The sequence below is a fragment of the Paraburkholderia gardini genome, from assembly GCF_907164575.1.
In the GTDB taxonomy this organism is placed as follows: domain Bacteria; phylum Pseudomonadota; class Gammaproteobacteria; order Burkholderiales; family Burkholderiaceae; genus Paraburkholderia; species Paraburkholderia gardini.
The window spans coordinates 1-57,671 of sequence record NZ_CAJQYY010000016.1; the positions used below are offsets into that span (position 1 = coordinate 1).

The following is a 57,671-nucleotide window of genomic DNA, read 5'->3' on the forward strand; positions in this document are numbered from 1 at the left end:
CGGCCCGGGGGCGGCTCCCGCCGCCGGGCGGGGGCCGTTCCGGGACGCTTGGCCATCGCCAATGATGAGATAACTCTACTCCCCGTAACCCCCGGTCGAGCAGCCATAGTTTCAATGGCAAAAATCGTACTGTCCCGGTCATGCATGCTGACTCCATCCAACAGCAGATAGGGTCATGAAATACCGACGTGTGAGCATCCCGTTCTGATTATGTCGTTTCACTTCCCGGAATAACCCAGACGGTCCACAGCACATCTTTGATGTAATGACCCCGTAAAATCATGCTTACGTCATAATTAATAAGTTAATGGTGGGAAACAGATGCACCGTCTCTCGGCAGCGACGATGCAAAGGGGAATTAGATGTCGGTCGACCTCGACGAGTTTATCCAGCTTCACCGCACATTTCACGATCTCGCGCTTAGCGATGAGGAAGGCAAGGAGTCGGATCTATTCCGGCTGATGCGCCGCGACAAACCTACGCAATGGTCCGATCTACTTGAGGAGCCGCGTGTTGTCCTCCTCTCCGAGGCAGGGTCCGGAAAAACAGAAGAGCTCCGGCACGTCTGCCGCAACTTGCGGCAGAGCGCGAAGCGAGCCTTCTTCCTGCGCATTGAGCACCTCGCCCAAGACTTCGACGCCGCGTTCGAGGAGGGAACGCCCGAGGAGTTTGAGGAGTGGAGGACCTCTAGCGAGCGCGGTTGGCTTCTGTTGGACTCCGTCGATGAAGCACGGCTGAAAGACCCGAAAGATTTCGAGCGCGCTATACGGAAGGTCGGGCGCAAGCTCGGCCGCGTCCTTCAACGTACCCATGTCGTCATCACCGGACGGACCGACGCTTGGCGGCCAAGGACTGATCTCCTGATCTGTGAGGCGGCGCTACCGTGGACGCCGCCGGCGACCGCGCCCGACCAGGACCAGGAGTCCGATGAAGCCGTGACCACTAGCGACGTCCCTGTACCGAAGGGTCGGAAGTCGCCATTTCGCATCGTCGCGCTCGACGAGATCGCTGGCGAGCAGGTCGACCGCTTTGCCAGCGCGAAGGGCGTCACCGATATCGAAGGCTTCAAAAAGGCGGTAGAACGCGCTGACGCATGGTCGTTCACGGGCCGCCCACTGGACCTCGCCGAGACAGTCGAGTTCTGGATCGCCAACAAGAAGATTGGCTCGCGTCTCGAGCTGATACGGGCGAGCATCGACAAACGCTTGGAGGAGCGCGACCAAGACCGCGCCGACGCTAACCCGATCTCCAAGGACCGTATCCGAGCGGGCGCGCGCTTTGTCGCGGCGGCAGCGACGCTCGCGAAGGAGTCGGCTATCCGGGTGCCCGACGGTCAGCAGAACGACCGCGGGCTCTCGATCAAGGAAGTGCTGACCGACTGGAACGATACCGACTGTCGGACACTCCTGACCAGGCCGATATTCGACGAGGGCATCTACGGGACGGTACGCTTCCACCACCGTTCCGTCCGGGAATTTCTCACAGCGGAATGGCTCAACGCCATGCTTGTCGACGAAGGATCGCGGGCGAAGATCGAGAACCTCTTTTTCCGTCGCCAATACGGCATCGAGGTTGTGGTGCCGACGATGCGCCCGCTTCTTCCCTGGTTAGCCCTACTTGACCGGCGGATCCTTGAGCGCGTAATGCGTCTCGCGCCCGAGGTCTTGTTTGAGGGTGGAGATCCTGCACAACTGCCAGTGGATACACGCGCCCAAATTTTGCGCGAAACCTGTGAGCAACTCACCCAGCCAGCGCATGGCCGAAGCGCCACCGAGTATTCGGCCGTGCAGCGTTTCGCGAATCCGGACCTCGCGGAGTGCATCCGGGAACTTCTTGACAAGCACAGCAGCGACGACGACATCGTCTGGTTCCTTCTCCGCATGGTCGCACAAGGAGGGATCGCTACCCTCGCGGACAAGGCCAAGCACTTCGCACTCACCTCGCGCGCGGAGTACGCGCGGATCGCAGCCATCCGGGCAATGATCGAAGTCGGGTCGCGACACGACTGCTCCGAGGTCCGCGAGGCATTCATCAAGGAAACGCCGCCGCTCTCGCGCAGATGGCTCGGTGAGCTTGTCGTCGGCCTCGGCCAGACGCAGGCCGACGTGGACTGGCTGCTCGCCGCCCTTGCGCTCACGGCACCCAAGAAGCGCTACGAGACCGATCCGCTCTTGGATTCGCTCGCCAGCTACGTGGCCGCACTTCCGCCGACGCTCCTCCCCACGCTTCTCGATGGACTCGCCAAACTTCTGAGCCGCAGGCCAGTCGTCGAGCAGCGTCACTGCGAGATTTCCCAGCGATATAGCTGGCTCGGCCAGATCGCGGGCCAAGGCTTGGTGCGGCTGATAAAAGGCCGCGATCCTGCCACGCTGAAGAAAACTGCGCTTTTGATCCTGCGAAAGCTGCCCATAGCCGAGACCTACCAGCGCGGCGCATTCGAGGGTGGGCTCAACGAACTGCCACAACTGGTCCGCGGATGGCCAGCGCTCAACCGTGCACTTTTCTGGCATAGCGTCGCCGAGGAGCGCGCGCGACGGAAGCGCAAGAACGGTGAGCGGCTGACTGACTACTGGCACGTCTCGATCTTCGGCACCTATTGGGCCTTCGACGGTTCAGATTTCGATTATATGTGCGACGAGATCGCCACTCGGCGACTCCAAGACGACAAACTCGTCGCGCTGACGCTCGCCTTTACTCTCTACCAGCAAAATGCTCGGCTTCGGGCGTGGCGAGAGGCGCTCCAGAAGGTGTCGTCGGTCTATCCTGACGTGGATGCTGAGCTAGGCAAGTTGCTCAAACCGCCCAAGGGTGCCAATACCAAGTTCAAGCGCCAGGAAGCAGCCTGGAAGCGCAGGTCCGAGAAGGAGGCGAAGAGGGAAGCGGCGTCCAAGGAGAAGGCAAAGCAGATCCTCGCGGGCCGAGTGGACAAGATCCGCGACTTCGGAAAGCCCGGCATGATCTCCGGCGACCAGCACTACCTGCACGAGCAAATGCGTGGCGCCGAAAGTCAGCATAATTGGTGGACAGAGGGCAATTGGCAATCGCTCATCGAAGAGTTCGGCCAGGACGTCGCACTCGCTTTCCGGGATGGCGCCGCAGGATACTGGCGACAGAACGGGCCTGTGCTCCGCTCCGAGGGTGCCGCCGCGAACACCACGCCGTTCTCGACGATTTTCGGTCTTACCGGACTGTCGATCGAAGCGCGGGAAACCATCGATTGGCCGTCTTCTTTCTTTCCGGCTGACGCGGAGATCGCGACACGATACGCCCTACAGGAGCTCAATGGATTTCCAGTTTGGCTTCCCCGGCTGTATGCGTCGTTCCCATCACAAGTCTTCGACGTGCTGCTGAAGGAGATCAAATACGAGCTCTCTACCGAAACGGAGGAGGGAGAGAGCCACTACGCGCTCTGTGACGTCAGTTGGCATGGCGACTGGATCTGGGATCAGATTGCTCCGGCGCTCTTGCCCGAGTTGCGCGCGAAGCGGGTCAATACACGAAACCTCGGCCACCTTCTCGCGATCGTCAACCGATCATCGGTCGACGACAAGACGATCGCTGCAATTGCTTCGCGGAACGCGGACGCCACTCGCAACCTCACTTTTTCTCCGATCTGGTTCGCCGCCTGGGTCGGAACCGATCCTGCCGCCGCGATCCCAGCCCTTGCCGCCCGGTTTGCCGGTATGGATGACCCGGTCCAGCAGACTAAGCTGGCCCTTGCGTTCGTCGTCGCCCTCGTCGGTGGCAGGTCGCAGGAAGGACGAGCTCGGCAGGCGTATCGCACGGTCGAGCACATGAAGTCGCTCTATCTGCTCATGGCGCGCTACATCCGGCAGCACGACGACATCGACCGCGCAGGGCAAGGCGTATACTCGCCAGGTTTGCGAGACGATGCGCAGGATGCGCGAAATGCGCTCATCGCATTTATCCGAGAGACGCCTGGGAAGGAGGCGTTCCTCGCGCTGCTCGAAATGGGACGCGCGCACCCTGACGAGCGCTCCCGGCCGTGGATGAGCTACGACGCGAAGACCAAGGCCGCCGCAGACGCGGACGTCGATGCGTGGACGCCGTCGCAGGTCCAGGAGTTCGGGAAATCGCTAGTAGCGACGCCGGCGAATCACCGCGAACTCTGGTATCACGCCGTCGACAAGCTGGAAGCGTTGAAGCACGACCTCGAGAACGGCGATTCCAGCATCGCCTCGATCCTCCAGGCGGTCGATCAGGAGACGGAGTTCAGGAAGTTCTTGGGTGGATGGTGTCGCGATCGCGCAGCCGGCCGATACGTCATCCCGCAAGAAGAGGAGCTCGCCGATGCGAAGCGTCCCGATCTGCGGTTCTTTGGCGTCGGCTTTGACGCCCCAGTGCCGGCCGAACTCAAGCTTGCTGACAAGTGGACTGGCCCTCACCTTTTTGAGCGCCTCGAAACCCAGCTGTGTGGTGACTATCTGCGCGATCTCCGCTCAAGCCGCGGCATCTTCGTCATAGTCTATCTCGGGACAAAAACCTACTGGGATCTGCCGAATGGGCGCCGAGTTGACGCTTTCGAGATGCTCGTGGACGAGTTGCAGCGACACTGGGTGCTTATATCGAACGACTACCCCGGTGTTGAGGACATTCGTGTGATCGGCATCGACCTCACGCGGCGCGGCATCGACACCAAGGCGGCCAAGAAGGTCAAGAAAATCGCTGAGTCGGTGGCAAAGCAGCCGAAGCTGGGATCGGGAAAGCGCAAAACTGCTGCTTTGCGGCCTTCTTTCGGCGATGCGCCGTCACCCCTTTCTACCAAAGACGGCGAGAAGGGCGTGAAGAAACCCCAGAGACGCGAAAAAACATCTAAATGGCCGCCGTTGGAGTGGTCGACTCGGACGGCGCGTCAGAATTTGGGCTTGGAGCTGTTCGCCGGGTGGCGCTCAGATGATTGGCCGCTTCTGGCCGACAAGCGTGCTAAGCAATGGGCAGATTTCGGAGCGGACCGGCCGTTCGAGTGACTGCTGCGTGGGTCAGACGAACGGCCGAAAGTGGCCGCGTGCAGCCTCACGCGGCCGGCACAGGACGGGGCGATCGTTGCCGTAGCAGCCAGGGATTGAATCCTGGTCTGACGGATTCGCGACAAAAATCCGCGCAGTCCAACTAATTCGGTTCGGGTAGACCGGAACTGACGACAGAGTTCGTTAGCAAGTGATTGATTTTCGACGGGACGCAGCCTGGCGAATTCCGTTTGCCTGCATGTCCGGGTCGCGGACACGAAAAGTGCGGCTTCACTACCACGCCGGAACACTCTTGCCGACGCGGCGCACATCGTCCGACACGACAACTCGACGACGACGCTATCCGCTACTACCTCGATGGCTACAACGCCAATCCGCGATCGGTCGCGATCTTTACCGAAGAAGGATTACGTGAGTCCAGGCGGCTCTTCAAGCCGCATTTCGTCATCGCTGACTGTACCGGACATTAATACAACGAACGTCTAACTCACGACACCAGGACCCTGGCATATCTCGTTCACGGAACACGAGGTTGTGCGTGGTCCTTTGGATTGGGCGCGACGTAGACCTTGACCTTGCGCTTGAGTACGCCGGGCGGTGCGAGCCTGCTCAGATCGAATAGACCTCGCTGCCGTCCAGCTTGTTTGCGGCCTCGGAGATGGTGACGCCAGATAGATGCCAAAGAAGGCCTGGGCGAAATCGACACGCTGGCCTCGCCCCGCCCGACAGCGCATACTCGACAGACGCGTTAGCCGCATCGATCGCTCTGCCGGCGCCGGTGTTCCGGCCGCGCCGGCCCAATGCCACCGGGCACGCGGATTGCTAAAATTCGTTCCCTGTCGCTGAAGCCGCCTTCTCGCGGCGAGGCGCCCTTTCACCCGGAACCCTGACTCATGAACCTCCCGTCGCCGCCGAACGGAAGACCCAATCGCGTGTATCCGCCGCACACGCCGACGCTGCATGGACTCGCGTCGGTGGTGACCGGGGTCGTGGTGGTCTGCGGGCTGTACTTCGGGCGCGCCGTTCTCATCCCGATCATCCTGTCGGTGCTGCTCAGCTTTCTGCTCGCCCCGCTCGTCACCACGCTGCGCCGCCTGCACATGGGCCAGCTACCGTCGATCTTCATCGCGGTGTTCTTCGCACTGGCCGTGCTGCTCGGCGCGGGCGCGCTGATCGGCGCACAGATCGTCCAGCTCGCCGCCGACCTGCCGCAGTATCAGGCGGCCATCGAACGCAAGATCGAAACCGTGCAGGAGAAAACGGTCGGTCGCGCCGACGTACTGCTCAGCCGCGCCGCCAGCGCGCTGCAGCGGGTCGCGCCTTCGCGGCCCGCGCCGCGTGTCACCGGTCGCCCCGCCCGCGGGACCCCCGCCGCGCCGATGACGGTCGAGGTCCACGAACCTGCGCCGACGCCGCTCGAACTTGCGCAACGCGCGTTTTCTCCCGCCATCGCGCCGATCGAGACGACGTTCATCGTGCTGGTCGTCACGATCTTCATCCTGCTGCAGCGCGAGGACCTGCGCGACCGCCTGATCAGCCTGTTCGGGTCGAGCGACCTGCATCGCACCACCACGGCCATCGACGACGCCGCCGTGCGCCTCTCCCGCTATTTCGTCGCGCAACTCGGGCTGAATCTCGGCGTGGGCGCGATCATCGCGCTCGGGCTCGCGCTGCTCGGCGTGCCGGGCGCGCTGCTCTTCGGCGTGATTTCGGCGCTGCTGCGTTTCGTGCCGTATATCGGCATCTGGATCGCGGCCGTGCTCGCCGTGTGTCTGGCCGCCGCCATTCAGCCGCAATGGACGATGGCCGTATGGACGCTGGTGCTCTTTATCGTCATCGATCTGGTGGCCGGGCAGGTTCTCGAGCCGCTTCTGTATGGACATCGATCGGGGTTGTCGCCGCTCGCGGTGATCGTCGCGGCGATTTTCTGGAGCTGGCTATGGGGGCCCGTCGGTCTCGTGCTGTCGACGCCGCTCACGCTGTGCATCGTCACGCTCGGCCGCTACGCCGACCGCCTCAACTTCCTTACCGTGCTGCTGGGCGACCAGCCGGCGCTGACGCCTGCCCAGAACTTCTACCAGCGGCTGCTCGCGAACGATCTGCATGAAGCGATCGTCCAGGCGGAACGATTGCTCGGCGAGATGTCGATCGTCGATTACTACGATCAGGTCGTGCTCGAAGGATTGCGCCTCGCACGCAACGATGCGTTGCGCGGTGTGCTGCATACGGAACAGCTTGCGCGGATCAACGAGGCGCTCGTCGATATCGTCGAGAACCTCGAAGCAGTGGAAGGCGCTCCGGACATACTCGCGCCTGACGAACCGAACCCGGCGACATCCGCGGACGCCACCCGCGTCGCCACGATGACAGGCGAACCGGTGCTATGCGTCGCCGGACGCGGCGCGTTCGACGAAGTTGCCACGGCGATTGCCGTGCAGTTGCTGACGCGTTACCGGACCGCCTGCGTCGCCACGACCTATGAGCACTTTCGTCGCGGCGATGTGGCTTCGGTGGATGTGAATCGCGTATCGGTGATGTGTGTGATATCTCTGGATGCCGCCGCGTCGCCGCCTTATCTGCGCAACCTCGTGCGACGCGTGCGCGCGCAGGAAACGTCCGCCGCGCTCATTATCGGTTTCGGCGCGCCGCCCGGGGACAAACCCGATGCGCCCGCCGCCGCACCTGACGGCACGCTCAGCACCACGACGTTCCGCGGTTTGATCGAGGAATCCCGCATGGCCGTGAGCGCGATGGAAGAAGAAGTAGAGGTGACGGACCGACCAGGTGAGGAACCCGGTTTCGCCCCAGCCGGGAGCTAGATCCGTCAAGACCCGGATTATGCGGGCTGCCACGGATGGCGTCATCACGCGTTCACGCAAGACACCGTTGCGAAATCCGCGAGTGCGAGGCGCGCTGGTCCGGGGGTAGCGCGGCCCCGCGCGGCCCCGTGAACCGGCGATCCGTTACCATGACGCCTGCGCCGTCTCGTGCGACGCGTTCCTTTTCTTCGCAGAACCTCGCCTTGCCGACTTACACACTGCCCGTCGCCCTCACCGCCGAACTCGAAATCCGCAAGAGCCGCTTTATCGCGCACGCGATTCCCGTCGCGGATCGCGATGCGGCCATGGCCGCGCTGCGCAGTCTGCGCGACGAACATCCGGGCGCGACGCACGTATGCTGGGCGTTGCTCGCAGGCGGTCAGTCCGGCATGTCGGACGATGGCGAACCCTCGGGCACCGCCGGCCGGCCGATCCTGGAAGTGTTGCGGCATCACGATCTCGACGGCGTGCTGGCCGCCGTGGTCCGCTATTACGGTGGCGTCAAGCTCGGCGCGGGCTGTCTCGTGCGCGCCTACACCGACGCGATCGCGACCGCGCTCCAGGATGCACCGCGCGTCGAGCGCATCGCCCAGGTGACGCTGGCCGTCGAGATCGGGTACCCGGACGAGGCGCGCGTGCGCCGCTGGATCGAGCAGGAACATCACGCGCTCGCGGAAAGCGCCTACGGCATGGCGGTGATCCTGACCATCCGGATGCCCGCTACCGTCGTCGACGCAGCACGCGAAGCGCTGCGCGACATGACGCAAGGCCGCGCGATTTTTCCCGAAGCGGCCGCTTGAGGCATGCTTTAAGGGGCATAACCGACACGGTTTCGTCATCAGCCTGACACGCCCGCCCTGCAGGATCGAAGGTCCCGCTAACCGATCCTTTCAGGGCAAGGCCATGCCAGATCTCTCCTATCCGCAACCGGACGTAGCAGCTGGACGAGGCCGGAATGCGAGCCTCATCGTCTTCGTGCTCGTCATCGCCGCCGGCGCCTTTTACGTCGCCACCCATCTGATCGACGATCTGCAGCCGCTTCGCCCCAACGCGTTCCTGCCGTATTTCCTGCTCGGCATCGCGTTGCTGATCGCACTCGGCTTCGAATTCGTCAACGGCTTTCACGACACGGCCAATGCCGTCGCGACCGTCATCTATACCCATTCGCTGACACCGAACCTCGCTGTCGTCTGGTCGGGCACCTGGAATTTTCTGGGCGTGCTCACGTCGAGCGGCGCGGTCGCGTTCGGCATCCTGCAGTTGCTACCCGTCGAACTGATCCTGCAGGTCGGCAACAGCGCCGGTTTCGCGATGGTGTTCGCGTTGCTGATTGCCGCGATCATCTGGAATCTGGGCACGTGGTATTTCGGGCTGCCGTCGTCGAGCTCGCATACGCTGATCGGCTCGATCATCGGCGTCGGTCTGATGAACCAGCTGATCCACGGCTCGTCAGGCACAAGCGGCGTGGACTGGAACCAGGCGCTCGGCGTCGGCAAGTCGCTGCTGTTTTCGCCGCTGGTCGGATTTCTGGCAGCCGCCCTGCTGTTGCGCGTGCTGAAGGCGGTCGTGCGGGTTCCCGCGCTTTACGCTGAACCGAAGAGCAAGAACCCGCCGCCATTCTGGATCCGCAGCCTGCTGATCCTCACATGCACGGGCGTGTCGTTCGCGCACGGCTCCAACGACGGCCAGAAAGGCATGGGCCTCATCATGCTGATCCTGATCGGCACGGTGCCCGCTTCCTTCGCGCTGAACAAGGCCGTCACACCGGCCGAAACGCAGACGTTCCTCGCGGTCTCGCAACAGGCTGCGGCGACGTTCGCGAAATACACGAACGGCGCGCCGCCTTCGGCGAACCCGCGTACCGACGTGGAAACCTTCGTGCAGACGCGCCAGCTCACCCCCGCGACGATCCCCGCGCTGCAACAGCTGACGGAGCAGATCGGCCAGCAGGTCGGCTCGTCGGGCTCGATGGCGAACGTGCCGAAAGACCTGGTCGATAACGTGCGTAACAACATGTACGTCGCGTCCGAAGCGATCCGCCTGATGGAGAAGGCGAAGCAGCCCGCGTTCGCGGCGGACGACCTCAGGGCCATCGACAACTTCAGGAAGCAGACCGATCACGCCACCCGGTTCATTCCAACATGGGTGAAGGTTGCGGTCGCGATCGCGCTGGGACTCGGCACAATGGTCGGCTGGAAGCGGATCGTCGTGACCGTCGGCGAGAAGATCGGCAAGCAGCATCTGACCTACGGGCAAGGCGCTTCGGCGGAACTGGTCGCGATGCTGACGATCGGCGCGGCCGACATGTACGGCCTGCCGGTTTCGACGACGCACGTGCTGTCGTCGGGTGTGGCCGGCACGATGGCGGCAAACGGTTCGGGCCTGCAATGGAACACCGTGCGCAGCCTCGTGCTCGCATGGGTGCTGACGCTGCCGGTTTCGATCGTGCTCGCGGGGGGGTTGTACTGGGCGTTTCGCTTCGTGTTCTGAAGCAGCTTCGACGGCGCAGCGGATGCGGAAACGGCGTGCAGTTCATTGAACTGCACGCCGTTTTTCATGACCTGCGCCCGGACTGGATCAGTAGATTTCCGGCACGATCATCGAAGCCGGCACCGGCTGGCGAATGTACTCCGTGTTGTACACGCGGTCAGGCAGCGCGACCGGCGGATGGTCGACCTCGTGGTACGGCACCTGGCTCAGCAAATGGTGAATGCAGTTCAGACGCGCGCGCTTCTTGTCGACCGCCTGCACGACCCACCACGGCGCTTCGGGAATGTGCGAGCGATGCAGCATCACTTCTTTCGCCTGCGTATAAGCTTCCCAGCGACGGCGGCTTTCCAGATCCATCGGGCTTAGTTTCCACTGCTTGAGCGGATCGAGAATGCGGTTCTGGAAGCGGATTTCCTGCTCTTCGTCGGTGATCGAAAACCAGTATTTGACGATCTGGATGCCGCTTCTCACCAGCATTTTTTCGAATTCCGGCACTGAGCGGAAGAACTCTTCGTACTCTTCGTCGGAGCAGAAATTCATCACGCGCTCGACGCCTGCGCGGTTGTACCAGCTGCGGTCGAACAGCACCATTTCGCCGCCCGCCGGCAGATGTTGCGTGTAACGCTGGAAATACCACTGCGTCCGTTCGCGGTTGTTCGGCGCCGGCAGCGCCGCCACGCGGCACACGCGCGGATTCAGGCGCTGCGTGATGCGCTTGATCGCACCGCCCTTGCCCGCCGCATCGCGGCCTTCGAAGATCACGACGAGCCGGTGCCCCGTGTGCATGATCCAGTCCTGCAGCTTGACGAGTTCGCCCTGCAGACGGAACAGCTCGCGAAAATAGTGTTTGCGCGCCTCGCGGGCTTCGGCAGTGAGGCCGTCCGCACCGTCGACGATGCGGTCGTCCACTTCCATTTCGAGTTCCTCGTCGTATGCATCGATGAGGTCTTCTTCGAAACGGCGCTGCCGTTCGGCAAACGCCGCGGCGTCGAGGGCCATGTCATTTTCTTTCATCGTCATTCTCCTGTGCGACGGAAACGGACTGCCCGCACGATGCGTGCGGTACCGACGATCCGATTATCGAAGCGCGAAGTGTCAACCGTGTTACTCCGGTGTGGCTGTCACGGCGCACTGACGGCTTCAGGTGTGGGCCAGGGGTCGCGCAAAGCTCAGCTCGTGCCCGTCCGGATCGACGATATGAAAATAGCGCTCGCCCCACGGCGCATCCGCTGGCGCGAATTCCGGCGTCAACCCGGCGGCCTGCGCCTTGCGGTACATGCCGTCGACATCGGACACGTAAATGATCACACGCCCCCACCAGCTGATCGGGCCGCGCGTGTCGGCGATCACGTTGAGGAACGACGATCCCAGCGCGAATGATGTAAACGCCTCGTCGGGACCGCCGAAGCGGCGTGGGAAACCCAGCGCTTCGTAGAATGCTACCGCACGGGCCATGTCATGCGTCGCAAGCGTGATCGCACTGAGCGATTCGACTTCGGGCTCGTTCATGCTGTCGTGCTCCTTTCGCGCGAATTGTTCTGCAGGGTTGCCGCTCCAACCGTGGACTGCGGTGATGGAGGCGAAAGCAGCGCAAGGCCAATGTCAGGGAAGTGTCTCACAGCACGTTGGCATCGCGCGTCCCTGCGTCGACGCCGCGACACTTGAAAAACAGCGGCGCGACCCCGCATCTGCAGGTCCAATTATCTGGAGCTTCATCATGGGAAGCCGTCCCCGTTTCATCGATGATCTGTCGCCTGGCGTGCCATCCGACGCGGCCGCGCCTCACCCGCTCGCCACCGACGACGCGCTGCTCGACGCCTACTCCCGCACCGTCATCGGCGCGCTCGGGCGCGTGCAGCAGGCCGTCGCGTTTATTTCCGTCGAACGGCGCCTGCCGGGCGACCCCAGCGGGCCGGGCGGCCGTGGCGTGCGCGGCGGCACGGGCTCGGGCTTTCTCTTCACGCCCGACGGCTATCTGCTGACCAACAGCCACGTCGTGCATGGCGCGACGCATATCCGCGTGACGCTGGCCGACGGCGCCCGGTTCGACGCCGATCTCGTCGGCGACGATCCGGACAGCGATCTCGCCGTGCTGCGGATCGGCTCGCCCGAACCGTTGCCGCACGTCGAACTGGGCGAATCGGGCAAGCTGCGCGTCGGGCAGATCGCGATCGCGGTCGGCAATCCGCTCGGGCTCGCGCAAACGGTCACGACCGGCGTGGTGTCCGCGCTCGGCCGCTCGTTGCGCGCGAATTCGGGACGCATGATCTACGACGTGATCCAGACCGACGCCGCGCTGAATCCGGGCAATTCGGGCGGCCCGCTGATCAACGCGTCGGGACAGGTGATCGGCGTAAACACGGCGATCATCCCCGGCGCGCAGGCCATCTGCTTCGCGACGGCCATCGATACGGCGAAGTGGGTGATCATGCAGCTCTTCGCCTACGGGCGCGTGCGACGCGCCTATATCGGCGTGGCCGGCACGACGACGCCCCTCTCGCGACGCGTGCAGCGGTATTTCGGGCTGCCGGCGGCGAGCGGTGTGCGCGTCATGGAAGTGGTCAGGGGCAGCCCGGCCGCGACGGCCGGCGTGCGGACCGACGACACGATCGTGGGTATCGACGGCGTCGAGGTGGAGAGTGTCGACGGATTGCAGCGGGTGCTCGACGCTTCGCGGATCGATCGTGTGGTTTCGGTGGTTGTCCTGCGCGGCACGCGCAAGCTCGAACTGGCCTTGACGCCGGTTGAGCAGGCCAGTTAGCCGTTTTGTTGCCGATTCGTTGCCTATACTGGGGAGATCGATCAGCTGCTGAGGAGAGCGACTTGGCCAGTGACTACCAGGTGAAAGTTGCGCGTGACATCGCTGGATATGACGATTTCGGTGTGCCCAGGGTCAGGCGCGGACCCGCGCGGGTTGTGGTTGTTGCAGCGCAGCGGGAAATGGTGTTCGGCGATCGTGAAGCGCTGGAACGGTTTGTTTTTGCCTGCCGGCAGGCTGGGGATGAGGCTTTTTCTTCTTTTCCTTCTTTTTCTTCTTCCTCTGGTTCTTCTTCCTCTGGTTCTTCTTCCTTGTCCTCTCAGGATGCCGCTCATGCCGATGCGTGGTGTCGGTTTTTTGAGCGGATTTTGAAGCTTTAGGGTTTTTTGGCCTTTCCTTGTGATCATGTCGGTCTATTAGCGTCGCCCCTGTGCGGGGCGGCACCTACTTTTCTTTGTCCCCCAAGGGGACTTCCTTCGGGGCGCCTTGCCAAAGAAAAGCAGGCAAAGAAAGGCGCTTCGATAACTCATCTTTTCCTGGTGTGTCATTTCCGGGGAATGGCAACCCATGAAGTGTCGCCCTCACATTCTAAGCCGCGCTGGTCCGCGCACGATCTGATCTCTCGCGCAGCGCCGCCTGTGGCACAGCATTCATTCGACCTGCTTCGCACTTCGTGCGGCGCCGCGAAGGTCTCTCTTCGTTTGCGTCGTTGCAACAGGTTTCGCACCTCAATCTTGCCAAATTTTGCCAAATTGTCTAGTATGCGGATATGACGACCATGAACATATCCCTACCCGACGCTCTCAAGACCTATGTCGACGAGCAAGTCATCCAGCGCGGATACGGTACGAGCAGCGAGTATGTGCGTGAGCTGATCCGAAACGATCAGGACCGCTCGCGCCTTCGGGAAATGCTGCTCGTCGGCGGCGCTTCTGAGCCCGCCGGAGTAGCAGACCCAGCATATTTTGACGGTCTGCGCGCCAAGGTTCGAAAGCCGGGTAAGACCGGTACTCGCGGTTGATACGCGCGAAAATAGTTGCCCAGCGAAAGCAGGCCGCGCAGGACGTACAGGATGCCATCGCTTGCTACCTGGGCAAAGGCTCGCAACACGCTGCACTCGGCCTTATTGACGCACTGGAAGCGGCATACAGCCATATAGAGCGGCGTCCTCAAACCGGTTCAACCCGATATGCCTACGAACTGGATCTTCCCGGATTGAGGAGCTGGTCGCTGTCACGTTATCCCTACTTGGTTTTTTATTTTGAGCGCGACGACCATATCGACGTGTGGCGCATCCTCCATGTGCAGCGCGATATCCCGTCGTGGCTGCTTGAGAACTGAAACAAGCCAGATATCCAGCATTCCTCTCGGGGCAGTACGCCTTGATTCGCCACAGTGAATTGACGTAACCCACCCGCCACGATAAAAAACGGGCACCGACTCTCGATGCCCGCCTTTCCTTCCTCTTCCGCCCTTCCGGCTACTGGATCACTCTCGATATCCCGCGTCCCCGTGGGTCGGATACCGGCTCCGGTGTATCTCCATTGATCTTGATCGCCTGGATGTCGCCGCTGAAATCCTGTCCCTTCAGCACGTATCCCTTCGCCTCGATCTCCTTCGCCAGTTCACCATCGATCGGCTTGTACGGCTCCCAGAAAATCGTGTTCGGCGGCAACAATTGATGGTGGAAGCGCATCGCGGCCACCGCCTCCGGCAACGGCATGTTGAAGTCATACACGTTGTTGATCACCTGGAATATCGACGTGAAGATCCGCGAGCCGCCCGGCGTTCCAATCACCAGCGATACCTTGCCGTCCTTCGTCAGGATCGTCGGCGACATCGACGACAACGGACGCTTCTTCGGTTCGATCGAGTTCGCGTCGCTGCCCACCACGCCAAACATGTTCGGCACGCCCGGTTTCGCGGCGAAATCGTCCATCTCGTCGTTCAGCACGATCCCCGTGCCCTCGGCCACCACGCCCGATCCAAAGTAACCGTTGATCGTGTACGTGTTCGATACCGCATTGCCCCACTTGTCGACCACCGAGAAGTGCGTCGTCTCCGCCTTCTCCGGCATCGATGTGCCAAGCCCCGGCTGCACGCTCTTCGTGTCCGAAGGCGTCGTCGGGTTCACTTCGGCGGCGCGCTTTGCGATGTACGGGTCGTCGATCAGCTGCTCGACCGGTACCTTGTAGAAGTCAGTGTCGCCCAGGTATTGCGCACGGTCAGCAAACACGCGCTTCTCGATCTCGGCGATCAGATGCACGTATTGCGCGGAATTCAACGGCACGCCCTTGAAGTCCGACGCGAGATCCGCCTTCATCTTCAGCAGTTGCACGAGACCGATACCGCCTGAACTCGGCGGCGGCGCGGTGATCACGTGGTAACCGTTCCAGTCGGCTTCGATTGGCTTCCTCCATACGGCGCGATAATCCTGCAGGTCGCGTTTCGTGATCAGACCGTGGCCGCGCATCGAAGCCGCGATCAGGTCCGCTGTCTTGCCGTTGTAGAACTCCTTCGCGCCGTTGTTCGCGATGCGCGTCAGCACGGCGGCCAGATCGGGCTGCTTGAAGTTGACGCCCTGCTTCAGGTTGCCAAAGTACGTGTCGAAGTTCGTCTTGCCAGCGAATTCCTTCGAAGCGGTCTCGCGGCGCTTGTCGAGCTGCTCGTCGACTTCGAAACCGTCGGTGGCGTATTTGATCGCGGGCGCAAGAACCTGCTTCCACTTGAGCCGCCCAAAGCGGTGCTGCGCTTCCCACATGCCCGCCACCGTGCCCGGCACGCCGACCGCGTAGTAGCCGTACAGGCTCTTGCCCTTGATGACGTTGCCCTGGTCGTCGAGGTACATGTTGCGGGTCGCCGCAAGCGGCGCGCGCTCGCGGTAGTCGATGAAATACGGCTTGCCGTTCACGTAGAGCGTCATGAAACCGCCGCCGCCGATGTTGCCCGCTTCCGGATACGTCACGGCAAGCGTGAAGGCAATCGCAACGGCCGCATCGACGGCGTTACCGCCTTCCTTGAAAATCTGCCCGGCGGCATCGGCGCTGTACTTGTCCGCCACCGCAATCGCGGATGCGCTCAGTACAGCCGGCTGCGGCCTGACGACACCCTTGGCAACGGCCGGCGCGCTCTCGAGAAACGTAGCCGAGACCGATACCAGCGCAACCAGCGCAAAGCCCGTTGCCGACGATTTCACGTTGTTGAGCAGCTTCATTGCGTGTCCCCCATGTCAACTCCCTCATGCAGCGATGAACAAGTCTGTTCTGGGCTTATATCACGCGAGTCCGGGATTTGCGAAGCGTCCCAGTATGTGCGACCGATGGTGCGGCACGAAAAAAGTCGTCCGGCAGCAAGGAGAATCATCAAGACGCACAGGCGCTCATGAAAGGCGACGCGCACGCCAAGACGCGCGATCGTGCCGGCATCGTCGATCAACGTGCCCGGCAATCGTCCGCAATGCACGGGCGAACGAACGTTCGACGAGGCGAACCCGCGGCGCCGTCGCGACGCAGCAGCCGGCGCCCGCGGCGCCGCCATATAGCGCGTTACGTGCTGCCGCGGCCGCCGCGCGCGATTTCGTCGCCGCTTCCGTGCGGCAGTCGCGCCGTGACGGGAATCGAAGCCACCGAGAACAGCCCGACGAAGAGAAATGCCGGCCAGAAGTCCGTCCAGACAATCGCGGCGTGGCCCTGCAAATCATGTGAAATCTGCAGCACGAGGCCGGCGAGCGTCACGCCAAGCCCCAGCGAAATCTGCTGGATCACGCTCGCCACGCTCGTCGCGCGGCCGACGTCACGGCTCGGAATGTCGGCGTACGCCAGCGAATTGAGGCTCGTGAACTGCAACGACGGAAACACGCCGCCCACCAGCACCACACACCAGATCAACCAGTGCGGCGTGCCAGGAACAAAGACTCCGTACACGGCGATCACGAGGCCCGAAATGGCCGCGTTGATCATCAGCACCTGGCGAAAGCCGAAGCGCGCGAGCACGCCCGAGGCAAACGGCTTCATGAAGATCGACCCGAACGCGGACGCGCACGTAATCGCGCCCGCCGCGAACGCCGTCATCCCGAGCCCTTCCTGCAACGCAAGCGGCAGCAGAAACGGCACCGCACCGAGCCCGATGCGAAACAGCGAGCCCCCCACCACGCTCGCGTGAAAACTCGGGATACGCAGAAGACGCAGATCGAGTACCGGCAGTTCGACGCGCTGTGCATAAAACCAGTAGGCGAGCAACAGCAGCACGCCGGCCACGCACATGAGCGTCGACGCCGTGCCCGATACCAGCTCACCGCCGACGAGCGACAAGCCGAGCATGAAGAGCGACGCGCCACCGGCCGAGAGTACGAAGCCGGCCCAGTCGAGGCGCCCCGGATGCGCTTCGCGTACGTTCGCGATATGCCGGTTCGCAAGCCAGATGCCGAAAATGCCGATCGGGACGTTGATGACGAAAATCAGACGCCAGTGCAGGTACGTGGTGATGAAACCGCCGAGCGGCGGCCCCACGACCGGCCCGAGCAGCGCGGGCACCGTCAGATAGTTGACCGCCCGGATGAAGTCCGACTTCGGCACCGAGCGGAAGATGATGATCCGTCCGACCGGTACCATCATCGCGCCGCCGATGCCCTGCACGAAGCGCGCGACGACGAACATCCCGAGCGACGTCGACACGGCGCTGATCAGCGAGCCGACGATAAAGATCCCGATCGCGGTGCGAAACACGGTACGCGAACCGAAGCGGTCGGCCACCCAGCCGCAGATCGGAATGAATACGCCGAGGCCGATCACATACGCGGTGATCGCGAGCTTGAGCGTGATGGGATCGTGACCGAGGTCGTGTGCAAGTGCGGGAAGCGACGTCACGAGGACCGTGGCATCGACGTTTTCCATGAACATCGCACACGCGACGATCAGGGGAACGATGAACGTGCCTAGAGCAAGAGGCATTGGCAGATGGACAGCAGGCGTCAAAGCCGCAAACGTAAAGACGCGATTATCGCATCGCTCGCGTGCGCGATGCTGTCAATCGCGCACGAAATCCGGTTTGGGGCTGCCAGCGGGCACGAAACGCGCCAACGTGCCCGACCCCGATGCCCGCGCGAGATCAGGACGTGGTCTGACGCGCCAGGCTGACGAACGGACGCAGCTGCGTCAGGATCTCGCGGCCCGCACGCGCGACGTCGTTCGGGAAGTCGATCTCGATCCACGGCGCGCCCGTCACATCGGCGGTATCGAACACCTGGCTGCGCTCGAGCAGCAGGTCGCGCACCGCTTCTTCGTGCGGCATGTTCGCGCGGCCGCTGTCGATATAGCCCGCGACGATTTCCGCGAAGCGGCGCGCGGTTTCCTCGCGAAAACGGAAGAAGCCGACCGATTCGCCGATCGTGTCGTATTGCAGGCCGACGGCCAGCTGCTTGCGCAGTTCGACCGGCACGCCGTCCTGCAGACACAGCTTGACGGGCTCGTCGCCGGTTTCGAAGTCGCGGTCGATCAGCAGGCGGTTGACGGACTCGCCCGCCACCAGCGCGCTCAGGATGCGCTCGTCGTACAGCACGTCGGCATCCATCACGAGGACGTCGCCGCCCCGCGTGAGCGCATCGGCGACGGTATGCACGGTCAGCACGCTGCCGAGGTCGTAGCGCGGGTTCAGCACGATCTCGACGTGATGCGGCCAGTTGATGCGCTTGAGCTCCGCCTCGACGAGTTCCGGCTGGAAGCCGAGCGCGAGCACGACATCGTGGACACCCGCGGCGTCGAGCATTTGCAGATGACGCTCGAGCAGGGTCACGCCGTCGAATTGCAACAGGCACTTCGGAAACTGATCGCCAGCCGGTTGCTGGAGACGCAGGCCAAGACCTGCTGCAAGGATGATCGCGCGCATGGGCGGCCCTTTCTAAAAGACGGTTAATCGGCAACAGGCACGCGCGTCGCACGACGACGCTGCCATTTTCGTTCGCTGAAATGCAGATACAACAGGCCCGGCAGACCGAGCAGGAGTTCGCGTGCGCGTTTGGTGAGCGAGAGCGCCAGCGCCGCATCGGGCGGCAGACCGACGAGCGGCGCGAGCAGCAGATACCCGCCTTCCTGCACGCCAAGCGAGCCGGGAATCGCGAACGCCGCGCCACGGATCGCCTGGCCGATGCTCTCCAGCAGCATCGCGTCGACCCAGCCAACCGGATGGCCGAGGAACCGCAACGCGAGCCACACTTCGACCGTGCCGACAAGCCAGCCCAGGAAACTCAACGCGAAACTCGCCGCGGCGCGGCCGCGCTCGCGGTAAAGCGCATGCACGGCGGCGTCGATCGAATCGGCGCTGTCGGTGAGCGCCGACCAGTCGCGCTTGCCGAATACCTTCGACATGGTGCGCAGCAGGCGGCCGAACAGCCCGCGCCGTTGCGCGAAGTAGAACATCACGACCATGCCGCCGAGCACGCCGGTGCCGATGAACGTCGCGGTACGCAGTTCGCGCAGCGGGCCGTGCGTGGCGTACGCGCTGAACAGCAACAGGCCGAGCACCGCGAAGACGATCTGCGCGAGCGCCTGCAACGTCGTGCTCACGGTGACCGCCGCAGCGGCATCGCGCATCCGCATGCCGCGTTGCGAGAGCTGGCGCACCATCACGACCGGGCCGCCGATCTGGCCGGCCGGCAGCAGGCTGTTCACCGATTCGCCGATCCAGCGCGCGAACACGGCGTCGCGATGCGTCACGTGGTCCTGGCGCGGCTTGAACAATACGGAGATGGCGCCGGCATCGATCACGAGCGGCAGTACGTGGAACGCAGCGACAAGCGCGAGACCCCAACCCGCCGCGAGCAGCGTCGAGGCGACCGAGCCAAAGCCCTGCCACGCGAGCAGCGCGACGAACAGCGCGGTGCCGATCGTCAGCAGAATCATCGCCGCGCGCGTCACGCAGCGTCTCCGCTACGCCTCATCAGTTGCCTGAAGACCTGACGGAAACCGAAGTACGCGATCGCGTCCTTCATGTTCGAAATGAAGCGCTTCCACGGACGCATGTTCGAATCGGTGACGTATTCGAACGTCAGCGAGACGCGCATCTCGTTTTCGCCCATCGGCGAGATGCGGTGACGCAGCTTGTCGCCATCGAAGAACACGAGGCCGCCAGGCGGAATCTGCACGGAACCGGGCAGGTCCGGCTTGCTGTCGTCGCGGGTGTGCAGTTCGTAGTCGAGACGACAGGTCGATTCGTCGATCACGCCGAGCAGCAGCGTGTAACGGCGGCCGTCATAGTAAGACGTATCGTAATGCCAGCCGATGTGGTCGCCCGGACGTGTGTAGTAGTAGAGCGCATACGCGTGCGGATCGTCGGCGGGCGACACCATCAACTGATCGCCGGACAGCTGTTCGAGCCAGCCGATCAGTTCCTTCGAGCGATACAGTTCTGCGATGAACGGCGCGAGGCGATCGATCGTGTGGCGGCTCACGCTGCCGCCCTGCTTGTGGCCCGGCAGATAGTTGCGGTTCACCTCGTCGAGCAGCCCGCGGGCGCTCGCGACGAGTTGCGCAGTCACTTCCGGCGCGAGGAAATCGTCGAGATACAGGAACGCGCCCTGGTCGGCGAAATCCTTGCGCAGGCGCGCGTTGTCAAAACCGTGCGTACGGCTTGCGACGGCGCGATCGGCGTCGGGCGTCGCGCGCTGCGAGCCCGTGACCTGTGAATTGTCCAGCGCGACGGATTCCATCACGTCGTCTCCAGCATGCACATTCATCTGCTAACCCATAACCTGACTGGACTGCGCCTCGGGTCGCGCACGGCGCGACACGCGGCGGTAATCGATCATCACCCATACGGCAAAGAGCGGCGCACCGATCGATGCGGCGATGATGAACGGCGATGTGCCGGACGTCAGCGTGACGAGCGGCAACAGATACAGCACGTCCTCGGTCTCGAAGCCGCCGGCCGAGGCCTGTTTCGTGCCGGCCTTGCCCGCCATTTCCTCGATCCGCATGCGCAGAAAGAAGATCACGGCCACCGATACGCCCGCAATGGCACCCAGCAGCGTCGGCAATGCGACCAGACCGAGGCCCCCGGCCGTGCTCATGCCGATGCCCATGCCGAGGAACAGCAGAACGGTCACGAGCGCATCGCTCGCGAGATCGTAAAAATGACCGATCCGGCTCGTCTTGCCGCTGATGCGCGCGAGTTCGCCGTCGGTGTGATCGACGAAGTTCGACAGGACGATCAGAAAAGCACCCGCGTTCGAAAAAGCAAAGCTGCCGCGAGCGAGGCACAATGCGCCCGCAACGCCGATCAGCAGGCGTAGCGTGGTGAGATGATTGGGGGTGATGCGGGTGTCGATGAGAGGCGTCACAAGCCGGCGGGCGAGCCGCGCGTCCCATGTACGGGGCGCGGGAACGTTCGGGCGGATAGGGGGTCGTCGATTCATAACCCGGAAATATATACGGGTTATGAAATCCTTGCTGTCTACGTCACTGTTTCGTTGCGCAAAATCGTCGTTTCGGCGTGGTCCCCGGCGCACGTTTTTGGGATTCCTGGTAAAGTGCCGTACCTGTTGCGCCACCATGGGTGTCATGGCTGCGGCGCAACCTCCGCCACGAAGATCGTCGGCGGATTGCGAACGCACCATCCGGATTCCCATGAAACGTTTCATCTCTGCCCTTTCTACCGTTCTTGCCCTTTCGCTTGCTGCGTTACCCACGTTTTCGCACGCGTCCGATCTCGACGCGGCGCTCGCCTGCAACACCACCGCCCACAGCTTTTTCGCCGATCTCGCCGGCCAGCAACTGATCGATCCGAAGCCCATGCGCGTCGAGAGCAACTCGATCAACGCGTTCTGGCCTGCGCGCGGCGCCAGGCTCACGGCGTTCGGCTTTCCGGTATTCGCGGTGGTCGGCTTCGAAAAGGACGACCCGATGTTCCGTACCGGCGACGGCGAGCCGCTCGCAAAATCGGCCTACGGCGTCGTGGTATTCGCCAGCGACACGAAGGTACAGGCCGTTGTCGACAGTCTGGGCGGCACGGCTGTCGTCCATCACGCCGGGCCGCACCTGACCGCGATCTTCTGCAAACGCAGCTAGACGCCGCCGCGCCCGCGCTTGCCGCAACTCAGCCCGGCCGGCGAAAATCGTTCTCGACCCACGTTGCCGCGCTCGCCTTCGTCAGCCTGAAGTTTGGCGCGACCTTGACCTGCGCGAGCTGCTCGCCATACGGATCGAGCGCCGTGAGGAGCGCGTAGGGATCGTCTTCCGAAGGCACGATGTCGAGCGTGATTTCCAGTTCGTCGTCACCCGACGCCGAGGCGACGTTCACGCTTTTGTGAAGCAGCGCGTGCAACTGCTGCTCGTGGCGCCGCAACACTTCCGATGCCGTTTTCACCAGCGTGTTGAACGCCGACGTATCGAGCGGCTTCGGATTCTTCTTGTCGCGGCCCATCGTCCACGGCCCGACGAGCGCGGGCTCCGGCTCGCCGTCCTTGATCATTTGCACCGCCCAGCCGTCATCATCCTCGTTCTTGATGACGCGCGCCGTCCAGCCGTCGTCGCGCCACAGACGGGGATTCTGCTGGACTTCGGGCTCGGTGGCCTCGTCTTCGGCGGCCGGGTCGGATAGGGGAAGCGAATTTTCGGGCATGACTGTTTTACTCACGTTCAGGGACACTCCAGCGGGCAAGTAGCGGATTTTACCCGCATCGCGGCGCGCGAAGCCGTCACCCGGCCAGACGGACAAGACGCCTGCGCAATACATCCATGCGTGGAACGATGAATTGCGTATATCGCGTCAATTAAAATATATTACTGACGATATTCAAAAAAACCTGACCTGGTAATTGTTTTAAAAAACGAGAAAACAAATCTCATGATCAGAGGTGATTTCATTTTAAAACCGATATCACACCCTCAAAAACCGCAACAATACCTTGCATGAAAGCGCGCGAACTTTTTCCAGAATTGACAATTCTCCGCACAGCGGCATATGCCATCCATCGCCTTCCGTCGCGGTACAGCAACGGAGTCACCAACTGAAACACGACGGTGGCCGATAACAGAATCCGAAACTCCTTTATAAATCCGCAGTTACGGCAATTCATTTAATCGTTACTGATTCCGTAAATCATTATTGCGTCGTTCGGGACAAAAAATCTGTCGCCAGACGAATACACTTCGCTGCGAATCGTCAACAGACCGGCTCTACCAGAGAGGAACTGGAGGCGATTCCCCATGCACTGTCCCGGAGTTAAAAAGCATGAAAAAAACCCTTATCGTTGCGGGTATTCTCGGCGCGTTTGCCGCCTCGGCACAGGCGCAAAGCAGCGTCACGCTGTACGGCACGCTCGACGCCGGCCTCGTCTACACGAACAACCAGGCGGGTCACAGCAACTGGCAGCAAGGCAGCGGCGCCGTCTCGAACACGTACTTCGGCCTGCGCGGCAGCGAGGATCTGGGCGGCGGTCTGCACGCCATCTTCACCCTCGAAAGCGGCTTTAACCTGAACAACGGCTCGTTCTCCGAGAACAATACGATGTTCAACCGCCAGGCCTACGTCGGCCTGAAGAGCGATCAATACGGCCAGCTGACGCTCGGCCGCCAGTACGATTCCGTCGTCGACTACCTCGCGCCGCTGTCAGCCGCGGGCTCGGGTTACGGTAACAACCTGGCCGGCCATCCGCTCGACAACGACAACCTCAACAACTCGTTCTCCGTGAAGAACGCGGTCAAGTACACCAGCGCGAACTACGCTGGTCTCCAGTTCGGCGGCCTGTACGGCTTCAGCAATGCCGCCGGCCAGTTCTCGAACAACCGCGCGTGGAGCGCCGGCGCATCGTATTCGAACGGTCCGCTGAACGTCGCGGCTGCCTACCTGCAGTTGAACAACAGCGGCAGCAACAACACGGGCGGCGCAGTGTCGAGCGGCGACGGCAGCGCGAACCTCGCCGCCGAACTGCAACGCACGTACGGGGTCGGCGCGAACTACGCGTATGGTCCGGCAACGGTCGGCCTCGTGTGGACGCACACGCAGCTCGACAACCTGCAAAGCGCGAACGTGGGCGGCACGTTCATCGGCGGCCTCGCCGGCACGAACCTGCATATGGACAACTACGAAGTGAACGGCAAGTACGCGTTCACGCCGGCGTTGAGCCTCGCGGCTGCCTATACGTTCACGAACGGCAAGGTGTCGGGTTCGAACGGCTCGGGCGATCCGAAGTGGCATACGGTGTCGCTGCAGGGCGACTACGCGCTGAGCAGGCGCACCGATGTCTACCTCGAAGGCGTGTACCAGCACGCATCGGGTGAGCTCGGCAACTTCGGCGCCAACGTGGCGGCGATCAACACGCTGACACCGTCGTCGACGGCGAACCAGACGGCTGTTGCGATCGGTCTGCGTCACCGCTTCTGATGTTGCATGCGGACCGGACGTTCAGTCCGGTCCGGCGAAACGCGCGCGTGCTCCCGCCACGCGCGCGTTTTTTTGCGAGCGCATTTTATATGCGTGCGTTTCCGTCTGGCCTGCTTCGTGCACGCGTTTTCGTGAGCGGATGGGTCCCTACATGGGTCGATTCATTCGATAACGACGCGTATACTTTGCGCCAGTCGCCTTCCTGTCCTGCGTCACGTCGTGCTGCATCTCCCGCGACGCGTACGCCTGAAGAACGGCGGCCTTCGTCGCGGAGCAGGTGAATCACGGCTGTCCGTATCGCGCTCCGCCCGCGCCCCATGTTCCCGCACATCGACGGGGACGCCGACGACTGGACTCATGAAAAGACTTCTTCTGCTGCTTCCTGTTGCTGTCCTCGCCGCGTGCGGCTCGTCCGGCAGCACGCCAAAGACGGGTTCCACCGGCCCGATGATGTACGTCTCGTCGCACCGTTCAACCGCCGATGTCGCGAGTTGCCTCGTGAGCCGTCTTTCGCGTGTCGAGACGTCCGGTGCTAACGGCTCGACCGAACTCACGGTGGGCTCAAGTTCACACAGTTCGTATTTCGTCACGCTGACGCCGTCAGGTCATGGCTCAGTGATCAAGGTGCTGCGCCCCGACGATTCGCCGGAAGACCCGCCCGAACCGGAGCTGCGTTTCGATATCGCGCGCTGCGCGGTCTAGTGGCGGTCGCCGCAGCGTCGGCGATAAATGCACCGCACGCTTCCGTTTGGCGCATGCATCTGCGAACATAGCCGCCCTTCCTTCTCACGCGGCGCGGATATCGATGGCATCAAGCAAGGCACATCATGCGACCGGCTGGGCCGCCGGTCTCATCGCCGCGGCGCTCGTCGCGCACGCGCACGCGAGCGGTCCGTATCATCTGTGGGCGTTGCTCGCGTTCGGCGGCGGTGTTGCGGGCGGCACGGCGCCCGACTGGCTCGAAGTCGCATGGTGGTCGCGCTCGCGACGACTCTGGATCACGCATCGCACAGTCACGCATTGGGGCGTCGGCTGGCTCGCGCTGCTCGCATGGTCGTATCACCTGCTCGGTCATCGCACGTTCGCTGCGCCGTTATTCGGCTTCGCGTGCGGTGGACTGATGCATCTGCTCGCGGACTGGCCCAATCCGCTCGGCGTACCGTGGGTCGCCGGGCGTCATTCGCTCAACTGGTGGAACAGTGGACGCTGCGATCTGCTGGTTGTCGGCGCGGCGTGGGTAGCGGCGTGGTTTGTCGCCGGGCATGTCTGGTGGCACGGCGGGCATGGGATGGCGATGTTGCCGCATCTGCGGTTGGGGTAGCGCTGAGGTTATCAACAGAAAATATTCACAAAGCTGTGGACAAATCACACCCTGTGATAAACAGTCCCGCCGCATAAGGCTTTCCGGGCAGCGTGTGGGAGAAACTTCTTTCCCCTCGTGTGCTCAAACATCCATTTCCCGACGCGCTGCGGTTCGGGGAAACCTTCGTTTGCCTACAGAAGGACGGCCGTACATATTAGACGTGTGTCTTGTTAGGAGCGCTGCTCGCGCCCAGATTAATAGCTGTTTGGACGTGGCCGAAGGGTACGTGACACGGCGTCCCACAGCGCAACGGCTTCGCCTGTTGTCAGCGACGCCTTGTCGAGCTTGACATACTGGCCCTGGATCTGCACCTGCCCCCCTGTAGTCAGATCCATGGACAGGAACGGCGACGAAGGGCTGCTCGTGATCTCGTTGACAACGAGGGAGAATGAGTTGCCGCGTCCGTCCCCAGGTCTGCGGCCTTCGATCAGCCATTCCTCTGCTCTCAGGCCAGACAGATCGACAGATCCTTTGCGGATAAGCACGCCGTCGGCCGCCCTGAGTTGCTCGCGGACTTCCAGGCTGTCGGTGCGCTGCAACAGCGTCGTGTTCTCACGAAGGTCTGGAGTGGTCTCGAAGGCAAAATTGATGTCGTCGTGACCCTTGAGCACATACTGCTCGCTCATCTCCTCTTCGCTGCCGGCCTTCGCTGGCAGGAAGCCTCCGTAAAAACATAGGCCGGGTTCGGTTGGGATCTCGTCGTCGGCTCGGCCACGGACTTTTTCAAGCAACCCAAACACCAGGCGCGTCTTTTCGGGCACGTTGTTCTTCACGGTCATTTGCTTGACAAGCGGGTCGCTTGTCTGATCCGGATTAGTAAAATCACTCCCTTCGATCTTCATTTTGATTCGATAGCCACGGTCCCACTTATAGCCTTCAATGACCCGATTACCCGGGTCATCGTAAGCGGTGCCGCGATAAATAAAATACCGCGTTCCGCCGCCCCACGCCTCGCCGTCCGCATACAGGAATGGGTAAGCATCAATGCTCTTCGTCGCTTTTAACTCTGCTTCGCGCTTTTCGATTTCCCGCTGATACGCATCGCCCGACATCGCTTTCGTTTCAATATCGACACCTTGAATTTTTGCGTAGCCGGAAACGTACATGCTTTCAGGCATATCAACGAGGTAGCGGCCCACACATCGCGTCTTCAGATTCGTGGTCAATTCGTTCACGGTTTGTTTTTCCTGTTGCGTCAATGGCGCGGGCTTATTCCCGCACGCGGCAAGCGCGACTAGCATGCAGACGGTCAGTCCTGCGCGTCGGCACTTCATGCCTTGTACTCAAGGCTGGTGCCTTTCACGTTCTGTGCAATCCTGGTAATGGCCCACAGCGTGAAGCGACGGGTCGCATCGGGCTTGTAGCCACCCTCATGGTCGATGCCAGGAAAGGCCATGCAGACTTTTGCCATGGTGGCCGGTGCCCGGCCGGATCGCACAGGCACAGTGCCGTCGCCATTTTCATCCGCATCTTTCAGCACGAACTGTCCGAACGCCGTCTTTCCGCTGGCGGTTGCCTTGACAAGCTGGCCGCCAGTCCCAGGGTCGTCGCTCGCCTGGCCACCTAACAGGCTGGCAAGCGGAAGTGAATCGCCGCGCATCAGCGAGGGGGCCTGTTGCACCCATCTCACATCGCCGTATGCCTTGTGTTTCTCATCGTCGCCGTAGAAGGCGTAAGTGCAGGCGTGGTATCGGCCGCTTATAGCTGCATGAAAGATTTTGACCTTCTTCTTTATCGTATTGTCGAAATTGCTCCAATCCTGATCGATCATTTTCTTTCCCGGGTCAAGCGGATTGAGCAGCCTGTCGTCGCACAGGCCCCACCACGCGCCGCGCGCGGTATAGATTTCGCTGTAGGGATCGGATCGCGGCAACGTGACGAACTGCTCGCCATCCCTGATCTTGAGCCAGCCCATTCCGTATTCGGGACTCGGCAGAAGCTGTAGCGGGCCCGGTGCATTGCCGACCACTGCCGTCATGGTGGCCGCGTTCGGCCCTAGTGCGAGGCCGGCAACACCTTCCGCACCCGTCTTCATACGTTTGTAGGTGGCCGCCGCCCCGGTGGCAGGCATCACGCCATGCACGATGCCGAGCACCTTGTCGCGATTCCCCATCGCCTCCGAGTAGTAACGCGCGACCAGCCCGCCCATCGAATGCGTGACCAGGATCACCTTCTCGCAGCGATAGCGAAATTTTTCTCGATAGTACTTCGTGAATTCGTCTATTTTCGCAGCCAGCCGCTCCGCCGATACCGCGTTGGATTGCAGCCAGTTGTAGCCCACAGCATGAACCGGGAACTGGTACTTGTACGTCAGGGCCACTTCGTCGTGAGTCAGCGGCGTAACGCCCGGCGCTTCTGCCACGAGGCGCTTCATGAGTTCGCTGCGCAGCCCCTTGCGTCCGTAATCAGTCCCCGCATGCGCATCATTGAGCGCATTTTCAAGCCAGACCAGCCACTCGCCGTAACTCATGTACGCCACTTCGCCCCAACCGCGGCGTCGCAACTCACCTTCCGTTTGCACCGTGCCGGATGGAATCTTGCCACTGCCATATATCTCGGTCTGGTCTGGATTCAGCATCTGCTTGCGTACGGCTGGACTTTTCCCCATCCATGGTGTGACCGTCGTCCGGCTGTCGAGCAGCCACACCGGATCCGGCTGCCCCTTGCGCTCCAGGTTCGTGCCCATGACGCCCGGCACAAAAATTACCGGAATAATGCGGTCCGGCACCATGTAGCAAACGGCGATACTGTCGTCCGGAGCGGATGTCACGGATGAATAGTGCACTGAGCCGTCGGCAGCTATCGTGGGTGGAATGATGCGTTCAACAGTAGCCATGCGAAGTCCTTTCGGTCTGCCTTTGACCGAGCGTGTTTAACAGGCAATGCGGTGCCTGGCGATGCCAGGCATTCAGAAAATAGGCCTGCCGCCTTGTGCGTCCTGCAAGTGACACCGGCTGTGCGATATCAGCCATTCCCTCTCTTTTCATTTTTTGAGTCTCCGTTCGACATTTCGCGACAGTTCATTCTGCCGCGATGATGCCCAGCGAGATCGCACGGATGCAATAGGACCCATTTGAAATCGCGTAGGAAACGGATGATTTTTCGGGGCGACGTTGCGGAAAATCAAACGTACTGACTGTCCAAAAAGCGGGTGCCGGAAAGGCACCCCTGGAGGAAGCGATGTGTGGCGGATGCTCGCCCGCATGGACATTGCATTGACGTACATGTGCAGCGATATGCAGTCGAAATTTTCCCCGCGTCGATGAGCCTGCGCACGGCCGTGCGAATGTCGCCTGGCGTGGTATCAACAACCCGCGTATCGCCTGAATCCGGCAACAGGTGCAGTTCGAACATCTGGCGGACACTTCTGGCGCCGTCCGATGTGTTGTCCACGATCTCCTCGGGATGCCACGCTTCGAACATGGCCTTCACGGTCAGTTGCGATTCCGCATGGTCACGTTCCCGGCCGGACAGGCCGCTTCCGTCGTTCACGATGCGGCCGTGAGGTCCCGCGGAACAGCAAGCGTCAAACGTCTGACGACAATCCGCGAACAACCTGTTCCGTTGTTCAAACCCAATGTAACCGACCGCTACGGCATCGAAAACGTCTTCACGAGCGTCAGCTCTCCCGCCTTGCGCATTGGCACCCGGACCGTCTCGCTCTTCTCGTTCGGCGTGTTCTCGTCGGTGATGATCGAGACCTGCGCGACAGTCATATCGCCTGTGCGGTTCCCGCTGCCGTAATAGTTCACGTACACAAGATACGTACCGGGAAGCGGCGCCGCGGATGAATAGATCTCCGGCCCGTAACCGGTCGTGACGTCGACGTCGAGCGCACCGCCGTTCGGCGCGACACGGTCGCCATAAAACGTGTGCACGCCGTCCGGTGAAACGACGTGCAGATCGAGATCCGTGCCGTCCGTGTCCCATGCCAGCACGATACGCAGACGGGGACGCGTCTTGCCGCTATACGCGTCGTAGAACTGGACACGCTTGCTGGTCCCGTCGGCCGCGCGCACCTCGACGCTGTTGCTGCCGCCGGCGAACGCATACGGCCGCGAAAAGCTGCCGTCGGCCTCGACGCGTTGCGGCAACGGCGTCCCGTTCACGACCATGGTCGCGACAGATGTCTTTTTCGATGTCGCCTTCGGTGCGCCCTTGATGTGTCCCGCGATCATCGCATTGACCGACTGCCCCTCGGGCGTCGCCACCGAGACCGCCGGATAGTGCACGTCCTGCGTATAACGCGCGGTGTCGCCGCTGGTATTGCGCCAGCCGTTCAGCGGCGCCGTAATGTCGATACCGGTCGCGCGTGCGGGGTTTGCGCACAGAAGAAGAATCGCGGTAACCGCGACGAGCGTCGGATGGATGCGTGACCAGCGGCGCGTGTTGCGCCGGCTGCATGGGGCGTGTTTCATTGACTGCTCCAGTCAGAGCGAATTAACGCGCGCGCGGTGCGCTCGACGAACGCCTCGTCCTGCCCGCGCGGATGATGTTGAAACGCAAGATGCACGTATTCATGCGCGAGCGCGATGTGGTCGTCCTCAGTCTGCAAACGATGGATATACAGCCGATTTCGCCGCGCATCGGCATAGGGGCGGCCATCACGCACCGCACATACGGCGGGCAGATCGGGGGTTTCGTAACCCGGTTCCGTATCGAGGCGGCGCGCCCACAGCCTGGCGTTACGGTCGAGCCACTCGCGCGCGCCGGCAACCGTCTGGCAATCGTCCGAGAGCGGACTCTGGAACGATGTCAGCGTCGCCTGAGGCCATGTCCTTGCGAGAATCGCATCGAACGCGAGGCCGCGCCGCGCAGCCGCTTTCGCGTCGAGCCAGCTCATCTGTAGAGGCGCCGCCCGGTCGTGGTGATACTGAACCGTGACGCCCGTCAGCACGAGCCCGTCGGTCAAATCCGCCGCACGCCGCGCAGACGCCCGCGCGGCACGCGACAACACACGCTGCGTACGACTGCTGTCGTCAATGCGGAAGCACCCGCGGTCGCGTCGCGCCTGTTGCACGAGATAGCTTCGCGCGGCGACGGCAAGCGCTTTCGCGGCTTCCGGTTCATCCGTGTCGCCTTCGCGCTCGACCACGCGGGCGATATAGTCGTTCAACCCGAAACGCCCGACGATGCGCGGCAGGCCGGCCGCATCGTTGTCGAGCATCAGTTCATCGCGACTCTCGATACGCAACCAGTTGCCGTTTGCAAACCCGACGCGAAACGCGCCATCGAGCGGCCCGGGTTGCGTGACCTTCGCGCTCCCCTTCGATTCGCCCAGAACCTCACGGATCGGGTATCGCGCGAAGAAATCGACCACCACGCACGCCGAGTCATCGGGTACGCTCACCCGCGACAGCAATGGGCCCACTGCCGGCGCTGCCTCGGCCAGCACGCGCGCGCTGCCACCCGCGCCCCCGAGCCACACTGGCGTTCCGTCCGCGAGCCAGCCCGCGGCGCCGCCGATCGATGCGCCGGGTCGCGCCGGATCGGGCATCGTCCACGTTTTCGCGCGCAACACGCTTCCATATAACGATACGGTCCCTTCGCCGCGTCCGCTCGTCAGCACCGATACGAGGGTGTTCGCCGCATCCGCGCGGGGACGTGCCGGCATCGACTGCAACGCCGTCAGCAGATCGATGACGCTCACACGCTGCCCGGACCTCATCGAACGCAGATCGCGCAGCCACATGGGCGCATGCGCCGCGCTCCAGTATTGTCGCCAGCCGGCCGGATCGAGATGCAAACGGGCGGGCGCGAAGTAAAGGCCGCATGATTGCACGAGCGCATGTTCGCGATCGATCCGTCCGCCCGTCATGCAGCAATACACCTCTTCGGGATCGCCGCCAGCGCATGTGTAATCCGGCGACGCGATGCCCTTGTCGACAAGGTAGCCGTAGACAAACAGCTTCCACACGCTGCCAAGCTGCGTTTCAAGCGTCGGCGGCAACGCCTGCGCCGATTGCGCGGACAGCGGCGTGCCGGACGCGGCACGCGCATCGAACTGCCACAGCGCCGCGCGGCCGTCATGCAGCCACGCGAAGCGCGTCGTTCCGGGCGCGGATGATTGCATCGGCGTGCCTGCGAGCGAGTTCGTCGGGCCGGCCCAGAGGAGCGTCAACACGATCACCGACATCACACGCAGCAGCCGCATCATCGACATGTCACTCACTCGATCCGCATCGTGATCAACCTGTCGCTCGTGCCGCCTTCAAAAGCCTTCGCGTCGGGTTGGTACATCCGGAAGAATCGGGCTGGCGGCACGACGAACGTGCCCGGCAACGCAAAGCGCACGAGCTGGCGCAGCGTGACCGGACGATCGAGCAACGGCACGGGCTGGTGATACGCCATCTCGCCCATTTCAAACGTCGCCGCGCGCTGGAACGGCTGCGGACCGCTGCCGCCCTCGCCCGGCCCGGGCAGACCTTCGATGCTCACGCCCCAGCTTGTCGCCTCCACCGAGCCGCCAGGCGGTAACGGCACGTCGAGCAGGCCATAGTGAAACGCGCCATCCTTCTTTGGCGTCAGCCGGACTTCGTCGACGTAGAGCGCGTTGCTGTCGATCGAATCGCCCGGTTTGAGTGCCTTCGCGGAGAACGTGAAGCGGCCCGGCTCCTGCGTCTTGTCCTTGTCGCCGGTGGCTGCCACCGGCACGAGCCGGTACAGCGTGCGTTCGATCGTGACCGGCAAGCGGCTCGCTTCGCTCGCGTGGCTTCGGAAAGAAACCAGCGCGGTAACATCGGGCCGCACTGTGTTGACGTCGAGTGTCGCGGGTGCGGCGGCGCCGCTCCAGTTCCAGACAGCCGCGCCCGTCGGTGTGGTGGACGATGTCCAGCCCGAGCCCTGCACCGAGGGCAATGACGTATCGACCACGTCGCCGCCCAGCGACTTGCGCAGCCATAGCAGCGTCAACGCGCGATCGAGCGTCGGATACCCGGCGCTGCTGTTCGCAAGCAGGACAGACACGTCGTTCGTCGCGGAACGCCCCACGCCACCGGTCATGATCAGCAGGCTCTGCACAACCGGTGCGGGATCCGCGGCAAGTGAAGCGCGCGCGGCACTGGCAAGCGCGTCGAAGCCGTCGGGCAATGGCGCATTCACGCCGCGTGCCATCGATGCAGTCAACACAACGGCCATCGCCTTGCCGCGCGGCGTATCCGCCTGCGCGAAGATCACGCTGTCCGACGCATCGAACGTGCCGGCGTGCGCATCGGCAGGCTTCGCGCTCTCATGCGCGAGCTGACCGGCCACGCCGGAGAGCGGCGTCGCGACGGGCAGCCCCATCTGCTGCATGAACCACAGCGCGAGCGCTCGGTGCAGTAACGGCTCCCTGCCGGCGGCATCGCGATAGACGTCCATCGCGCGCTGCCAGTTGTCGGCGGGCAGCGAGATGCCGAGGCTGCGGCTCGCCAGCCAGTCCGCGTAATACGCGTACGCGGTGATCAGCGCACTGCCGCGCGCGGTATCGCCCCACCAACCGAACGTACCGCCGACGCCCGCCAGCATCGCCAGACGTTGTCGCTGGTTACGCAGCAGCGCGTCGATGTCTTGCGTCGCGCGGGGATTCTCGCCACGGCTGATTGCATCGCGCGCCAGCGTCAGAGGAATGAGCCGGCTCGATGTCTGTTCAGCGCAGCCATAGGGATACGCGATCAGATCATCCGCGACGCGCGCGAACTGGCTCGCCGCGCTGCCCATCAGGCGTACGCTGATATCCCGCGCGTCCGGAGCAAGCGCAAGCGGCTTTTGCGCGGCATCCAGCGTGACCGCCGTTTCGTGAAGATCGAGCCAGCCGGTTGCATCGAGGCCGATGGTCGTCTGCAGGCGATCGACGGCGTTGCCCGCCTGGCGCAAGCTCGCGGTCACCACACCCGGCTTCAGCGCGCCACCTGGCAGCTTCAGATAATTCGCGCCGGGTTTCAGCATGACTTTCTGGTTAATCGACAGACCGCCGCCATCGACGATCCAGTCGGCACTCACGTCCGCCGTTGTCTGGTTGAACGCAAGCATGTCGATCGCAGGCTGGTCGTTCGCGCGAAAATGCGTCGGGCCGCTCCATTTCAGATATAGCGCCTTGTCCGAGCGAACGTAGGCGGTGCGCTGGCCGACCATGCCATCGCCGCTAACCGCGCGTACGGTGATGCGCCAGCGCGCGAGCGCGTCCGGCATCCTGAACGTCATGCGGGCATGGCCGTCGGCATCCGTGTGCAGATTGCCCTCCCATGCCGCGGTGTCCATGTCGTCGCGACGCGGCCGTTCCAGCACCTTCACGCCGCGCTCGTTGTACTGCCCGCGCTGCGGACCGCCGGGCGCGCCGCGCAATGCGGACAACGCCAGATCGTACGTAATGAACGACAGGCTCGACGACGTACGCACGTTATTGCGTCGCGGGTGGTAGAAGAAATCGACGATGTCCGGCGCGATCTCCGGTTGCAGCACGTAGACCATTTCATCGACCACGCTCACGGTCAGATTCGACGTCACCGGCTTGCCGTTCAGCGCGCTCGTGAGATCGAGCGTGACGAGCTCGCCGGGGCCATACACCGGCTTGTCGCTTTTCACGGCGATATCGATCGATGGCTGCGCGACGACGATGCCGGCGTTCTGGAACACGTATTCGCCTGCGTGTACGTAAAGCACCGAGAACGTCATGTTCGGCGCGAAGTTTTCGCCGACCTTGATACGCGCCTTCCATTGCGTGGGCGCGACGCGTTGCAGGTTCACCCAGTCGCCGCCCGAAGACAGCAACGCGCGGCGCTCGACGTTGTCGCGTTCGAGCGTCAGCAATGCGTCGTCGACCGCCATCGGGAACGTGATCAGTGCCTCGGCCGTGTCGCCGACGCGATAGCGGTCGCGGTCGAACACGATCTCGACGCTGCCGGGAACCGCCTTCACGCCGTCGCCCGCGACCCAGTGGCTCGCCGCGGCGAGCAGGTTGCCAGCGCCGTCCTTGACGGAGAGCATGTACGAACCCGGTTCGTCGAACTGGACGGGGAACGCCAGCGTGGCGCCTGCCTGCGCGCCGTTGAGCATGCCGCCCGCATGCGTCTGCGATTCGAGGCGCACCCATTCCCACGTGGCCGGCGCGCGGGCAGTGGCGCCCGCGTCGGCTGCGGCGAGCGCCTGCACGGTGAAGTTGACTGTTTCCTTTGGCTTTGAGAACGACTTCGGCGCAGAGAGCTTCCATGGCGTCGCGCCGCGCGCGATCAGCACTTCACGTGTCACCCGCACGCGGTACGCGGCGCCATCCTGCGCGAACAGCGTCAACGCGTAGCGGCTCGGCTCCTTCGCGGCGGGCAAGCTCAGCGTCGCGTTGCCGTCGCTGTCGGTCGTGAGTTCCTGCTGCTCCAGCTTGACGGGAAAGAGCCCCGCATAGCGCAGCTCGCCGTCGACGATCGTGACACGCTGCGCGCGCAGCGTCACCGACACCTTGCCGTCACGCACCGGCTTGCCGTCCGGATAACGCAGCGCGATGCGTCCTTTCAGCGTGTCGCCGGTTGCGTAGTCGGTCTTGTCCATCGTCAGGTTGACGTCGAAGTGCGGCTTCACATATTCGGCGACGCGAAACGCGCTGCCATACATATCGCCGTTGTAGCGAAAGCGCAGCGTGTAGCCACCGGCCGTCGCCTCCGGGGGAATGTTGAAATCTGTCTGCGCACCGGTATCCGACGAGAAATGCACCTTGTTCGTCGCGATCGGCGAGCCGTTCGGATCGAGCACGTCGAGGTTGATGTCAGCGTCGGCCGCGGACGTCGACGTCGTTGCATTTTTGAACGTGCGGCCGATGAACTTCACATGCACCTGATCGCCTGGCCTGTACAGCGGACGGTCGGTCACCGCGTAAATCTTCGTGTTGTAGATCTCGCTGTCGTAGTAAAAATTCTCCGACACGAACACGCCGCCCGCCGGATCGCTACCAAGCACATAGCTTCGTTCCGGGCTGACATGCTGCAACATCAGCGCGCCGTCGTTGCCCGTCGTGCCGCTTTGCAGGACGCCCACGCCATCGGTCCAGTTCACGGTTGTACCGGGCACCGGCCTGCCGTTGTCGCGACGCGCGGTCCACACGAGCAGGCTGCCCGATGCAGCCTTCACCACCGCGACGGTATCCGATACGAACAGCAATGTGTGCGCACGATAGTTGCCGATGATCGCCTCGACGAGGTACAGCCCCGGCGGCAGCTTGCCGACCGGAATCATCACGTTGCCCGGTGAAGCCTCGATAAAGTTGCTGCTACTGCCCGCAAGATCGACGCCCTTCGGCGGCTCGATATTTTTCGCGTCCCAGATCGGGTAGCGAAAGCGCGCAACCACGTCGTAGCCCTTCAGCGGCGCGAAGCGCGACGCGGGTTCGAAGTGCGTCGGCTTGCCGGCCTGCTCGCCGAGCCTGAACTGCGGCTGGGCTTCGGTGACCTTGCTGCGCGTGGCGAACGACAGGACGCGTTGCCACGCGCGACGCGCCCCGGTGAACCACCGGTCCCACAGATACGCGAGCGTATTGGCAAGCCCTTCGCCCTGATAGTTCGGTGCGATGGTCAGACGATGCAGATTCTTCTGCGCCTTCAGGAATTCGAGCGGCCGCGGCACGCGGTAGACGACGACATCCGCGCCGCCATACGCCTCGAGTTCCGACCTGAATTCGCGGCCTGGCGCCTCGAGGCGCACCTGTGCAACCTGACTGGCGCCGAAACTTTTGTCCGAGAGCAGGAAGAACGGCTGGCCGTTCACCACCTGCGTGTCATATCCGCTCGGCGTGGCTGACGCCAGCGTGGGATTGTCGGGCGGGTTCGCCGCATCGTCGCCGGTGCTGGAGACGGCCGGCGCTGTCGCGGCATCGTCGGCCATCGCGGGCAAAGCCGGCAGCGACAGGCACAACACGAGTAGCGACATCAGGGCCAGAAACACCATGCGCGCGCGGCGCCGCGTGCCGACGGAAGATTCGCTGCAAGCGTTGATGAAAGGCATACGGATCATGGCGTGAGAAAGGCAAAGCGAAAAACCCCGACGAAATTCGGATTGCCGTCGAACGGCTGCCAGCGGGAGTCTTTCCATTGCATGAGATCGGAAACGGCGACGGCACGCAGACCGTTATCGGTCGGCGAGACGGTGCCTGTGTGATAGGCGATGCAGCGGTCGAGCCAGATCATCAGATGCTGGTCGTCGCCCTGGTCGAAGAACAGCAGATCGCCGGATAGCGCCTGATTTACGTCCTTCGCGACGAAACGGCAATTGCGTTGAACCAGCGCAATCGCGGACGCATACGGCCCGACGCTGCCGTCGATATGCGCCCAGCGGTTGGCCAGCGAGCGTTGCGATGGCGAAAGCTGCAGTTCCGGCGGCAAGCGGCTCGCGTCGGCGACGCCGCTCATGCCATTCGCGCGCAGCCACTTCGCGTCGTGCGGCCTGAGCGCCTCGCCGGCCGCGAAGCGCACGAGTCCCGCGCAGTCGCGTTGCGTCCAGCGCGGCGTCGGGCCGCGGCGCATCTGCTGGTCGACGATCCGCACGAACCACGCGCGAAATGCGGCGGACTGTCCGGGCGAAAGCGCATCGGGATCAGGCGGGGCGGTCGTGCCCGACAGCGCGTGCGCGCCCGACGCGACAAGCGGCGTAACCAGTGCGGCGGCCACGCGTGCCAGCCACGCGCGACGCAGCGAATCAGGCACACCCGAGGTGTTGCGCGCCGGCATGTCAGTCGCTCCCGGCACCGGGCTGATCCGGGGGCGTATCCGCGCCGCCGTTTTCCAGGTCTTCCGCACCGGCGGCGGCCGTGCCCGCGCGATCGAAGTGCCATTCGACTGGCACCCACGACGTCGTTGATGGCAGATTCGACGGCAGGCTCAACGACAGCGGCGGATAGTGCGCGAGCGCATGCAGTTTCGGCGTCAGATGCGTGCGGGCCGCGTTCCGGAAGATCGATTCCTGATCGGCGGGCAGCGCCGCGCCGGCTTCGCGCTCGATGAGCGCAGCGGCCGCGGCGGGTGTCAGCGTGACGATCGTGCGCGCGAGGCGCTGCGGCGACAGCGTATCCGCGAGCGCCGGGTAGCGCTTGTCGAGCACCGCAAGCGTGTCGTCGACGAGCCGCGCGTCGGGCGAGAACACCAGGTAGCCGTGGGCAAGCGCGAGCGTCACCGGGAAGTAACGTGGCGCGGCCAGCTGGGCGCCAAATGGCGCCCTGGCCGCGAGCGCCGTGCCCGAGCGCGCACTGACGGGCCGCTGCCAGACGGTGACGTCAGCGCCTGGCGCTCGCGTCGTTACAGGCAGACGGCGATAGCCCGCTTCCTTGCCGGCGTTCGCTTCATACGCGCCGATTACTTCGCCGAACGCACTGGCCAGCGCCGTTTTCAGCGCAGGATCGACCGTTGTGGCCGGGGCTTTCAGGCGTGCGACGAAAACCGGCGCGACCAGCGTCGACTTCGCGTACCAGCAGGCCGCCGCCGGCCCCGCAAGATGATCGCTGATCTGCGTGGCCGCTTGCGGGCCGCCCGCGATGACGTTGCCGAGCAGGCCCGCGGCATCGTTCCAGTCGACAGGCAGGCTCGCGCATGCTGCGGGGTTGGCGGGCAATGCGTGCCACAGATCAGTGCCGTTCCATTGCTGCGGCAAACGGGTGGGATCGATCAGCGCCGCGGTCTGCCAGACCGCCGGCGCATCGCCCGTCGATGAAAAATCAAACCGCAGCGCCACGATGCCGGAGAAAAACGCCTGATAGCCGAACGACAGCCAGTTCGCCGACACGACCACGCGATGCCCCTTCACTTCCGCCGGCAATGCGTCGAGCCGGAAAGCGCGTGCCGTGTCGTCGTGGCCCGACAGCATGCTGGCGACGAGATCGGCGCGCTCGCCGATCGGCACGTTATCCGCATCGAGCAGCACGCCGGGCGCCGACATAACGACAAGGCGATCGTCCTTCGCGGCGAACAGCACGGTGCGGCCCACCGCGAGCTTCAGGGCGTAGACGGGCACGTCGCCCCGCAGCTTCGCGACCTGGCTCAGTTGCGTATCGCTCGCCGCCACGGTGGCGAGCGCCTGCAGGAGTTTCGCGAGTCCATTGCGATGCATGGACATCATCCAGTAGCCGGGACGGCCGTCCGGTGACCGCCAGAGCAACACGTGCGCGGGTTCGTCGAAAACGCGCCTGACCAGCTCGTCGCGCAGATCGAGGTGATGCTCGAACGCGAGCCGGCGCAGCGCGCCTTCCGCGGAAAGCCGGCTGCTGTTCGATTCGTAATAGTCGACGAAATCCTGCGTCAGTACGTCGTGCAGCAGCGGCACGCGCAGGATGTCGCGCGGCAGCCGCGAGAGCGCTTCGCTATCGATGATGGCGTCGGGATGGTGAATATCGAGGACGACTTCGGCCGTCTGCACCGCATGCTGTTTGCCGAAATACCGCCAGCCCGTCCCTATGCCGATGGCGGCGACAACCAGGACACTGGCCACGAGAATGGCGATTTTCTTACGCGACATCTTCATCTGATTTCGAATGCTTATTGTTATCGCCCGATGCAGTGTTCGGGAAGGCCGAAAACCGGCACAAAAAGTATCAGCATTGAACCGTTCAACACTGAACGTCATGCTAAAAGACTGACACCGTTAAACCGTTAGAACCAGTTAAACCCATGCGAAGCGGCCCGGCTGACGGTCGTGGCGATCATAACCGATATTTTCTGGCGCAAGCCAGGATCGCTCGAAATTTGACGACATATAACAATCGTCTGAATCAGCTTGCGCAATACGGCGGATTACTCCGTCAGACCGGAATATTCAGGCCGTCTCGAACAGCGGCAATATCCGACGGTTTATATGCAACCCAGATAAAACCCGGCAATGGAAAGCCGGATTGAGAACGGCCATCAATCTGAAAATGCGCCACTCAATACACCTGTTTTATTTTTCATTCATCGCGACGCGTTTTCGCACGGCCTACACCACATTCTTCTCCACAATCGGCCGGTTCTCCAGCACGCGCGCAAAACCGAGCGACGACAGATCGAGCGTCGTATAACGCCCATGCAGGATCAGCTCGCTGATGCCGCGCCCTGTCGCCGGCCCCTGCTGCAAGCCGTGCCCGCTGAAACCATTCGCGAAGATGCAGTTATCGACATCCGGGTGATGTCCGATGATCGCGTTCTGGTCGAACACGTTGTACTCGTAATAGCCCGACCAGCAGTTCTGCACGCGCAACGCCTCGAACTGCGGCACGCGATGCGCGAGCGTCGGCCAGATCACGTCATCGAAGAGCGCATGGTCCACTTCGTCGAGCGGCAGGTCGTCGGGATCGTTGTCCGCCGCAGGCGACGTGCCGCAAATAAACGACTTGCCCTCCGGACGGAAATAAACGCCCGACGGATCGATCAGCAGCGGACAGTGCGCAAGCTGCGCGGGCGAACTCACATTGAAAATGCTGCGACGGCGCGCGAAAACGGGAATGTCGACGCAGACCATCGCCGCGACCGTTCGCGACCACGCGCCTGCCGCGTCCACGACCACGTCGCACGCATACGTTTCGCCGTTCGATGCGATTACTTCGGTCACGCGTCTTCCGGTGCGATGCATCGCGCTCACTTCCGCTGCCACGTAGCGCGCGCCCAGCGCCTGCGCCTTCTTGCGCAGCGCCTGCACGAGGCCATAGCCGTCGAACCAGCCTTCGCCCGATTCGCCGTACGTGCCCGCGGCGAGATCGTCGGTATTGAGCCATGGAAAGCGCGCTTGCAGCGCTTCGCGATCGAGCAGGCTGATGTCCGCGCCCAGACTCTGCTGCAGCGCGTGATTTTCGCGCAACGTGCCGACACCCGCGGGCGTCGCGAGAAACAGATAGCCGCCCTCGTGCAGATCGATCGAAGGTTTCGCGCCATCAATGTCGAGCAGCTCGCCGATCGAGCGCAGAAATTCGATGCCGTAGAGCGACATCTGGATGGATAGCGGCGTGGAAAACTGCTGACGGATCGAAGCCGCCGACAACGCCGACGAAGAGCGCGCGTAAGTCGGATCGCGCTCGATGACCGTGACGCTTACGGTGGGATCGGACGCCCGCAGAAAATACGCAATCGAACTGCCAATGACGCCACCGCCGACGACCACGACTCTCGAATCCACGTCTCACTCCGTGAGGAAGCTGCGTGCCGGGCGCGCTGCGCGGCGCCCGGGCGTTACACGTTATCTGCGTCTGCATCGCCATCGCCGCCCGCCTGACCGGGCGGCCAGAACGTCTAGCCGAGGTTGAAATCGATACCCTGCGCGAGCGGCAACGCCGACGAGTAGTTCACCGTGTTCGTCGCGCGGCGCATATACGCCTTCCACGCGTCCGAACCCGATTCGCGGCCGCCGCCGGTTTCTTTCTCGCCGCCGAACGCGCCGCCGATTTCCGCGCCGCTCGGCCCGATGTTGACGTTCGCGATGCCGCAGTCGCTGCCGGCGTCGGAGACGAAACGCTCCGCTTCGCGCAGGTCGGTGGTGAACACACACGACGACAGGCCGTGCGCCGCCGCGTTGTTCGCCGCCACCGCCTCGGCGAAATCCGTGTAACGCAGCACGTACAGGATCGGCGCGAACGTTTCCTTCAGCACGACCGGTGTTTGCGACGGCATTTCGACCAGCGCCGGACGCACGTAGTAGCCGTTCCCGAATCCCTTCACGTCGACGCGCTCGCCGCCCGTCACCTTGCCGCCTTCGCTGGCAGCCTGCTGTAGCGCCTCCTGCATGCGCGCAAACGCCTGTTTGTCGATGAGCGGTCCCATCAGCGTGCCCTTTTCCAGCGGATTGCCGATCGGCACCTTCGCGTAAAGCTGCTTGAGGCGTTCGACGGTCTGCTCATACACGCTCTCATGCACGAAGAGACGCCGCAGCGACGTGCAGCGCTGGCCCGCCGTGCCGACCGCCGAGAACAGGATGCCGCGCAGCGCCAGTTCCTGATCGGCAGTCTGCGTGACGATGCCCGCGTTGTTGCCGCCAAGTTCAAGCAGCGAGCGGCCAAAGCGCTTCGCGACTTCGACGCCCACCGTACGACCCATTTCCGTGCTGCCGGTGGCGCTCACCACCGAGGCACGCGGATCGGCCACGAGTTTCGCACCGACTTCCCGTGTGCCGTTGATCACGGCTGTGAGCCCGGCAGGCGCGTCGCCAAATTCCTTTAGTGCTTCGACCAGGATCTGGTTGACGGCGAGTGCGGTGAGCGGCGTTTTCTCGGAAGGCTTCCAGATCACCGCGTTGCCGCAGACGAGCGCGAGCGCCGCGTTCCACGACCAGACGGCCGCCGGAAAGTTGAACGCCGAGATCACGACGCAGGTGCCCATCGGATGCCACGATTCCGCCATGCGATGACCGGGGCGCTCCGATGCGATCGTCAGGCCGTACAGCTGACGCGACAGGCCCACCGCGAAATCGCAGATATCGATCATTTCCTGCACTTCGCCGAGACCTTCCTGGAGAATCTTGCCGGTCTCGAGCGTGATGATGCTGCCGAGCGCCTGCTTCTTTTCGCGCAGACGGTTGCCGAGGAGGCGCACCAGTTCGCCACGACGCGGCGCCGGGACATCGCGCCACCGGGCGAAAGCCTGCTTCGCGCCGGCAAGGGCCGCGTCGACTTCGGCGGTGGTGTTGCTGGTCACGCGCCCGATCAGCTCGCCGGTGATCGGCGAATGCACGGCGATGTCGCCGGCTTCAGCCAGATGGGCAATGCCGAGATCGGCGAGGATGGTCGAAGCGTTCATGGCATGAGTCCTTTGATTTCCAATACGAAACAAAAGCAGATCCGGAGACTATACACGGTGGGTTTTATGGCGACAACCCCGGGTAGGCCCGAGCCAGCGGCCATCATGAAGGGCCCGATGCGGCAACGTCTGACCCTTTGCCACCCGCGGTTCCCGGGTGAGCGACGACACCCGCCATGCCGGCGCGACCTGATGGAAAAACCGGTGTTTCTTATAGGAAAATCGTAAGTCGTCATTTTGCTTTTGGCCTGCCAGTGGCCCCACGCAGCAGGCCACGGAACATGCACGCGGAACGCGACGCTATGTGAGATCGTGCAGATTCTTCTCACGTGGTGGCCCGACCTCGAAGTCCGCAAAGTCGACGACGAGGCCCGAGCGTTCCGGCGTACAGCACATCGGCCCCACGAAATAGCTTTGCGCAACAGGAAACGGCGCAAGCCTCAGCAGTGGCCATGTCTTGCCATCGGTCGAGAACTGCAGCTTGAGCACGCCTTTCGACACCGTCGCGCGCAGCCAGAATTCGCCGGCCGTCGCGAGGCTGGATCCGGTTGCCCAGTCCGACTGCCCGACGGTCAGCACGCTGCTCAGCAACAGCGCGCCATCGGTGAATTCGACACCCGCCTTCACCCAGTTCGCCTCATCGATGCGCACCATCAGCCCGGCCTGGTCATACAGCGATGCGAAGCCGCCGCGAATCTGCACCTGCGCCGTGAAATCGTCCTTTGTGCGCGTGCCGAAGCAATGACCTGAATCGCGCACGAAACCGTAGTGCGTCCCACGCCAGAAATCGGTGCTGGCATCTGTCGTGACACGCAGCAGATCGCCTTCCAGAACCCATGTCGCGGGCTCGTTCAGCCATTCGCACTGATTGAACACGGCGTTTCTCCTGTCGACCAGAGTTGGCGCTTCAGCGCCTTACTCTGGTCCCATGCAAGGTACTTGCGGTCGACCAGAGTTGGCGCTTCAGCGCCTTACTCTGGTCCCATGCAGTACTTGCGGTCGACCAGAGTTGGCGCTTCAGCGCCTTACTCTGGTCCCATGCAAGGTACTTGCGATGAAAGTAAGCGCGGATCAGCGCTCGTTTTCCGGGAAGTCCGCGCCGACGGTCGTCGCTTCCCATGCATCGAAATCTCCGCGCAGCAGATCGATCTTGCCACGCGCGAGGTCGAGCGCCGTCTTGCCGAGCAACAGGCGCAGCGGCGGCCGGTCGGACAGCGCGGCATCGATGATCGCCTGCGCGGCGCGCACCGGATCGCCCGTCTGGTTACCGCTGCGCGCCGCCGTCTGCTTGCGGCGCTCGCCGGCCGTTGCATCGTAATCGGCAATACGTGTGGCGGATTCCTTGATCGACGGCCCGGCCCAGTTCGTGCGGAACGGTCCCGGTTCGACGATCAGCACATCGATGCCAAGCGGCTTCACCTCCAGCGCAAGCGATTCGGAAATGCCCTCCACCGCGTATTTCGTGCCGTGGTAATAGCCCGTCGCGGCAAAACTCGCGATGCCGCCAATCGAGGAAACGTTGACGATCAGGCCGCTGCGCTGTTTGCGCATCTGCGGCAAGACGGCTTTCGTCATGTCGACGAGACCGAACACGTTGGTCTCGAACATCGCGCGCACGGCGTCGTCCTCGCCTTCCTCGATCGCGGCAAGATAGCCATAGCCTGCGTTGTTCACGAGCGCATCGATGCGGCCGAATTGCTGCGTCGCCTGCGCGACAACGTGATCGATCTGCCCGCGCTTCGTGACATCGAGCGGGAGCACCAGCGCGCGTCCTTGGTGACCTTCAGCGATGTCCTGCACTTTCGAGGCATCGCGCGCCGTGACGACGGCGCGCCAGCCGCGCTCCAGCACGAGTTTTGCCAGTTCACGGCCGAATCCGGTCGAGCAGCCTGTAATGAGCCATACGGGATCGTCTCGATTCATCATGGGAGAACTCCTGTGGGTGTTGGGGGACAAACAGGAATGCGGGACGCGACGGGTCGGGCGCGCTCTGTGCCAGTCACTACGGTAACAAAAAACAGGACTTCGCAACGGAGTCCGTCATGGGAGGAACAATGCGAAAGCCGTTTATCAGTGGCCTGTGCGCAGGCGCGGCGGCACTGCTGATATTACCCGGGACATCTTACGGACAGTACGCGCAGGCGTACACGAACAGTCCCGTGAACCTGTACGCCGGGCCATCGCAGGAATATCCGGTCGTCTCGCAGTTGCCGGCCAGCGTGCCCGTGCAGGTGATGGGGTGCGTGAGCGGCTATTCGTGGTGTGACGTCGAGGTTTCGAACGTGCGCGGCTGGGTCTATGGCGCGAATCTCAGTTACCCGTATCAAGGCAGCAGCGTGCCCATCATGACCTACGGACCGACCATCGGCTTCCCGATCGTGACGTTCTCGATTGGCACGTACTGGGGGCGCTATTACCGCGATCGTCCGTGGTATCACGACGAGCCGCGCTGGGAGCACCGACCGCCACCGCCGCCGCCTCGTGGACGCCCGCCTGGATATGGTGGGCCACCGCCCTCGCATGGCGGGCCGCCTCCGGGACACGGTGGACCGCCGCCCTCACATGGTGGGCCTCCTCCAGGGCACGCTGGACCGCCACCCTCACATGGTGGGCCTCCTCCAGGGCACGCTGGACCGCCACCCTCACATGGTGGGCCTCCTCCAGGGCACGGTGGACCGCCACCCTCACATGGTGGGCCTCCTCCAGGGCACGGTGGTCCACCGCCCCAACATGGTGGACCGCCCCCAGGGCATGGTGGACCACCTCAGGGGCATGGTGGTGGTGGACATCCCTCCGGACCACCGCCCTCACATGGCGGTGGCGGCGGTGGTGGTCATTCCGGACAGCCGCCTCCCCATTAAGTACGCCAGGTAACCGGCCGCTCCCGCGTCATCCGCGGGAGCATGCGTTACAGGACCCGAAACCCGTTCAACCGGAATCGGGCAAACCGGGAAAAAGACTCGATCCGTCTTTCTCTTCCACGTCGGAGAGGTTGTATTCAGCGCGAACTGCCTTGAGCACCGTTTCGATGTCGCGTTCGTAGCCGATCGCGCCGCCGAAGTGTTTCATGGTCCAGTTGCAGCCGGACGCATCGGGCTCCGTCTTCTGCGGACGCGGCACGCGGATCTTCACGCCGTCCTCGACGATTTCATGAATGCGATGAATGCGCCGGCTCACTTCCGTCTGCAGGCGCGACGCATTGAGCAGCTTGCGTATCACGATACCCTCCTTCCGGTTTCACCCAGGTTCGGTTCAGTACTCGTTCAACGGCGGAAGCGGTGGTTTCCCCGCACGCTTCTTGCAGGCCGTTTTCGTCTCGGGACGCAGCCCCAATGCCGTCTCGTTCCATTGCAGCGAAGCGACCGCGACGCATGGCAACGCGATATCGGCAACGTCATGCATGCGGACCCGGATAATCCTTACTATCGCTGGTTCGTCGGCGGCGCCGGCTGACGGTTGTAACGATAACGGCACACATGCGGTGGTGTTACTACGATAAAGTATCGCAGCGCAGCACCAACCTGTTCGGGAGGATAACTTGAACCAGCGCGATCAGATCGACATTGCCCGCACACTGCTTGTGATCGTTATCCTGGTTGCACTGACGGTCGGAAGTATCTACGTACTGAGTCCGTTCATTCCAGGCCTGATCTGGGCGACCACGATCGTGGTCGCCACGTGGCCGTTGATGCTCGCCATCCAGCGACGCTGCGGCAACCGGCGGTGGATCGCCACCTTCGTGATGCTGCTCTGTCTGCTGATCGTGATCGTGCTGCCGTTGTACCAGGCCATCTCGACGCTTGCGTTGCACGGCGGCGAGATCATGGCGGCCATCAAGAGCCTGCCCGACTACGCCCTGGCGCCGCCGCCTGACTGGATCAAGGACATTCCGCTGATTGGCGCGCGCATCGACACGGAATGGCAGGTGCTTTCGGATGCGGGCCCGGGCGGCCTGCTGGCCAAGGTTGAACCGTATGTGAGCATCGGTGCGCGCTGGATGCTCGGCCATGCGGCCGTCGTCGGCGTGTTCGTGATTCACATGTTCATCACGATCATCATCTCCGGCATTCTCTACATGAACGGCGAACAGGCAGCGGCATTCATGATGCGCTTTGCCGGCCGCATCGCCGCGCAACGCGGCGAAGGCGCGATCAAGCTCGCGGGCCTCGCGGTTCGCGCCGTGGCGCTCGGCATCGTGGTCACCGCGGTGACGCAATCCGCGCTCGGCGGCATCGGTCTGTGGGTTGCCGGCGTGCCCGGCGCGGGCATCCTGACGGCCCTGATGCTGATGCTGTGTCTCGCGCAGATCGGGCCGCTTCTGCCGCTGCTCGGTTCGGTCGCGTGGCTCTTCTTCCATTCGTCGCATCTGGTCGCGATTCTGCTGCTTGTCTGGTCGATCATGATCGCGATGCTCGACAACGTGCTGCGCCCGATGCTGATCAAGCGCGGCGTGAACCTCTCGATGCTGCTGATCCTGTCGGGCGTGCTGGGCGGGATGTTCGCGTTCGGCATCGTCGGCCTGTTCATGGGGCCGGTGATTCTCGCCGTCACGTCGACGCTGCTGAACGCGTGGATCAACGAAAAGCCGGTGCCGCCAGGCGTTCAGGCCACCGACGATCCGGCTCACGTCAAGGGAGAAATCTAGCGCGCGACAGCTGTGCGCCTGTCACGCTCGCTGCATCGAATCAGGACGACCCTTACGCGTAACGCAGGTGTTCGTCCTTGAGCGCGGGCGAAGCGGCGATCGCCGCTTCCAGTTTCCTGCATAGTTCGTCGGCGTGGCGGATGCCTGGCAGGCGACGCATCGGGCGCCGTCCGTCACCCGTATCGAGCACGATCGAACCCGTGCCGAACGCGCGCTGCCACCGCGGATAAACCACCGTCACATTACGGATGCGCGCGAGTTCGAGACTCGAGGTGCGCCGGTTGAAAATGCCCTGCGTCCAGGTAATCCGCTCGGTATCGATCACGATTTCGGTTGACGCCGTCTTGAGGAATGGCAACGCGACGCCGATCATGATCGCCGCGGCCTGCACCAGCACGAGCGACCACTGGAATGGAAAATCGCCCGCCGTGACAAGATCGATCGCGCCCACCAGTGCCATGACAACGCCGCCCTTCAGAAAGGCCGGAATATTGATGACCTGTGAAGGCGCGCCGCGGTAAATCACCTGCCTTGTCATCACGTCTGTCCTGTTGGTGATCGCTGTTGATCAACTGCCTTGGTTTTCTGCCGAAAACGGCAACTCGCCCTGAACCGGAGCCGGTGCGACAGGCTCGCTGCCCGCGGGGGACAACGCCGAAACGCGCACACCGAGCAGACGCAATCTTCGATCGAGCGGCACACGCCTCAGACATTCTGTTGCAGCGCGGCGAATTTCGGTTGCATCCGCCGTTGGGTGCGGGATGGTCAGATCGCGCGTGACGGTCTTGAAGTCGTCGTACCGCAACTTGATGCCCACGGTCCTTCCAGTATAGCCTTTGCGCCGCAGGTCGTCCGCGACCCGCACGCACAGCCCGGTGAATGCCTCGGAGAGCGCAGCCCTGTCGCGGCGAGGGTGCAGGTCGCGCTCGAACGTCGTTTCGCGGCTCATCGAGCGCGGCTCGGAACTCACCACCACCTGCCGCGTGTCGATCCCCTGCGCGACGTCGGCGAGCCACGCGGAATAGCTCCGGCCGAAGTGCGACTGCAGCAGTTCCGGCGCGGCCGCCGCCAGATCGCCGACCGTCGCGATGCCGATGGACGCGAGTTTTTCGCTCGCTTTCGGGCCGATGCCGTTCACCTTGCGCGCCGGCAACGGCCAGATCCGCTTTGGCACATCGTCCATGGTCAGCAGCGTGAGGCCGTCCGGCTTGTCGAGTTCAGAGCCGATTTTCGCCAGCAGCTTGTTCGGTGCAATGCAGATCGAACACGTGAGACCCGTCGCCTCTCTAACCGCCGCCTTGATGCGCGTGCCGATGTCGGCCGGCTCGCCCGACACGTCAGTGAGGTCGATGTAGATTTCGTCGATGCCGCGATCCTCGATCTGCGATGTAAAAGCAGCCACGGCCGTCTTGAAGAGGCGCGAGTAATGGCGGTAGGAATCGAAATCGGTGGGCAGCAGGATCGCGTCGGGCGCCAGTTGCGCCGCCTTCATCATCCCCATCGCGGAGAACACGCCCAGCGCGCGCGCTTCGTACGTCGAGGTCGTCACGACGCCACGCCCCGCGTAGTCGCGCAGCTTTCGAAAGCGCCGGGTGCCGTCTTCGAGCATTTCGGGCATGGCATTGCGCCCACCGCCGATCACGACCGCCTGACCGCGCAGCTCGGGATAGCGCAACAGTTCCACGGACGCGTAAAACGCATCCATGTCCAGATGCGCGATACGGCGCGTGCCAGAAGAGGCGGGAACGGAAGCGTCAACAGAAACGGAATTCATCGTCCGGATATCGTACCTGAAGCCGCGAGCGCAGGCGCCCCGGCGCGCCTGCGACCCGGCCGGGCGCCCACCACCGGATCAGACGTTGCTCAGGGCTGGTCGCCCGACGCTGTGCCGGAGGTTTCGCCTGTGCCCGGGGATGGCGCATCGGGCGTCGGCGTCGGTGATGAGGCAGGCTCGCCGGTGTCGAATCCGCCGGTTTCCTGAGGCGCGCTGGCGATGATCGGCGGCAGAAGCGGCGGTAGCGCCCTCGGTGCCGCCACCGTCGCCGATGCGGACACCGAAGCTGAAGCCGAAGCCGAAGCCGAAGCCGGCGGCGACGCTGTAATCACCGGACGCGGACGTGGCCTGTGACGCGTGCCGCTCGCCACTTCAGGTTTCGGCTTCGCGGAAAAAAGCTGTCCGGCCCATTCGCGCGCCTTGGCAAACCACACGGAAACCGTGCCCGGCTCTTCCTTCGGGAAACGCGCCTGCGGATCGATCACGCGTGAGCGCAACGCACGCTGGTAGAAATCGCCGACGATCGGCAACGCGCTGTGCGCACCCTGCCCCCAGTAATCGCTGCGCAACGTCACGCGGCTGTCGTTGAACCCGACCCACGCGCCCGCGACCAGTTGCGGATGCATCAGGATGAACCAGCCATCGGCGTTGTCCTGCGTCGTGCCGGTCTTGCCCGCGACGTCCGCGCGAATGCCGAAGCGCGAGCGGATCGTCGAACCGGTGCCGCGATTGACGACGTCACGCATGACGTCGAGCAGCGTCTGGTCCGCATCGGCCGACAACGCCTGGCTGCCGGCAACCGGCGCGAAATCAGCCAGCACGTCGCCGTTGCGGTCCTCGATGCGCGTCACCATCACCGGCTCGATGTAAGCGCCGCGATTGGCGATCGTCGCATAGGCGGAGACCATTTCCTTCAGCGTGACGGGGCTCGTGCCAAGGCCGAGCGACGGCACGGCGTCGAGCCTGCTGTCGCGCACGCCCATCGCGCGCGCGAGACGCGCGACCTTCGAAGGCCCGACTTCCTGCATCAGCTGCGCGGTGATCCGGTTGCGCGAATACGCGAGCGCATCGCGCAGGGTCATCGGGCGGCCGGTGGGCGCTTCGGCATCGGAAGGTTTCCAGATCTCGCCGCCCGCCAGTGAAATTTCCACGGGCTGGTCGATGAACGTGTCGTCGGGTGTCGCGCCGTCCTCGAACGCCGCGCCGTACACGAACGGCTTGAACGTCGAGCCTGGCTGGCGACGCGCCTGCTGCACGTGATCGAACGGATCCTGGCCGAAATCGCGGCTGCCGACCCACGCGCGGATCTGGCCGTTGCGCGGATCGATGGCGACAAAGTCGGCCTGCACGCGGGTCTTGCTGTCGCACAGCGCCTGCATGAAGTGCCGGTCGGACGCGAGATGTTTGAGCGCGTCCCCATCGTCCAGTCCTGAGTCTCTCGCCGCACGATAATCGGGCGTTTCACGCACGAACGTCTGCATCAGGTCGCGCCCGTTCGCGCATCCCGCACGCGTACCCCACGCCGAATTCGCGATGCCCTGCAGCGAATTGCCCTGCAGCACGACGGCCTGGGTCGCCATGGTCTGAAGCCGCGAATCGATGGTCGTACGCACGACGAGGCCGTCGGAATACACGTTGTAATCGTTACGATCGGCCCACGAAATCAGCCATTTTCGCAGCTGCTGTGCGAAATGCGGCGCCGGGCCGGGCGACTCGATCTGGCGTTCGAAATCGATCCGCAACGGGCGTTTGACGAGCGACGTATAAGACGCCTGCGAAAGACGCCCGTATTTCACCATTTGGGCGAGCACGATATTGCGTCGCTGCAGCGCGCGCTCGGGATTGATGACCGGATTGTAGTAGCTGTTGCCTTTCAGCATGCCGGTGAGCGTCGCGCTTTGCAGCACGTCGAGATCATGGGCGGATTTGTCGAAGTAGGTGCGCGCCGCCATCTCGATGCCGTACGCGTTGTAGAGAAACGGCACCGTGTTGAGGTACGTCTCGAGAATTTCGGGTTTCGTGTAGACCGCTTCGATCTTGAACGCGGTGATCGCTTCCTTGAGCTTGCGCGTGAGCGTGGGCGCGCGGCCTATTTCGTCGGGGTACAGATTGCGCGCGAGCTGCTGCGTGATCGTCGAGCCGCCCTGGCGGTCGCCCGAGAACGTATGCAGCGCGGCCGAAGCCGTGCGCCGCCAGTCGAGGCCGTGGTGCTCGTAGAAGCGGTGGTCTTCTGTCGCGATCAGCGCATCCACCACGTGCGGCGAGATGTCGGCGAGTTTGACCCATTCGCGATTGCTCGGCTTGAACTCGGCGAGCAGCTTGCCGTCCGCGGAAAACACGCGCGCCGGCTGCTCGACCTTCGCCTTGCGGATGTCGCCGATGCCCGGCGTGAATGGAATCAGCACCAGCACATACAGCAGCATGAGGGCCGGGAATGCGGCGAGCGTGAGCGCGACGCCGCGCAGCGTCGGATGACGCATGCGTTGCAGCCGGTCCGTCACGACCGGCTTGATCCGGGCGAATTGAGCCAGGCAATAGTCACGAACGAATGACGTGTTTCTACGGTCCACGCGGGCCTGCCATCAGCTTGAAAAGGCTGAATCGTACCAAATGCCGTGCGAAGTCAAGGCTCAAGGCCGAAAATGGCGTGGTGAGGAAGGTGCTGCGGTTCGTCTGCTATAACAAAAAACCAGGCATTCCAGCGATGAGAAAAACCATCGGCCAGGAACCCCGGGGAGACCATGTCGCACTGGCGATGGCATTTGCAACAGCTGTCATGGCACTCAGTCTCCTGCGCTCCTGCGTCGTTAGCGGACGGGTCGTTCCTTTGCTACATCGTTCGACGCGACGAGTTCACGATCGACCAGATCGAGCTTGAGCGGTGCATCGGCTGAAAGGTTCTTCTTTGCAATCACGCGTCGCCATCCTCCGTCGGTGCCTGGATCGCGATAGAACGCGACGATGGCGACGTATCGTGTATCGGGTTGCATCGGTTGCGACAGGCTTGCGGACGCGCCCGGATTCACCACGGTGGCGATGCTGGTCTGCAGGTCCTGTGCCAGTACGGTTTTGTCGTTCTTTATCAGATCGCCGTAGGACGCGGCGTCAAAGAGCTTGCGGTCCTTGAGCTGATACACACGCACCGCGACCGAGGTCGAGCGGTTTGTCTCGTCTGGATTGAGGGATGCACGCGCCGTCAGGTCGACGTTCAGCGTCTTGACCTGTTTGTAGAAGACAGCGCGATACGCACTGGAAGTGCCGTCGGACACAGCCTGCCAGGCGCCGCAGGCAGAAAGCAGCAGGCCGGATGCGAGGGCGGTCTGTTGTGTGCCGGCCTTCTTTTCGCCGGTCCCTGCCGGTTCGCCTGCAGCGGGCTTGCGTTTTTGTAACTCGCGGACCAGCGTTCTGCCGCGTCCCATGACCGGGCTCCACCATGACCATGCGTGACGACCATCGGAAATCCCCGAGGAATTCCACTCATCTGCTTCGCAAGCTCAACCCGCATTGCTCGGTCGCCCTCGAGGCGGCTGCGAACCTGTTGCAGGCGATCACGGATGCACCGCATCTGCTGCGCGCGGCTAACGCCTGGCCGCTGCTGTCGGTCAGCGCGATCACATCGGAGAATCCGGTCATCTCGCAGGCCGAACTGCTCGAAGCCATTCATCCGACACTCGTTGCACACTTCCAGCCGGCGCTGCTCGTGCGCCTCCAGACGCTCGTCTACCGGTCGCTCGACGCCGCCGCGCTCGCGTCGATTCTGCGTCTGAAGCTTGCGAAGGTCGCCGAACGTCTGCGCCATCAGTACGACATCGCGCTCACCCTGGATGACGCGTTGACAGACTCGCTCGCGCAGTTGTGCCTTGCACGCGGGTCTGGCGCACGCAATGTCGACGCGTTCCTGAACCAGCGCATCCTGCCGGCTGTGTCGCGTGAACTGCTCTCGCGAATGGCGAAGGGTTCCACGTCCGAAGGAAGTCCCCGCGGGATACCTGCTGGAATTCTCCTGTCGATGTCCCCCAAGGGGACTTCCTTCGACCAACGGAAGTCCCTGTGGGACGGCGCGCCCCTGGAAGGCAGCCTCGTAATCGATTTGGTCGATCACGACGTGCGGGCAGCCGCCAGCGCGACCACCGGCCATCCGGTTTCAGTCGGCATCTAAGGGACCAGACGATGCCCGCTGGCCCTTCCCTGTATGACATGTTGCTCGGCCACATCGATGGTGAGCCGCTCAGCGCCCACGACGACAAAACTCTCGAGATCCTGAGCGTCCAGCAGAATATCCGCCGCATCCTCAATACGCGCGCGGGAGCGCTCAAGCACCTGCCCGATTTCGGTCTGCCAGATCTCACGAACATCTTCAAGGCCCTGCCTGCGTCGTCGCATCTGCTGAAAAAGGAGATGGAGGCCACGCTGCTGAAATACGAGCCACGCGTTCGTGCGATCGATGTCGACATCATCGACAACGACGATCCCGGCGTCACCGTGAGCTACGTGATGACCTGTCATCTGAAGAAGGCGGGGCTCGTGCGGTTCGGTACGTATTTCGAGCCGCCGGGCCGCATGCGCATCGAGCGGCGAACGGAAACGAAGTAGCACCTTCAGGCGTGGCGATCTGCGCGGACGCACCCGGTATTTCCGTCGGTGCCCGCGCAGACCTGCGACATCGCTTTGAAGGCTCACGGCCGCGAGTTACTCGACCGTCTCACCATGGAGGTTGACCCTCCGCTTAACGTTCAGTTCGAACGTGGCAATTGTGCGCCCGTCTGCTAATGCGCCGAACCACGCGCATCGGCATAGGTATCGCCGACCATCAGGCGCACGATCTCGTCGCCATTCGTGCCTGCGACGAGCCGTTCGCCCGCCACCTCGCCACGCCGCAGCACGACGATGCGATCGGCAATCGCGAAGATATCGTGCAGATTGTGCGAGATCAGGATGACGGCCACGCCCTCTGCCTTCAGCGCGGCGATCAGCTCCATGACCTTGCGCTGCTCGGGAACGCCGAGCGCCGCTGTGGGTTCGTCCATGATCAGCACGTGCGCGTTCCAGTAGATCGCGCGTCCGATCGCGATGGCCTGGCGTTGCCCGCCGGAGAGCATCTTCACCGGGCCGCCCAGCTTGCGCTCGGGGATCACGATATCGAGGCGTTCCAGCACTTCGCGCGCGACCTGCGCCATGCGTTCCCGGTCGATCACCTGGATGCCGAATTGCCGGCGCACCGGTTCGCGTCCGAGAAAGATGTTGCTGCCGACGTCGAGATTGTCGGCAAGCGCGAGATCCTGGTAGATCGTCTCGATGCCCTGCGCGCGTGCGTCCTGCGGATCGCGTAACTGCATCGGCGTGCCGTTGAACAGCAACTGGCCCGCGTCGGCATGATAGACGCCCGAGATGATCTTGATGAGCGTCGATTTGCCCGCGCCGTTGTCTCCGGCAAGTGCCAGCACTTCACCCGGCATGACGTGCAGCGAAACGCGCTTGAGCGCCTCGACGCCGCCGAAGCGGATCGAGATGTCGCGCGCCTCGAGAATCGGCGTGCTCATTGCGCGCCTCCGAGCCGTTCCTTGTACTGGTCGATCAGCACCGACATGATGATCACGATGCCCACCACGATGAACTGCCAGAACGCGTTGACGTCGATGAACACCAGCCCGAATTCGATTACCGCGATGATCAGCGCACCGATCAGCGTGCCGATCACATTGCCCGTGCCGCCAAAGAGACTCGCGCCGCCGATCACCACCGCCGCGATCGAATCGAGCAGCATCGGCTCGCCGGCGTTCGCGGCACCTGCGGCAAAGCGTGACGTATAGACAATGCCGCCCACCGCGGCAAACGCCGCGGCGATCAGATAGATCACGACCAGATGCCGGCGCACATTGATCCCCGCGCGAACCGCCGACTGCGGATTGCCGCCGATCGCGTACGTGTACTGCCCGAAGCGCGTTTTCGACAGAATGAAATGCATGACGAGCAACAGGATCAGGGTGAGCACGACTGGTGTCCAGCCGTGCCCGAGCCACGCGAGACCCGCATTGTTCACCGCGACCGTCATGCCGCTGCCCGCCGCGAGAAACCCCACGCCGCGCGCGACGCCATACATGCCGAGCGTGCCGATAAACGCCGGCACGCCAAGCCGCGCGATCAGCACACCGTTGACGAACCCCGGCACGAGACACACGACGATCGTCGCCGGAATCGAGAGCAGCACGATCCACGGCGCGTTGCCGCCGGGAATCGTGAACTGCGCGATGCAAACGGCCGCGAGCCCCATGACAAAGCCGACCGACAGATCGATGCCCGCCGTGATGATCACGAACGTCTGCCCGATGGCAAGCAGCAGCGGCGCACTGGCAGCGAGCCCGATCGACTGCAGGTTGTACGCGTTGAAAATGAACGAACGGTGATCCGATATCCTCGCCCAGACTTCGAAGAACACCAGCAGCGCGCACAGGAAGAGCCAGGGCCAGATCTTGCTGATCAGCGCGAGCCGGTCGAGACGTGAATTGTCCATGAGTTGTCCGGTGGTCCGGGATGGCGAAAGCGGCACCTGTACGCGTGTTGACGCGCACAGGACGTACGATCTGATTCGCTGGCGCTTCGCCAGTCCGGCTAGTTCGAATAGATGTACTGCTTCATCTCCGGCTTGTCGATGTTGCTCTTGTCCAGCACGATGAACCCCGTGCTCTTGAACACCGGAATCTTCTTGCCGCGAATCGCGTCGGCGGCGAACTTCACGCCGTAGTAGCCGATTTCATCCGGACGCTGTGCGATCGCGATATCCACGAGGCCGCTGCGGATCTGTTCGTCGATGCCGGGCACGGCGTCGAACACGACAACCTTCACTACACCCTGCTTGCCTGCCGCCTTGACGCCCTGCGCCGCGCCGCTGCCCGAGAACGTGTTGGCGCCGAACACGCCAGCAAGATCGGGATTGCGTGCAAGCACGGCGGCCACGTGCGACGCAGCCCGGTTCGCGTCGTCCTCGTTGTATTGCGTTTGCAGCACGGTGATGTTCGGATGCTTCTTCATTTCTTCCGCGAAGCCTTCGGCGCGTGCATCGGTGCTCGAGATGCCCGGCTTGTTGTTCTCGCAGTACACGGTGCCCTTGTCGCCGATCGCTTTCGCGAGCGCGCGTGCCGCGACGCGTCCGCCTTCGAGGTTATCGGAAGCGATATAGGAAAGCGGGAAATCCGCATCGCCCTTGCCGGTCTGGTAATGACCGTCGCCGATGTAGGTATCGACGGTAATCACCTTGATACCCGCATCGGCGGCTTCCTTGAGCGGTCCGATCATCTGCTGCTTGTCGACGGGCGAAACCAGCAGGACGTCCGGGTGTTTCGCGATAAACGCCTTGAGAATAGGCACCTGCTCCGTGGTGTTCCATGCCTTGGGCACCTGAAACAGCAACTGGATGTGCTCTTCCTTCGCGGCACGCTCAGCGCCACGGTGCATCGTGAAGTAGAAAGGATCGGTGACGCCGGGCAGCAGCGCGACGACCGGATGAGCGGCATCCGCGTGCGCGAGACCGGTGAATGAACAGCCAACGACGGTTGAAAGGGCAACCAGATAGCGGGATACGATGCGCTTCATACCTGTCTTCCTCCTGTTGAGTCCGACTGACGGTGCCTGGCCATCCTCATCTTCCCCAAGGCTTTTGACGCCGGGCAGTGGGCCAGTATACCCACGCACGCTTCAAGCGGCCCTGGTGTTTTCCTGCATCGATTTCGCATGAAGGCTTTCACTTTCCGACAGACGCGCCGCTGCACCGCGATAACCTTCGTTATCGCGGTGCAGCGTTCAAATCGTGGGATGCGCTGAAGCGCCTAGAAAATAAAGCCCGTATTCACGAACTTCGACTGATGGTCGTTCACGATGGCGTCGAGCAACGCCTTGCTGTCATCGGTCTGCTTCGCGGCGACCATCGAACGGATCGAGAACGCGCGCAACGCATCGGTCACCGAGAGCGTACCCTCCGCCGAATCCTTGCGGCCGGCAAACGGAAATACATCGGGCCCACGCTGGCACTGACAGTTCAGATTCACGCGACACACCTGGTTGACGAGCGGATCGACCAGCTCGCCGATCTGCGCCGGGTTCGAACCAAAGATGCTGACCTGCTGGCCGTGATCGGAGGTGATCACGTATTCCAGCGCGGTTTCGACGTCGCTGAACGTCGTCACTGGTATGAGCGGGCCGAACTGCTCCTCGCGATAGAGCTTCATGCCTTCCGTGACGGGATAAACGACCGCCGGGTAAAACAGCGTCTGGCAGAACGTGCCGCCGCCATCGTTGACGATATGCGCGCCCTTTGCCTTCGCATCGTCGATGGCGTCGGTCATATAGGCGGTTCTGTGCAGGCCGGGCAGCGGTGTGATGTTCACGCCTGCTTCCCATGGCATGCCGACCTTCAGCTTGCCTAGCGCTTCGGTGAAACGCGCAAGGAACGTGTCGACAATCGATTCGTGGACGATCAGCATCTTGAGCGCCGTGCAACGCTGACCGTTAAACGACAATGCGCCTAGCAGGCATTCCTTCACAGTCAGGTCAAGATCCGCATCGGGCAGGATGATCGCGGCATTCTTTGCGTCGAGACCCAGAATCGCGCGCAGACGATGTGACTTCGGATGTTGCTTCTTCAGATGATCGGCGACCTTGCTCGAACCGATCAGCGCGAGCACGTTGATCTTGCCGGTGGCCAGCATGTGCGGCACGACCACGGCGCCAGGCGCATAGATCGTGTTGATCACGCCTT

The 57,671-nt window shown here is 63.0% G+C and carries 44 protein-coding genes and 3 pseudogenes (1 of these 47 running past the window's edge); 17 read left to right on the top strand and 30 right to left on the bottom strand.

Annotation, left to right across the window (positions count from 1 at the left end):
* Nucleotides 1-362 precede the first annotated feature (362 nt).
* From LPA34_RS14580 to LPA34_RS14595, 4 genes are all read left to right on the top strand, one after another.
* Nucleotides 363-4,988: an NACHT domain-containing protein gene (locus LPA34_RS14580; RefSeq protein ID WP_228979270.1), complete on the top strand. Its 4,626-nt coding sequence runs from the start codon at nt 363-365 to the stop codon at nt 4,986-4,988.
* 893 nt (nt 4,989-5,881) lie between these two features.
* Complete coding sequence (locus tag LPA34_RS14585; protein ID WP_228979272.1) at nt 5,882-7,807, top strand: AI-2E family transporter; 1,926 nt, start codon at nt 5,882-5,884, stop codon at nt 7,805-7,807.
* 203 nt (nt 7,808-8,010) lie between these two features.
* Entirely contained in the window at nt 8,011-8,607 is a 597-nt protein-coding gene (locus LPA34_RS14590; RefSeq protein WP_228979275.1) for an IMPACT family protein, read from the top strand.
* A gap of 103 nt (nt 8,608-8,710) precedes the next feature.
* Complete coding sequence (locus LPA34_RS14595; RefSeq protein ID WP_228979277.1) at nt 8,711-10,297, top strand: inorganic phosphate transporter; 1,587 nt, start codon at nt 8,711-8,713, stop codon at nt 10,295-10,297.
* An 87-nt stretch (nt 10,298-10,384) separates the two neighbouring features.
* Here LPA34_RS14595 and ppk2 read toward each other — a convergent pair whose 3' ends face one another.
* Complete coding sequence (gene ppk2 / locus LPA34_RS14600) at nt 10,385-11,311, bottom strand: polyphosphate kinase 2 (RefSeq protein WP_228979279.1); 927 nt, start codon at nt 11,309-11,311, stop codon at nt 10,385-10,387.
* A gap of 126 nt (nt 11,312-11,437) precedes the next feature.
* The gene (locus tag LPA34_RS14605) at nt 11,438-11,806 is read right to left on the bottom strand and encodes a VOC family protein (RefSeq protein ID WP_228979281.1); all 369 of its coding nucleotides are present in this window, start codon (nt 11,804-11,806) and stop codon (nt 11,438-11,440) included.
* Between the two features lie 208 nt (nt 11,807-12,014).
* Here LPA34_RS14605 and LPA34_RS14610 point away from each other — a divergent pair, with 208 nt between their 5' ends.
* The 4 genes from LPA34_RS14610 to LPA34_RS14625 all read left to right on the top strand — a co-directional run bounded on the left by LPA34_RS14610 (nt 12,015) and on the right by LPA34_RS14625 (nt 14,396).
* Nucleotides 12,015-13,058, top strand: coding sequence for a S1C family serine protease (locus LPA34_RS14610; RefSeq protein WP_228979283.1), 1,044 nt, complete (start codon nt 12,015-12,017; stop codon nt 13,056-13,058).
* A gap of 62 nt (nt 13,059-13,120) precedes the next feature.
* A complete protein-coding gene (locus LPA34_RS14615; RefSeq protein WP_228979286.1) occupies nt 13,121-13,435 on the top strand; it encodes a hypothetical protein in 315 nt (104 codons plus the stop codon).
* Between the two features lie 389 nt (nt 13,436-13,824).
* Nucleotides 13,825-14,076, top strand: coding sequence for a ribbon-helix-helix domain-containing protein (locus tag LPA34_RS14620; protein WP_228979288.1), 252 nt, complete (start codon nt 13,825-13,827; stop codon nt 14,074-14,076).
* Nucleotides 14,073-14,396 (top strand): type II toxin-antitoxin system RelE/ParE family toxin, encoded by a 324-nt coding sequence (locus LPA34_RS14625; protein ID WP_324251746.1) that lies wholly within the window; start codon nt 14,073-14,075, stop codon nt 14,394-14,396. The genes LPA34_RS14620 and LPA34_RS14625 overlap by 4 nt, the downstream gene beginning before the upstream one ends.
* Before the next feature lie 139 nt (nt 14,397-14,535).
* On the opposite strand, the gene ggt is transcribed toward LPA34_RS14625, so the two are convergent.
* The 6 genes and pseudogenes from ggt to LPA34_RS14655 all read right to left on the bottom strand — a co-directional run bounded on the left by ggt (nt 14,536) and on the right by LPA34_RS14655 (nt 21,462).
* A complete protein-coding gene (gene ggt, locus LPA34_RS14630) occupies nt 14,536-16,269 on the bottom strand; it encodes a gamma-glutamyltransferase (RefSeq protein WP_228979290.1) in 1,734 nt (577 codons plus the stop codon).
* A gap of 331 nt (nt 16,270-16,600) precedes the next feature.
* Nucleotides 16,601-18,073 (bottom strand): annotated as a pseudogene (locus LPA34_RS14635) (MFS transporter); the annotation flags it as partial.
* An 88-nt stretch (nt 18,074-18,161) separates the two neighbouring features.
* Entirely contained in the window at nt 18,162-18,938 is a 777-nt protein-coding gene (locus tag LPA34_RS14640) for a phosphocholine cytidylyltransferase family protein (protein WP_228979294.1), read from the bottom strand.
* A 23-nt stretch (nt 18,939-18,961) separates the two neighbouring features.
* On the bottom strand, nt 18,962-19,966 hold the full coding sequence (locus LPA34_RS14645; RefSeq protein ID WP_228979296.1) for an HpnL family protein: 1,005 nt from the start codon (nt 19,964-19,966) through the stop codon (nt 18,962-18,964).
* The gene (locus LPA34_RS14650) at nt 19,963-20,784 is read right to left on the bottom strand and encodes a HalD/BesD family halogenase (RefSeq protein WP_228979298.1); all 822 of its coding nucleotides are present in this window, start codon (nt 20,782-20,784) and stop codon (nt 19,963-19,965) included. Before LPA34_RS14650 ends, LPA34_RS14645 begins: the two co-directional genes overlap by 4 nt.
* A 3-nt stretch (nt 20,785-20,787) precedes the next feature.
* Nucleotides 20,788-21,462 (bottom strand): CDP-alcohol phosphatidyltransferase family protein, encoded by a 675-nt coding sequence (locus LPA34_RS14655; protein ID WP_228979299.1) that lies wholly within the window; start codon nt 21,460-21,462, stop codon nt 20,788-20,790.
* Between the two features lie 211 nt (nt 21,463-21,673).
* Here LPA34_RS14655 and LPA34_RS14660 point away from each other — a divergent pair, with 211 nt between their 5' ends.
* A complete protein-coding gene (locus LPA34_RS14660; protein WP_228979306.1) occupies nt 21,674-22,114 on the top strand; it encodes a hypothetical protein in 441 nt (146 codons plus the stop codon).
* 28 nt (nt 22,115-22,142) lie between these two features.
* Here LPA34_RS14660 and LPA34_RS14665 read toward each other — a convergent pair whose 3' ends face one another.
* The gene (locus LPA34_RS14665) at nt 22,143-22,667 is read right to left on the bottom strand and encodes a hypothetical protein (protein ID WP_228979494.1); all 525 of its coding nucleotides are present in this window, start codon (nt 22,665-22,667) and stop codon (nt 22,143-22,145) included.
* A gap of 612 nt (nt 22,668-23,279) precedes the next feature.
* Between LPA34_RS14665 and LPA34_RS14670 the strand changes: the two genes are divergently transcribed.
* The 3 genes from LPA34_RS14670 to LPA34_RS14680 all read left to right on the top strand — a co-directional run bounded on the left by LPA34_RS14670 (nt 23,280) and on the right by LPA34_RS14680 (nt 25,752).
* Complete coding sequence (locus LPA34_RS14670) at nt 23,280-24,431, top strand: porin (RefSeq protein WP_228979308.1); 1,152 nt, start codon at nt 23,280-23,282, stop codon at nt 24,429-24,431.
* A gap of 357 nt (nt 24,432-24,788) precedes the next feature.
* Nucleotides 24,789-25,133: a sugar ABC transporter ATPase gene (locus tag LPA34_RS14675; protein ID WP_228979310.1), complete on the top strand. Its 345-nt coding sequence runs from the start codon at nt 24,789-24,791 to the stop codon at nt 25,131-25,133.
* Nucleotides 25,134-25,236: 103 nt separating this feature from the next.
* Complete coding sequence (locus LPA34_RS14680) at nt 25,237-25,752, top strand: metal-dependent hydrolase (RefSeq protein ID WP_228979312.1); 516 nt, start codon at nt 25,237-25,239, stop codon at nt 25,750-25,752.
* 236 nt (nt 25,753-25,988) lie between these two features.
* Here LPA34_RS14680 and LPA34_RS14685 read toward each other — a convergent pair whose 3' ends face one another.
* From LPA34_RS14685 to LPA34_RS14740, 12 genes are all read right to left on the bottom strand, one after another.
* Nucleotides 25,989-26,969, bottom strand: coding sequence for a T6SS immunity protein Tli4 family protein (locus LPA34_RS14685; protein ID WP_228979314.1), 981 nt, complete (start codon nt 26,967-26,969; stop codon nt 25,989-25,991).
* A gap of 95 nt (nt 26,970-27,064) precedes the next feature.
* Nucleotides 27,065-28,630: an esterase/lipase family protein gene (locus LPA34_RS14690; RefSeq protein ID WP_228979316.1), complete on the bottom strand. Its 1,566-nt coding sequence runs from the start codon at nt 28,628-28,630 to the stop codon at nt 27,065-27,067.
* A 287-nt stretch (nt 28,631-28,917) separates the two neighbouring features.
* On the bottom strand, nt 28,918-29,286 hold the full coding sequence (locus LPA34_RS14695; RefSeq protein WP_228979317.1) for a hypothetical protein: 369 nt from the start codon (nt 29,284-29,286) through the stop codon (nt 28,918-28,920).
* Between the two features lie 98 nt (nt 29,287-29,384).
* On the bottom strand, nt 29,385-30,212 hold the full coding sequence (locus LPA34_RS14700) for a YfaP family protein (RefSeq protein WP_228979319.1): 828 nt from the start codon (nt 30,210-30,212) through the stop codon (nt 29,385-29,387).
* Entirely contained in the window at nt 30,209-31,867 is a 1,659-nt protein-coding gene (locus tag LPA34_RS14705; protein ID WP_228979496.1) for a DUF2300 domain-containing protein, read from the bottom strand. The genes LPA34_RS14700 and LPA34_RS14705 overlap by 4 nt, the downstream gene beginning before the upstream one ends.
* Nucleotides 31,868-31,962: 95 nt before the next feature.
* Nucleotides 31,963-36,768 (bottom strand): alpha-2-macroglobulin family protein, encoded by a 4,806-nt coding sequence (locus tag LPA34_RS14710; protein WP_411178994.1) that lies wholly within the window; start codon nt 36,766-36,768, stop codon nt 31,963-31,965.
* Nucleotides 36,765-37,481, bottom strand: a complete 717-nt coding sequence (locus tag LPA34_RS14715; protein ID WP_228979321.1) for a DUF1175 domain-containing protein — start codon at nt 37,479-37,481, stop codon at nt 36,765-36,767. Before LPA34_RS14715 ends, LPA34_RS14710 begins: the two co-directional genes overlap by 4 nt.
* Before the next feature lies 1 nt (nt 37,482).
* Nucleotides 37,483-39,264 (bottom strand): DUF2138 domain-containing protein, encoded by a 1,782-nt coding sequence (locus tag LPA34_RS14720; RefSeq protein ID WP_228979322.1) that lies wholly within the window; start codon nt 39,262-39,264, stop codon nt 37,483-37,485.
* Between the two features lie 450 nt (nt 39,265-39,714).
* A complete protein-coding gene (locus LPA34_RS14725; protein WP_228979325.1) occupies nt 39,715-40,887 on the bottom strand; it encodes an NAD(P)/FAD-dependent oxidoreductase in 1,173 nt (390 codons plus the stop codon).
* A 113-nt stretch (nt 40,888-41,000) separates the two neighbouring features.
* Nucleotides 41,001-42,500 carry an L-piperidine-6-carboxylate dehydrogenase gene (gene amaB, locus LPA34_RS14730; protein ID WP_228979326.1) on the bottom strand — a complete coding sequence of 500 codons (1,500 nt, stop codon included), beginning with the start codon at nt 42,498-42,500 and terminating at the stop codon, nt 41,001-41,003.
* Nucleotides 42,501-42,800: 300 nt separating this feature from the next.
* Nucleotides 42,801-43,376: a DUF1349 domain-containing protein gene (locus LPA34_RS14735; RefSeq protein WP_228979328.1), complete on the bottom strand. Its 576-nt coding sequence runs from the start codon at nt 43,374-43,376 to the stop codon at nt 42,801-42,803.
* Nucleotides 43,377-43,571: 195 nt separating this feature from the next.
* On the bottom strand, nt 43,572-44,426 hold the full coding sequence (locus LPA34_RS14740; protein WP_228979331.1) for an oxidoreductase: 855 nt from the start codon (nt 44,424-44,426) through the stop codon (nt 43,572-43,574).
* A 128-nt stretch (nt 44,427-44,554) separates the two neighbouring features.
* On the opposite strand from LPA34_RS14740, the pseudogene LPA34_RS14745 reads away from it, so the two are divergent.
* Both LPA34_RS14745 and LPA34_RS14750 read left to right on the top strand, forming a co-directional pair.
* Nucleotides 44,555-44,803 (top strand): annotated as a pseudogene (locus tag LPA34_RS14745) (SH3 domain-containing protein); the annotation flags it as partial.
* Nucleotides 44,804-45,062: 259 nt separating this feature from the next.
* Nucleotides 45,063-45,374: a hypothetical protein gene (locus LPA34_RS14750; RefSeq protein WP_228979515.1), complete on the top strand. Its 312-nt coding sequence runs from the start codon at nt 45,063-45,065 to the stop codon at nt 45,372-45,374.
* 54 nt (nt 45,375-45,428) lie between these two features.
* Here the strand turns inward: LPA34_RS14750 and LPA34_RS14755 are convergent, their stop codons facing one another.
* A complete protein-coding gene (locus LPA34_RS14755; protein ID WP_228979332.1) occupies nt 45,429-45,719 on the bottom strand; it encodes a hypothetical protein in 291 nt (96 codons plus the stop codon).
* 319 nt (nt 45,720-46,038) lie between these two features.
* Between LPA34_RS14755 and ydiK the strand changes: the two genes are divergently transcribed.
* Complete coding sequence (ydiK, locus tag LPA34_RS14760; protein ID WP_228979333.1) at nt 46,039-47,145, top strand: AI-2E family transporter YdiK; 1,107 nt, start codon at nt 46,039-46,041, stop codon at nt 47,143-47,145.
* 52 nt (nt 47,146-47,197) lie between these two features.
* On the opposite strand, the gene LPA34_RS14765 is transcribed toward ydiK, so the two are convergent.
* From LPA34_RS14765 to tssJ, 4 genes are all read right to left on the bottom strand, one after another.
* The gene (locus tag LPA34_RS14765) at nt 47,198-47,683 is read right to left on the bottom strand and encodes a PH domain-containing protein (protein WP_228979334.1); all 486 of its coding nucleotides are present in this window, start codon (nt 47,681-47,683) and stop codon (nt 47,198-47,200) included.
* Between the two features lie 30 nt (nt 47,684-47,713).
* Nucleotides 47,714-48,919, bottom strand: a complete 1,206-nt coding sequence (gene dinB, locus LPA34_RS14770) for a DNA polymerase IV (RefSeq protein WP_228979336.1) — start codon at nt 48,917-48,919, stop codon at nt 47,714-47,716.
* Nucleotides 48,920-49,008: 89 nt separating this feature from the next.
* A complete protein-coding gene (locus LPA34_RS14775; protein ID WP_228979498.1) occupies nt 49,009-51,399 on the bottom strand; it encodes a penicillin-binding protein 1A in 2,391 nt (796 codons plus the stop codon).
* 327 nt (nt 51,400-51,726) lie between these two features.
* Nucleotides 51,727-52,338 carry a type VI secretion system lipoprotein TssJ gene (gene tssJ, locus LPA34_RS14780; protein ID WP_228979338.1) on the bottom strand — a complete coding sequence of 204 codons (612 nt, stop codon included), beginning with the start codon at nt 52,336-52,338 and terminating at the stop codon, nt 51,727-51,729.
* A 182-nt stretch (nt 52,339-52,520) separates the two neighbouring features.
* On the opposite strand from tssJ, the pseudogene LPA34_RS14785 reads away from it, so the two are divergent.
* Together LPA34_RS14785 and tssE are read left to right on the top strand one after the other, a co-directional pair.
* Nucleotides 52,521-53,078 (top strand): annotated as a pseudogene (locus LPA34_RS14785) (hypothetical protein); the annotation flags it as partial.
* Between the two features lie 11 nt (nt 53,079-53,089).
* Nucleotides 53,090-53,512, top strand: a complete 423-nt coding sequence (tssE, locus tag LPA34_RS14790; protein WP_228979341.1) for a type VI secretion system baseplate subunit TssE — start codon at nt 53,090-53,092, stop codon at nt 53,510-53,512.
* 173 nt (nt 53,513-53,685) lie between these two features.
* Here tssE and LPA34_RS14795 read toward each other — a convergent pair whose 3' ends face one another.
* The 4 genes from LPA34_RS14795 to LPA34_RS14810 all read right to left on the bottom strand — a co-directional run.
* Nucleotides 53,686-54,459, bottom strand: coding sequence for an ATP-binding cassette domain-containing protein (locus LPA34_RS14795; RefSeq protein WP_228979343.1), 774 nt, complete (start codon nt 54,457-54,459; stop codon nt 53,686-53,688).
* The gene (locus LPA34_RS14800) at nt 54,456-55,430 is read right to left on the bottom strand and encodes an ABC transporter permease subunit (protein ID WP_228979345.1); all 975 of its coding nucleotides are present in this window, start codon (nt 55,428-55,430) and stop codon (nt 54,456-54,458) included. The genes LPA34_RS14795 and LPA34_RS14800 overlap by 4 nt, the downstream gene beginning before the upstream one ends.
* Before the next feature lie 98 nt (nt 55,431-55,528).
* Nucleotides 55,529-56,509, bottom strand: a complete 981-nt coding sequence (locus LPA34_RS14805; protein ID WP_228979346.1) for an ABC transporter substrate-binding protein — start codon at nt 56,507-56,509, stop codon at nt 55,529-55,531.
* 233 nt (nt 56,510-56,742) lie between these two features.
* A protein-coding gene (locus LPA34_RS14810; protein WP_228979349.1) for an NADP-dependent glyceraldehyde-3-phosphate dehydrogenase crosses the window boundary here: on the bottom strand, nt 56,743-57,671 show its 3' portion. 706 nt of this gene lie beyond the right edge of the window; only the last 929 of its 1,635 coding nucleotides appear in the window; the start codon falls outside the window, past its right edge; its stop codon occupies nt 56,743-56,745.

Excerpts from the sequence above, each read along its gene's own strand:
- LPA34_RS14750 (WP_228979515.1), top strand. The coding sequence starts at position 45,063 with ATGGTGGGCCTCCTCCAGGGCACGCTGGACCGCCACCCTCACATGGTG.
- LPA34_RS14765 (WP_228979334.1), bottom strand. The coding sequence starts at position 47,683 with ATGACAAGGCAGGTGATTTACCGCGGCGCGCCTTCACAGGTCATCAAT.
- LPA34_RS14660 (WP_228979306.1), top strand. The coding sequence starts at position 21,674 with ATGAAACGTTTCATCTCTGCCCTTTCTACCGTTCTTGCCCTTTCGCTT.
- LPA34_RS14675 (WP_228979310.1), top strand. The coding sequence starts at position 24,789 with ATGAAAAGACTTCTTCTGCTGCTTCCTGTTGCTGTCCTCGCCGCGTGC.
- LPA34_RS14670 (WP_228979308.1), top strand. The coding sequence starts at position 23,280 with ATGAAAAAAACCCTTATCGTTGCGGGTATTCTCGGCGCGTTTGCCGCC.
- LPA34_RS14705 (WP_228979496.1), bottom strand. The coding sequence starts at position 31,867 with ATGCAATCATCCGCGCCCGGAACGACGCGCTTCGCGTGGCTGCATGAC.
- ggt (WP_228979290.1), bottom strand. The coding sequence starts at position 16,269 with ATGAAGCTGCTCAACAACGTGAAATCGTCGGCAACGGGCTTTGCGCTG.
- LPA34_RS14800 (WP_228979345.1), bottom strand. The coding sequence starts at position 55,430 with ATGGACAATTCACGTCTCGACCGGCTCGCGCTGATCAGCAAGATCTGG.
- LPA34_RS14605 (WP_228979281.1), bottom strand. The coding sequence starts at position 11,806 with ATGAACGAGCCCGAAGTCGAATCGCTCAGTGCGATCACGCTTGCGACG.
- LPA34_RS14655 (WP_228979299.1), bottom strand. The coding sequence starts at position 21,462 with ATGAATCGACGACCCCCTATCCGCCCGAACGTTCCCGCGCCCCGTACA.
- LPA34_RS14640 (WP_228979294.1), bottom strand. The coding sequence starts at position 18,938 with ATGCGCGCGATCATCCTTGCAGCAGGTCTTGGCCTGCGTCTCCAGCAA.
- LPA34_RS14650 (WP_228979298.1), bottom strand. The coding sequence starts at position 20,784 with ATGAATGTGCATGCTGGAGACGACGTGATGGAATCCGTCGCGCTGGAC.
- LPA34_RS14710 (WP_411178994.1), bottom strand. The coding sequence starts at position 36,768 with ATGATCCGTATGCCTTTCATCAACGCTTGCAGCGAATCTTCCGTCGGC.
- LPA34_RS14680 (WP_228979312.1), top strand. The coding sequence starts at position 25,237 with ATGGCATCAAGCAAGGCACATCATGCGACCGGCTGGGCCGCCGGTCTC.
- LPA34_RS14740 (WP_228979331.1), bottom strand. The coding sequence starts at position 44,426 with ATGATGAATCGAGACGATCCCGTATGGCTCATTACAGGCTGCTCGACC.
- LPA34_RS14585 (WP_228979272.1), top strand. The coding sequence starts at position 5,882 with ATGAACCTCCCGTCGCCGCCGAACGGAAGACCCAATCGCGTGTATCCG.
- dinB (WP_228979336.1), bottom strand. The coding sequence starts at position 48,919 with ATGAATTCCGTTTCTGTTGACGCTTCCGTTCCCGCCTCTTCTGGCACG.
- LPA34_RS14595 (WP_228979277.1), top strand. The coding sequence starts at position 8,711 with ATGCCAGATCTCTCCTATCCGCAACCGGACGTAGCAGCTGGACGAGGC.
- LPA34_RS14665 (WP_228979494.1), bottom strand. The coding sequence starts at position 22,667 with ATGCCCGAAAATTCGCTTCCCCTATCCGACCCGGCCGCCGAAGACGAG.
- LPA34_RS14795 (WP_228979343.1), bottom strand. The coding sequence starts at position 54,459 with ATGAGCACGCCGATTCTCGAGGCGCGCGACATCTCGATCCGCTTCGGC.
- LPA34_RS14805 (WP_228979346.1), bottom strand. The coding sequence starts at position 56,509 with ATGAAGCGCATCGTATCCCGCTATCTGGTTGCCCTTTCAACCGTCGTT.
- LPA34_RS14580 (WP_228979270.1), top strand. The coding sequence starts at position 363 with ATGTCGGTCGACCTCGACGAGTTTATCCAGCTTCACCGCACATTTCAC.
- tssE (WP_228979341.1), top strand. The coding sequence starts at position 53,090 with ATGCCCGCTGGCCCTTCCCTGTATGACATGTTGCTCGGCCACATCGAT.
- LPA34_RS14715 (WP_228979321.1), bottom strand. The coding sequence starts at position 37,481 with ATGCCGGCGCGCAACACCTCGGGTGTGCCTGATTCGCTGCGTCGCGCG.
- LPA34_RS14720 (WP_228979322.1), bottom strand. The coding sequence starts at position 39,264 with ATGAAGATGTCGCGTAAGAAAATCGCCATTCTCGTGGCCAGTGTCCTG.
- LPA34_RS14700 (WP_228979319.1), bottom strand. The coding sequence starts at position 30,212 with ATGAAACACGCCCCATGCAGCCGGCGCAACACGCGCCGCTGGTCACGC.
- LPA34_RS14620 (WP_228979288.1), top strand. The coding sequence starts at position 13,825 with ATGACGACCATGAACATATCCCTACCCGACGCTCTCAAGACCTATGTC.
- tssJ (WP_228979338.1), bottom strand. The coding sequence starts at position 52,338 with ATGGGACGCGGCAGAACGCTGGTCCGCGAGTTACAAAAACGCAAGCCC.
- ppk2 (WP_228979279.1), bottom strand. The coding sequence starts at position 11,311 with ATGAAAGAAAATGACATGGCCCTCGACGCCGCGGCGTTTGCCGAACGG.
- LPA34_RS14690 (WP_228979316.1), bottom strand. The coding sequence starts at position 28,630 with ATGGCTACTGTTGAACGCATCATTCCACCCACGATAGCTGCCGACGGC.
- LPA34_RS14775 (WP_228979498.1), bottom strand. The coding sequence starts at position 51,399 with ATGCGTCATCCGACGCTGCGCGGCGTCGCGCTCACGCTCGCCGCATTC.
- amaB (WP_228979326.1), bottom strand. The coding sequence starts at position 42,500 with ATGAACGCTTCGACCATCCTCGCCGATCTCGGCATTGCCCATCTGGCT.
- LPA34_RS14610 (WP_228979283.1), top strand. The coding sequence starts at position 12,015 with ATGGGAAGCCGTCCCCGTTTCATCGATGATCTGTCGCCTGGCGTGCCA.